At 71.2% G+C, this 50,319-nt stretch carries 44 protein-coding genes and 1 pseudogene; 32 read left to right on the plus strand and 13 right to left on the minus strand.

The annotated features are described in order from the left end of the window. The first annotated feature begins 150 nt into the window (after window positions 1-150). Together AZE13_RS10990 and AZE13_RS10995 are read left to right on the plus strand one after the other, a co-directional pair. Window positions 151-978, plus strand: coding sequence for an enoyl-CoA hydratase family protein (locus tag AZE13_RS10990; protein ID WP_066929631.1), 828 nt, complete (start codon window positions 151-153; stop codon window positions 976-978). A 2-nt stretch (window positions 979-980) separates the two neighbouring features. Further along, window positions 981-3,254 (plus strand): bifunctional salicylyl-CoA 5-hydroxylase/oxidoreductase, encoded by a 2,274-nt coding sequence (locus AZE13_RS10995; RefSeq protein ID WP_066929633.1) that lies wholly within the window; start codon window positions 981-983, stop codon window positions 3,252-3,254. 93 nt (window positions 3,255-3,347) lie between these two features. On the opposite strand, the gene AZE13_RS11000 is transcribed toward AZE13_RS10995, so the two are convergent. Together AZE13_RS11000 and AZE13_RS11005 are read right to left on the minus strand one after the other, a co-directional pair. Beyond that, on the minus strand, window positions 3,348-4,343 hold the full coding sequence (locus tag AZE13_RS11000; RefSeq protein WP_066929634.1) for a ScbA/BarX family gamma-butyrolactone biosynthesis protein: 996 nt from the start codon (window positions 4,341-4,343) through the stop codon (window positions 3,348-3,350). A gap of 114 nt (window positions 4,344-4,457) precedes the next feature. Beyond that, window positions 4,458-5,090, minus strand: a complete 633-nt coding sequence (locus AZE13_RS11005) for a ScbR family autoregulator-binding transcription factor (protein ID WP_066929636.1) — start codon at window positions 5,088-5,090, stop codon at window positions 4,458-4,460. 156 nt (window positions 5,091-5,246) lie between these two features. Here AZE13_RS11005 and AZE13_RS11010 point away from each other — a divergent pair, with 156 nt between their 5' ends. Then, window positions 5,247-6,275: an MDR family NADP-dependent oxidoreductase gene (locus AZE13_RS11010; protein WP_066929638.1), complete on the plus strand. Its 1,029-nt coding sequence runs from the start codon at window positions 5,247-5,249 to the stop codon at window positions 6,273-6,275. A gap of 65 nt (window positions 6,276-6,340) precedes the next feature. On the opposite strand, the gene AZE13_RS11015 is transcribed toward AZE13_RS11010, so the two are convergent. Next, window positions 6,341-6,982, minus strand: coding sequence for a TetR/AcrR family transcriptional regulator (locus tag AZE13_RS11015; protein ID WP_066929640.1), 642 nt, complete (start codon window positions 6,980-6,982; stop codon window positions 6,341-6,343). Between the two features lie 491 nt (window positions 6,983-7,473). On the opposite strand from AZE13_RS11015, the gene AZE13_RS11020 reads away from it, so the two are divergent. Then, window positions 7,474-8,211 carry an HAD family hydrolase gene (locus AZE13_RS11020; protein ID WP_258527741.1) on the plus strand — a complete coding sequence of 246 codons (738 nt, stop codon included), beginning with the start codon at window positions 7,474-7,476 and terminating at the stop codon, window positions 8,209-8,211. A 151-nt stretch (window positions 8,212-8,362) separates the two neighbouring features. Here AZE13_RS11020 and AZE13_RS11025 read toward each other — a convergent pair whose 3' ends face one another. Together AZE13_RS11025 and AZE13_RS11030 are read right to left on the minus strand one after the other, a co-directional pair. Then, the gene (locus AZE13_RS11025; protein ID WP_066929645.1) at window positions 8,363-9,214 is read right to left on the minus strand and encodes a PaaX family transcriptional regulator C-terminal domain-containing protein; all 852 of its coding nucleotides are present in this window, start codon (window positions 9,212-9,214) and stop codon (window positions 8,363-8,365) included. A gap of 4 nt (window positions 9,215-9,218) precedes the next feature. Next, on the minus strand, window positions 9,219-10,850 hold the full coding sequence (locus AZE13_RS11030) for an AMP-binding protein (protein WP_066929651.1): 1,632 nt from the start codon (window positions 10,848-10,850) through the stop codon (window positions 9,219-9,221). 264 nt (window positions 10,851-11,114) lie between these two features. Here AZE13_RS11030 and AZE13_RS11035 point away from each other — a divergent pair, with 264 nt between their 5' ends. Further along, window positions 11,115-12,239 carry an acyl-CoA dehydrogenase family protein gene (locus AZE13_RS11035; protein ID WP_066929653.1) on the plus strand — a complete coding sequence of 375 codons (1,125 nt, stop codon included), beginning with the start codon at window positions 11,115-11,117 and terminating at the stop codon, window positions 12,237-12,239. A gap of 160 nt (window positions 12,240-12,399) precedes the next feature. Then, window positions 12,400-13,200: a VOC family protein gene (locus AZE13_RS11040; protein WP_066929655.1), complete on the plus strand. Its 801-nt coding sequence runs from the start codon at window positions 12,400-12,402 to the stop codon at window positions 13,198-13,200. Between the two features lie 216 nt (window positions 13,201-13,416). Here AZE13_RS11040 and AZE13_RS11045 read toward each other — a convergent pair whose 3' ends face one another. After that, the gene (locus AZE13_RS11045) at window positions 13,417-14,109 is read right to left on the minus strand and encodes a TetR/AcrR family transcriptional regulator (RefSeq protein WP_079123898.1); all 693 of its coding nucleotides are present in this window, start codon (window positions 14,107-14,109) and stop codon (window positions 13,417-13,419) included. Window positions 14,110-14,491: 382 nt separating this feature from the next. Between AZE13_RS11045 and AZE13_RS11050 the strand changes: the two genes are divergently transcribed. Then, entirely contained in the window at window positions 14,492-15,544 is a 1,053-nt protein-coding gene (locus tag AZE13_RS11050) for a hypothetical protein (protein ID WP_181690318.1), read from the plus strand. Between the two features lie 111 nt (window positions 15,545-15,655). After that, window positions 15,656-16,075 carry a VOC family protein gene (locus tag AZE13_RS11055; RefSeq protein WP_066929659.1) on the plus strand — a complete coding sequence of 140 codons (420 nt, stop codon included), beginning with the start codon at window positions 15,656-15,658 and terminating at the stop codon, window positions 16,073-16,075. 94 nt (window positions 16,076-16,169) lie between these two features. Here the strand turns inward: AZE13_RS11055 and AZE13_RS11060 are convergent, their stop codons facing one another. After that, a complete protein-coding gene (locus AZE13_RS11060) occupies window positions 16,170-17,081 on the minus strand; it encodes a methyltransferase domain-containing protein (RefSeq protein ID WP_066929660.1) in 912 nt (303 codons plus the stop codon). A 166-nt stretch (window positions 17,082-17,247) separates the two neighbouring features. Here AZE13_RS11060 and AZE13_RS37980 point away from each other — a divergent pair. From AZE13_RS37980 to AZE13_RS11100, 10 genes and pseudogenes are all read left to right on the plus strand, one after another. Beyond that, window positions 17,248-17,814: pseudogene (locus AZE13_RS37980) on the plus strand (FAD-dependent oxidoreductase); the annotation flags it as partial. Between the two features lie 89 nt (window positions 17,815-17,903). Beyond that, window positions 17,904-18,665 carry an FAD-dependent oxidoreductase gene (locus tag AZE13_RS37985; protein WP_258527771.1) on the plus strand — a complete coding sequence of 254 codons (762 nt, stop codon included), beginning with the start codon at window positions 17,904-17,906 and terminating at the stop codon, window positions 18,663-18,665. A gap of 157 nt (window positions 18,666-18,822) precedes the next feature. Continuing rightward, window positions 18,823-19,668 (plus strand): hypothetical protein, encoded by an 846-nt coding sequence (locus AZE13_RS35555; protein WP_181690319.1) that lies wholly within the window; start codon window positions 18,823-18,825, stop codon window positions 19,666-19,668. Beyond that, window positions 19,665-19,940, plus strand: a complete 276-nt coding sequence (locus tag AZE13_RS36825; protein WP_181690320.1) for a hypothetical protein — start codon at window positions 19,665-19,667, stop codon at window positions 19,938-19,940. The genes AZE13_RS35555 and AZE13_RS36825 overlap by 4 nt, the downstream gene beginning before the upstream one ends. Beyond that, a complete protein-coding gene (locus tag AZE13_RS36830) occupies window positions 19,901-20,650 on the plus strand; it encodes a DUF2064 domain-containing protein (RefSeq protein ID WP_066929677.1) in 750 nt (249 codons plus the stop codon). Before AZE13_RS36825 ends, AZE13_RS36830 begins: the two co-directional genes overlap by 40 nt. Window positions 20,651-20,748: 98 nt before the next feature. Then, a complete protein-coding gene (locus AZE13_RS11080) occupies window positions 20,749-21,066 on the plus strand; it encodes a hypothetical protein (protein ID WP_066929679.1) in 318 nt (105 codons plus the stop codon). A 1-nt stretch (window position 21,067) separates the two neighbouring features. Beyond that, window positions 21,068-22,135, plus strand: coding sequence for a metallophosphoesterase family protein (locus tag AZE13_RS11085; protein WP_066929680.1), 1,068 nt, complete (start codon window positions 21,068-21,070; stop codon window positions 22,133-22,135). A 142-nt stretch (window positions 22,136-22,277) separates the two neighbouring features. Further along, window positions 22,278-22,844 carry a hypothetical protein gene (locus AZE13_RS11090; protein ID WP_066929681.1) on the plus strand — a complete coding sequence of 189 codons (567 nt, stop codon included), beginning with the start codon at window positions 22,278-22,280 and terminating at the stop codon, window positions 22,842-22,844. A gap of 89 nt (window positions 22,845-22,933) precedes the next feature. Then, the gene (locus AZE13_RS11095; protein ID WP_066929682.1) at window positions 22,934-23,416 is read left to right on the plus strand and encodes a hypothetical protein; all 483 of its coding nucleotides are present in this window, start codon (window positions 22,934-22,936) and stop codon (window positions 23,414-23,416) included. Beyond that, window positions 23,413-24,342 carry a Crp/Fnr family transcriptional regulator gene (locus AZE13_RS11100; protein ID WP_258527742.1) on the plus strand — a complete coding sequence of 310 codons (930 nt, stop codon included), beginning with the start codon at window positions 23,413-23,415 and terminating at the stop codon, window positions 24,340-24,342. The genes AZE13_RS11095 and AZE13_RS11100 overlap by 4 nt, the downstream gene beginning before the upstream one ends. A gap of 22 nt (window positions 24,343-24,364) precedes the next feature. Here AZE13_RS11100 and AZE13_RS11105 read toward each other — a convergent pair whose 3' ends face one another. Next, window positions 24,365-25,894 (minus strand): helix-turn-helix domain-containing protein, encoded by a 1,530-nt coding sequence (locus AZE13_RS11105; RefSeq protein ID WP_066929683.1) that lies wholly within the window; start codon window positions 25,892-25,894, stop codon window positions 24,365-24,367. 139 nt (window positions 25,895-26,033) lie between these two features. Between AZE13_RS11105 and AZE13_RS11110 the strand changes: the two genes are divergently transcribed. After that, complete coding sequence (locus tag AZE13_RS11110) at window positions 26,034-26,990, plus strand: hypothetical protein (RefSeq protein WP_107288310.1); 957 nt, start codon at window positions 26,034-26,036, stop codon at window positions 26,988-26,990. A 1-nt stretch (window position 26,991) separates the two neighbouring features. Continuing rightward, the gene (locus AZE13_RS11115; protein WP_066929684.1) at window positions 26,992-27,351 is read left to right on the plus strand and encodes a GntR family transcriptional regulator; all 360 of its coding nucleotides are present in this window, start codon (window positions 26,992-26,994) and stop codon (window positions 27,349-27,351) included. 45 nt (window positions 27,352-27,396) lie between these two features. Here the strand turns inward: AZE13_RS11115 and AZE13_RS11120 are convergent, their stop codons facing one another. Both AZE13_RS11120 and AZE13_RS11125 read right to left on the minus strand, forming a co-directional pair. Further along, window positions 27,397-27,678 (minus strand): antibiotic biosynthesis monooxygenase family protein, encoded by a 282-nt coding sequence (locus AZE13_RS11120; protein ID WP_066929685.1) that lies wholly within the window; start codon window positions 27,676-27,678, stop codon window positions 27,397-27,399. A gap of 73 nt (window positions 27,679-27,751) precedes the next feature. Further along, entirely contained in the window at window positions 27,752-29,704 is a 1,953-nt protein-coding gene (locus AZE13_RS11125) for a fumarylacetoacetate hydrolase family protein (protein ID WP_066929686.1), read from the minus strand. A gap of 152 nt (window positions 29,705-29,856) precedes the next feature. Here AZE13_RS11125 and AZE13_RS11130 point away from each other — a divergent pair, with 152 nt between their 5' ends. Beyond that, a complete protein-coding gene (locus AZE13_RS11130; RefSeq protein WP_066929687.1) occupies window positions 29,857-30,465 on the plus strand; it encodes a TetR/AcrR family transcriptional regulator in 609 nt (202 codons plus the stop codon). A 50-nt stretch (window positions 30,466-30,515) separates the two neighbouring features. Here AZE13_RS11130 and AZE13_RS11135 read toward each other — a convergent pair whose 3' ends face one another. After that, window positions 30,516-31,655 (minus strand): GDSL-type esterase/lipase family protein, encoded by a 1,140-nt coding sequence (locus tag AZE13_RS11135; RefSeq protein WP_066930606.1) that lies wholly within the window; start codon window positions 31,653-31,655, stop codon window positions 30,516-30,518. A 69-nt stretch (window positions 31,656-31,724) separates the two neighbouring features. Beyond that, entirely contained in the window at window positions 31,725-32,630 is a 906-nt protein-coding gene (locus AZE13_RS11140) for a LysR family transcriptional regulator ArgP (RefSeq protein WP_066929688.1), read from the minus strand. 70 nt (window positions 32,631-32,700) lie between these two features. On the opposite strand from AZE13_RS11140, the gene AZE13_RS11145 reads away from it, so the two are divergent. The 3 genes from AZE13_RS11145 to acnA all read left to right on the plus strand — a co-directional run bounded on the left by AZE13_RS11145 (window position 32,701) and on the right by acnA (window position 37,243). After that, window positions 32,701-33,327: a LysE/ArgO family amino acid transporter gene (locus AZE13_RS11145; RefSeq protein WP_066929690.1), complete on the plus strand. Its 627-nt coding sequence runs from the start codon at window positions 32,701-32,703 to the stop codon at window positions 33,325-33,327. Window positions 33,328-33,501: 174 nt separating this feature from the next. Continuing rightward, window positions 33,502-34,347: an alpha/beta fold hydrolase gene (locus AZE13_RS11150; RefSeq protein ID WP_066929691.1), complete on the plus strand. Its 846-nt coding sequence runs from the start codon at window positions 33,502-33,504 to the stop codon at window positions 34,345-34,347. 151 nt (window positions 34,348-34,498) lie between these two features. Further along, window positions 34,499-37,243 (plus strand): aconitate hydratase AcnA, encoded by a 2,745-nt coding sequence (gene acnA, locus AZE13_RS11155; RefSeq protein ID WP_066929693.1) that lies wholly within the window; start codon window positions 34,499-34,501, stop codon window positions 37,241-37,243. Between the two features lie 148 nt (window positions 37,244-37,391). Here acnA and AZE13_RS11160 read toward each other — a convergent pair whose 3' ends face one another. After that, window positions 37,392-40,811, minus strand: coding sequence for a GH92 family glycosyl hydrolase (locus AZE13_RS11160; RefSeq protein ID WP_066929696.1), 3,420 nt, complete (start codon window positions 40,809-40,811; stop codon window positions 37,392-37,394). 434 nt (window positions 40,812-41,245) lie between these two features. Between AZE13_RS11160 and ngcE the strand changes: the two genes are divergently transcribed. The 8 genes from ngcE to AZE13_RS11200 form a co-directional block, all read left to right on the plus strand. Continuing rightward, window positions 41,246-42,679 (plus strand): N-acetylglucosamine/diacetylchitobiose ABC transporter substrate-binding protein, encoded by a 1,434-nt coding sequence (ngcE, locus tag AZE13_RS11165; protein WP_066929698.1) that lies wholly within the window; start codon window positions 41,246-41,248, stop codon window positions 42,677-42,679. A gap of 37 nt (window positions 42,680-42,716) precedes the next feature. Further along, the gene (locus tag AZE13_RS11170; protein ID WP_066929701.1) at window positions 42,717-43,640 is read left to right on the plus strand and encodes a carbohydrate ABC transporter permease; all 924 of its coding nucleotides are present in this window, start codon (window positions 42,717-42,719) and stop codon (window positions 43,638-43,640) included. 11 nt (window positions 43,641-43,651) lie between these two features. Then, the gene (locus tag AZE13_RS11175) at window positions 43,652-44,581 is read left to right on the plus strand and encodes a carbohydrate ABC transporter permease (RefSeq protein WP_066929702.1); all 930 of its coding nucleotides are present in this window, start codon (window positions 43,652-43,654) and stop codon (window positions 44,579-44,581) included. Between the two features lie 278 nt (window positions 44,582-44,859). After that, a complete protein-coding gene (locus AZE13_RS11180) occupies window positions 44,860-46,059 on the plus strand; it encodes an ROK family transcriptional regulator (RefSeq protein WP_066929705.1) in 1,200 nt (399 codons plus the stop codon). 140 nt (window positions 46,060-46,199) lie between these two features. Beyond that, window positions 46,200-47,294: a substrate-binding domain-containing protein gene (locus tag AZE13_RS11185; protein WP_066929707.1), complete on the plus strand. Its 1,095-nt coding sequence runs from the start codon at window positions 46,200-46,202 to the stop codon at window positions 47,292-47,294. A gap of 141 nt (window positions 47,295-47,435) precedes the next feature. Next, window positions 47,436-48,236: an ATP-binding cassette domain-containing protein gene (locus AZE13_RS11190; RefSeq protein WP_066929708.1), complete on the plus strand. Its 801-nt coding sequence runs from the start codon at window positions 47,436-47,438 to the stop codon at window positions 48,234-48,236. Then, entirely contained in the window at window positions 48,233-49,573 is a 1,341-nt protein-coding gene (locus AZE13_RS11195; protein WP_066929710.1) for a sugar ABC transporter permease, read from the plus strand. The genes AZE13_RS11190 and AZE13_RS11195 overlap by 4 nt, the downstream gene beginning before the upstream one ends. A gap of 201 nt (window positions 49,574-49,774) precedes the next feature. Then, window positions 49,775-50,319 (plus strand): 1-deoxy-D-xylulose-5-phosphate synthase N-terminal domain-containing protein (locus tag AZE13_RS11200; RefSeq protein ID WP_309302183.1); only part of this gene is annotated, 545 nt, incomplete at its 3' end.

Below are 50,319 nucleotides of genomic sequence, written 5' to 3' on the forward strand. Positions count from 1 at the left end.
AAGCGCAGCGGAACGGCGGGAAAGCCAAAAACGTGGGAAGCAAGCCAAGCGCGTAGCGTCCTCGTGACGGCGGTCACCAAACGGTGATAACTTCGAACCGCATCCGGAGAACATCCACCGGCCGACCCGCCAAAGGGGGCAGGCAGTCCGATGAGCCCGTTCGCAGGATCCGCCCGAGCCACCGATTCCTGGCAGCACCTCCGTGTGACCAGGAAGGACGGCGTCGCCACGGTCACGCTGGCACGCCCCGAGAAGCTCAACGCACTCACCTTCGAGGCCTATGCCGACCTTCGCGATCTGCTCGCGGAGCTCTCCCGGGAGCGGTCCGTGCGAGCGCTCGTCCTCGCCGGAGAGGGGCGCGGGTTCTGTTCCGGCGGTGATGTCGAGGAGATCATCGGCGCCACTCTGGGCCTGGATACCGCACAGCTGCTGGACTTCAACCGGATGACCGGGCAGGTCGTCCGGGCGGTGCGGGAGTGCCCGTTCCCGGTGATCGCGGCCGTGCACGGCGTCGCGGCCGGTGCCGGGGCGGTGCTCGCGCTGGCCGCGGACTTCCGGGTCGCCGATCCGTCGGCCCGGTTCGCCTTCCTGTTCACCCGGGTCGGGCTCTCCGGCGGTGACATGGGCGCGGCCTATCTGCTGCCCCGCGTCATCGGGCTCGGCCATGCCACCCGGCTGCTGATGCTCGGCGACACCGTACGGGCGCCGGAGGCCGAACGGCTCGGCCTGATCAGCGTGCTGGCCGAGGAGGGGCACGCGGACGAGGCTGCCGCCGCGCTCGCCAAGCGGCTCGCCGAGGGCCCCGCGCTGGCGCACGCCCAGACCAAGGCGCTGCTCACGGCGGAGCTCGATATGCCGCTGGCCGCCGCCGTCGAGATGGATGCCGCCACCCAGGCGCTGCTGATGAACAGTGCCGACTATGCCGAGTTCCACGCCGCTTTCACGGAGAAGCGGACCCCCGAGTGGCAGGGGAAGTAGCCATGCGGGTCGCCGTGATCGGCGGCGGACCGGGCGGGCTGTACGCCGCCGCGCTCCTCAAACGCCTCGACCCCGCCCGCGAGATCACCGTATGGGAGCGCAACGCCCCCGACGACACCTTCGGCTTCGGGGTCGTCCTCTCCGACGAGACGCTCGGCGGCATCGAGCATGCCGACCCGGAGGTCTACCGCGCGCTCGAGCGGGAGTTCGTCCGCTGGGACGACATCGACATCGTGCACCGGGGCCGTACCCTCACCTCCGGCGGGCACGGCTTCGCGGCGCTCAGCCGGCGCCGGCTGCTGGCCGTGCTCCACCGGCGCTGCCGCGACCTCGGCATCGGGCTGCGGTTCCGCACCGAGGCGCCGCCCGCCGCCGAGCTGGCCCGTAGCCACGATCTGGTGATCGCCGCCGACGGAGTGCACAGCACGACCCGCACCGCGCACGCCGGCGCCTTCGGCCCGCGGCTGACCACCCATCGCTGCCGCTACATCTGGCTCGCCGCCGACTTCGCCTTCGACGCCTTCCGCTTCGAGATCGCCGAGACCGGGCACGGCGTCGTCCAGCTGCACGCCTACCCCTTCTCGCCGGCCGCCAGCACCGTCATCGTCGAGATGCGCGAGGAGGTCTGGCGGGCGGCCGGGCTGGAGCGGGCGGACGAGCGGGAGTCGGCCGAGTGGTGTGCCAAGGTCTTCGCGGAAGCGCTGGGCGGGCGGCCGCTGCGGGGTAACAAGTCCAGCTGGATCCGATTCCGTACGGTCGTCAACGAGCGCTGGTCGTACGGGAATACGGTGCTGCTGGGGGACGCCGCGCACACCGCGCACTTCTCCATCGGCTCCGGCACCAAGCTCGCCGTCGAGGACGCCCTGGCGCTGGCCGCCTGTCTCCGGGAGCAGCCCGACACCGCCGGTGCGCTCGCCGCGTACGAGGCGGAGCGCCGTCCGGTCATCGCCTCCACCCAGCGCGCCGCCCGCGCCAGCCTCGCCTGGTTCGAGGACCTGGCCACCTATGCCGACCAGCCGCCCCGCCAGTTCGCCTTCAATCTGCTCACCCGCAGCCGCCGGGTCACCCATGACAACCTGCGGCTGCGCGACCCCGGGTTCGTCGCGGGCGTCGAGGACGAGGCGGGCCATCCGGACGGCACTCCGCCGATGTTCACCCCGTTCCGGCTCGGCGAACTGACCCTGCGCAACCGGGTCGTGGTCTCCCCGATGGACATGTACTCCGCCGCGGACGGCGACGGCACCCCCGGCGACTTCCACCTCGTCCACCTCGGCGCCCGTGCGCTGGGCGGCGCCGGGCTGGTGATGACGGAGATGGTGTGCGTCAGCCGCGACGGGCGGATCACCCCGGGCTGTACGGGGCTGTACACGCCGGGCCATGAGCGGGCCTGGCGCCGGATCACCGATTTCGTCCACACCTCGGCGCCCGGGACCGCCATCGGTGTGCAGCTCGGCCACTCGGGGCGGAAGGGCTCCACCCGGCTGATGTGGGAGGGCATCGACGCGCCGCTCCCGGACGGCAACTGGCCGGTCGTGGCGCCGTCCGCGCTGCCCTACCGGCCCGGTGTCAATCAGGTTCCGCACGCCCTGACCGTGCCGGAACTCGCCGCGGTCCGGGAGCAGTTCGTCCGCTCCACCGAGTCCGCCGCCCGGGCCGGCTTCGATCTGCTCGAACTCCACTGCGCGCACGGCTATCTGCTCTCCGGCTTCCTTTCCCCGCTCACCAACCACCGCACCGACGCCTACGGCGGCGACCTCACCGCCCGGCTGCGCTTCCCGCTGGAGGTCTTCGACGCGGTCCGGGCGGCCTGGCCCGCCGGCCGCCCGCTGACCGTCCGGATCTCCGCGACCGACTGGGCGGACGGCGGCACCACCGCCGAGGACGCGGTGGCCGTCGCGGCGGCCTTCGCCGAGCACGGCGCGGACGCCATCGACGTCTCCACCGGGCAGGTCGTCCCCGACGAGCGCCCCGAGTTCGGGCGCTCGTACCAGACGCCGTTCGCCGACCGCATCCGCAACACCCTGGGGGTGCCGGTCATCGCGGTCGGCGCGATCTCCTCCTGGGACGACGTCAACTCCCTGGTGCTGGCCGGGCGCGCGGACCTGTGCGCGCTGGGCCGGCCACATCTGTACGACCCGCACTGGACGCTGCACGCCGCCGCCGAGCAGGGGTACTCGGGGGACGGTGCTCCCTGGCCGCTGCCCTACCAGGCGGGCAGCCGCACGCCGCCGACGGGGCGGACGGACGCGCCGAAGCCCCGCCTCGCGCTGCGGTGACGGGGGAGGCACGGGCAGCGGGGCGGGGCCGTTTCCGGTCCGGGCCGGGGCGTTCCCGGCGCCCGGCCGGGACGGGTGGGCCGGGCGGGGCGGTCAGGACGGCTGCTGTGCGAGCGGCACGCTGGTGATCCGTGCCGTTGTCACCGGCTTGCCGTGCTGTTCCACGCCGACGGCGACCTGCTGGCGCCCGCCGTCGGCGGGCCCGGCCGCCGGATCCGCGGTGGTCCGTGCCCGGACCCAGCACGGCGCGTCCAGCTCGGCGTACCCCTCGAAGGCGCAGTCCATGGCCGTCGGTACCGTGACCCCCGGGGTCACCGCCTGCGCGGCCTGCCGGGCGGCCTCGATCATCAGCATGCCGGGCGCGTGATCGACCGGGTGGCCGAAGAGCACGGGGTGGGAGGCGTCCACCCGCAGCCGCCAGCGGTCCGGCCGGCCGGTGGGGGAGAGCACCACGTCCCGCTCGCGGTTCCGGGCGACCAGCCGCGGGCTGACCGCCTCGGGCAGCGGCAGCCGACGGGCGTCGGCACGCGTCGGATCGCTGTACCTGCCGCGCAGCCGGCGGTAGACGGCCGGGCTGTGACAGGAGTAGTCGACCACCGCCGAGGCCAGGTCGGCACCGTCGCACCGGACCTGGAACTCCTGGCGGGCGCTGGCCAGTTGGCCTCCGCGGTGGATCAGGTCATGGTCGGTGACGCGGAGCTCCACCTCGGCCGGTTCGTCGGTGCGCGGCGCCCGGGGCGCGAGGTCGTAGCGGACCCGCCGCCAGATGACCGGGTGGTCGAGCGGGACGCGGTGCGCCACATGGCTCAGTAATATCCCGGCCTGCCGGATGGTTTCGATCAGCAGCAGCGGGTCGTGCAGCCTGCGGACCGGCGCGTAGAAGTGGTGCGCCCGCGGCCACCGCGCGCTCACCACCCAGCTGCCGGCCGTGCCGCGCCGCCAGTTGGTCAGGAACGCCTCGGGCGTGGCGGCAGGGCGCGGGTACGCACGTGGCACCGTCGCGGTCGCAACGGACTGCCGTTCTCCGAACCGGACTCCGCCGTCCTTGCGCTGGTCGCGCCAGGGCGGCACGAGGGTGGCGCTGGCCATAGGTATCCCTTCTCCGGTCGCGGGTCTGCGGTCTGACGGGCCGCACCTCGCCGGGGTCCCGGGGCACCAAGATACGGACCATGTGGTTTGTTTACTAGTGCCAAGGGTCGTTCTTCAACGGGGCCGGGACCGGACGGAGACCCGTGCGCCGCGGCCACACGGGTCGAGGTGGCTCAGCGCGCCGGGCGCGGCCAGGCCGGGGAGCAGGTGTCTCCACAGCGCCGTGACGCGCTCGGGGAGATCGGCCCGGTCGGTCGCCGCGCGCGAGAACAACTGCACGCCCATATAGGCGGCGACGAAGAACTCGGCGGCCCGGTCCGGCGCGACACCGGGCAGCAGCTCCCCCCTCTCCCGGGCCTCGCTGAACAGTTCCGTGACGATGTCGGTCCAGGCCCGGTACGGCGCCAGCGGCTCCTCGCTGAACGTCGTCTCCACCGCGATACGGGTGGCCGCCTGGAGCAGCGGGTCGCTGCGGAGCGCCAGCGCCACCTCGTGGGTGAAGTCGATGGTGTCCTGCAGCCGCGATTCGCTGGCCCGCGGCAGGAAGGGATCGGTCTGCTCGGTGATGACCGCACGGGCCAGGGCGTCCTTGGACGTGAAGTGGAAGTACACGGCTCCTTTGGTGACCCCGGCGCGCTGGATGATCTCGGCCATCGTGGCGGCCTGGTACCCGCGGTGGCCGATGACATGGGCCGCGGCTTCGAGGACGGCGCGTCGCGTGCGCACCGCACGTGCCTGCTTGACCACCGATCACCCTCCGTATGCTCTCCTGGAGTTTGCAGGAGTATGTAGCCGAATGCGTCCCGTTGCGGTAACCGCGCGGTTGCTCTCCGCATCATAAGGAAGCCGGCCGGGGCGGTACTCACGTCGCCGCCGTACGTACGAGGAGCCAGGAGAAGTTCCATGTCCCCCACCGCCGTTCCCGACCTGCCCGCCATGCAGCGGGAGGTCCGGCTCGCCGCCCGTGCCACCGGCGAGCTGACCGCCCGGCACTTCACCATCGCGGAGGTCCCGGTGCCGCGGCCGGGACCGGGACAGGTGCTGGTGCGTACCCGTGTGATGGCGGTGACCGCCGCGATGCGGACGCAGATGACCGGAGTCCCGCTGCCGATGCCCTCGTTCGTACCGGGCGAGGCGCTGTGGGGCTCGGCGATCGGTGAGGTGGTGGAGGCGCCCGGCGGCGGCTTCACGCCCGGCGAGCTCGTTCACCACCCTTACGGGTGGCGGGAGTTCGCGGTGGCCGAGGAGTCGCGGGTGCGCCGGATCGACCCGGACGTGCTGCCGACCCCCGCCGCGCATCTGTCGCAGGGCGCGACCGCCTGGGGGGCGCTCCGCCGGGCTGCGGGCGTCCGGCCGGGGGACACCGTGTTCGTCACCGGCGCGGCCGGCGGGGTGGGCAGCCTGGCCGGGCAGCTGGCACGGCGGCTGGGCGCCGGCCGGGTCATCGGCAGCACCGGCTCCGAGGACAAGGCCGCCCGGCTCCGCGCCGAGCTGGGGTACGACGACACGGTCGTCCGCGGCGGCGGTGCGATCGAGCGGCAGCTGCGCCGGGCGGCCCCGGACGGAATCGACGTCCTGCTGGACACCGTGGGCGGCGAGCAGCTGGCCGCGGCGCTCGCGGTGGCCCGCCCGGACGCACGGTTCGCGCTGGTCGGGGCGCTCTCCAGCCAGTTGGGCGAGGGCGGTGGGGTCACCGCTCCGGTGGAGCTGGACGCGGGGCTGATCATCACGCGGCGGGTGACGCTGCGTGGCTTCGGGCTGTACGCGCACCCGGATCTGGCGCAGGAGTGGACGAAGGAGTTCGGTCGGGGCCTGCGGGACGGGTCCCTGGTCTTCCCGCATGCCCTGCTGAAGGGCATCGAGCAGGCGCCCCGGGCGCTGTGCGAGCTGACACAGGGGCGTCACATCGGGGCCGTACTGGTGGAGCTGTGAGGTAGGGCACGCCGCACCGGCGGAGGGTGCCTCGGGAGGCGTCCGGCCGTAACGGCCCGGTGGGGTCAGCCGGCCGCCGGGAGCTCCGCGGGCGCGGGGAGGCCGGCGGCCGGAACCGGTCCCTGTGCGGCCGGCAGCAGGGACCACAGGTCGGTCACGGCCTCGCTGTCCCACCACATCCCGTCCTCGCCGCCCAGATGCAGCAGACCCACCACGATCGAGGTCAACAGCTGGGCGGTACGCCGTGGTTCGGCATCCGGGCCGACGGCGGCCGGCCCGCCGGGCCGCCCCGTCCCGCAAGTCACCGCCTTGTCGAGGAAGAGCGCGTACCAGCGCTGCTCCAAGGCGTAGATCCCCAGGCCCGGCGCGGTCTCCGGACGCAGCCGCAGTCCGGCGCGGAGCACGGCGTCCGCCTCCACCCGGCCGAACAGCTCGACGGCGAAGTCCCGTACGGCGGCTGCCAGTGGCGCCGGGGAGTGGGTGAAGGCGTCCTCGATCTCCTGCAGGGTGGCGAGCGCGGAGTCCCGCACCGCCAGGGTGAGGTCGTCCTTCGACGTGAAGTGGAAGTAGAGGGCTCCCTTGCTCAGGCGGGCCCGCCGGCTGATCTCGACCATGCCCGAGGCGGGAACCCCCTTCTCCAGAAAGGTCTCTGCGGCCGATCGGATGAGTGCCTGGCGGCTCTGGATGGCGCGATGCTGGATGGGCACGGTGTCCGTCCCGTCTCTAGTACGGCTGCGAAGCTCTTTGCAGTCTACATAGAAAACCAACCATGCGGTTCGATAAGATCCGGGGGGATGGCTGGAACTGGCCCGCGCTGACGTGAAGACGTCGTACCGCTCCCCCTCCGGTCCCGGAGTGGCGCATGGGGGCCTTGCGATTCCCAGCCTGGTCCGGAGCGGGGTGCGTTGTCGAACCGTCAGGATGTGACAAGGGCACATTGACAAACAGCGCAGGCGGTTTTTAAATCTCCGGCAGGCGGTAAAACGGGACGATCCCTTCCGTTGCCACCGCCGCGACGGTCGCGTACCGCGTTGGACCGCGGTACGCCATGGCGAGACCGCCTCTGCCTCCACCAGTCGCCGACCGCAGGCCGCCCGACCAGCCGAGCCAGCAACGTCCCCCGAACCCCCCGCACCCCCATCGGAATCCGGAAAGGTCTCCAGCCATGCGCGTAGCAATGGAAGTCCGCGATCGTCCCGTGAGAGGCGCACGGGCCGCCACCGCAAGCGAGACGATCAGGGCTGCCGTCTTCGATCTGGACGGCACTCTGGCCAACACCCTGCCGGCGATCAGCAAACTTCTGGTCAAGGTGGCCGCCGAGCAGGGAAGCTCGGTGACCGCGCGGCAGGCGGCCGCCGCCATCGGCAAGCCGCCGGGCCCCGCCTTCGGCCGGCTGCTGGGCAGGCCCGAGGACGACTCCCGGGTGCAGACCGCCATCTCCCGCTACCGCGAACTGTTCGCCTACGAAGTCCTCTGCCAGGGACCGCAGCTGCTCTTCCCCGGCGTGACCGCGGGGCTGTCCGCGCTGCGCGCGCACGGCGTCGAGCTGGCCGTCGCCACGTCCAAGACGACCCGCAGCGCCGAGGCGCTGCTCGACGTCATGGGGATCCGTGACCTGGTCGGCCCGGTCATCGGGCAGGACATGGTCCGGCGCGGCAAACCGCACCCGGAGATGGTGCTGCGGGCGGCCGAACGGCTGGGCGTCCCGGCCTGGCAGAGCGCGTACGTGGGGGACACCGTCGGGGACATGCGGATGGCGGTCACCGCACGCATGGAGCCGGTCGCGGTGACCTACGGGGTCGGCACGTTCGGCGAGCTGGCCGGGGTCGCCGGCACCCGGATGTGCAGTTCCTTCAAGGACGTGGTGTCCGTGATCGCCGCCTCCAGGCCGCGCCCGGCCGCCGCCATGGTGGGCGCCCAGCCGCGCCGCCGCTGAGCCGGCGGACGGGGGACCGGCCGCCCAAGGGCCGGAGGCCACAGGCCGGGGACCACAGGGCGGAGACCACAGGGCGGGAACATGCGAGCCGGTGACCGCGAGCCGGTGACTACGGAGCGGTGACTACGGAGCAGGGGCCACGGGGCGGTGACTACGGACCGGCCGACGCCTCGCGCACATAACGGGCACCCGCGTCCCGCAGCGCGCCGTGCAGCCGGCCGAACACCTCCGCCGCGCGACCACCCGGCCAGCCCTCCGGCAGGAGGGGAGAGGGCAGTCCGGGATCGGCGTACGGCAGCCGGCGCCAGGCGTCCAGCGCCAGCAGGTAGTCGTGGTAAGCCTCCTCCGGAGGCCCCGTGCGCCGCCGTGACCAGCGGAGCAGGACCGGCTCCTGCTCCTCGAGGAAGGCGTGGTACTGCGCGGCGACGGCGGCCAGGTCCCACCAGCGTGCCACCGCGTCCGACGTGGCGGCGAAGCCGGTATGCGTACCGGTGAACAGCTCGACGTACCTCGTCAGTTGCAGTAGCTCCAGGGTGTGCCGGGTCTCCTCGTACAGCTGCGCCGGGGCGATCCACACCCCGGGGGCAGCGGTGCCGAAGCCGAGCCGGGCCAGCCGGGACCGCAGCAGATGCCGCTTGTGCCGCTCCTCCTCGGGAACGGAGAAGACGGCCAGCACCCAGCCGTCGGACAACCGCGCGGCCGGCCGGCCGAAGATCCGCCGGTCCCCGTCCGCCAGCAGCTGGCGGGCGACGTCGGACAGCCCGTAGCCGGCCGCCCCGTCGGCGGTCCGCGCGGACACCAGCAGCCCGCGCCGCTTGAGCCGGGAGACCGCCGAGCGTACCGACGGCGGATCCACCCCGAGCACCCCCAGCAGCCGGATCAGCGCGGCGACCGGCACCGGCTCGGCCGCCCCGTCCCCGGCGTCGGGCCGGTCGCGCCCGTAGGCGCCGTAGAACGTGACGATCAGGGACCGGGGGGTGCGCTGTGTTTGCTGGTCGGCCACCGGATCACTGTAGATCGGCCACCGGACCGGCGGAGCCCGGCCCCGAACGCAGCCGGAAGCGCTGGAGCTTGCCGGTCGGGGTGCGGGGCAGCGCGGTGTGGAAGACGATCTCGCGCGGGCACTTGAAGGGCGCGATACGGGTCTTGGTGAAGGCGCGCAGCGCGGCGACGGTCTGCTCGTCGGCAGGCACACCGTTCCGCAGCACCACATGGGCGACGACCACCTCCCCCCGTTCCTCGTCGGCCCGTCCGACCACCGCCGCCTCGCTGACATCGGGGTGCCGCAGCAGCGCGTCCTCCACCTCGGGACCGGCGATGTTGTAGCCGGCCGAGACGATCATGTCGTCCGCCCTGGCGACGTAGCGGAAGTAGCCGTCGGGCTCGCGGACATAGGTGTCGCCGGTGATGTTCCAGCCGTCCCGTACGTACTCCGTCTGCCGGGCATCCGCCAGATAGCGGCAGCCGGTCGGCCCGCGTACGGCCAGCAGGCCCGGCTCGCCGTCCGGCAGCGGGGCGCCGTCCGTGCCCACCACCCGCGCCTGGAACCCCGGTACCGGCAGTCCCGTCGTGCCCGGCCGGATCGCCTCGTCGGCCGCCGCGATGAAGATGTGCAGCAGCTCCGTCGCGCCGATGCCGTTGATGAGCCGCAGGCCGGTCGCCTCGTACCAGGACTGCCAGGTCGCGGCAGGCAGGTTCTCACCGGCCGACACGCACCGGCGCAGCGAGGAGACGTCGTGACCGGTGAGGCGCGGCAGCATCGCCCGGTAGGCGGTCGGGGCGGTGAACAGCACCGAGACCCGGTGCGCCGCGATATCGGTGAGCAGCTGTTCCGGCCCGCCCCAGTCGGTGAGCAGGGCCGAGGCGCCGGCCCGCAGCGGGAAGACCACCAGCCCGCCGAGGCCGAAGGTGAATCCCAGCGGCGGGCTGCCGGCGAACACATCGTCAGGGGTCGGCCGGAGCACCCGCGCCGAGAAGGTGTCCGCGATGGCGAGCACATCGCGGTGGAAGTGCAGACACCCCTTGGGGCGGCCGGTGGTGCCCGAGGTGAACGCGATCAGCGCGACATCGTCGGCCGAGGTCGCCACCGCCGGGTACGGTGCGCCGCCGGGCCGGGCGAGCTGCCGCAGATCGGCCGGGCCGTCCCCGCCGTACGTGGTGACCCGCAGCCCCGGGACCCCGGCCCTGGTGAGGTCCTCGACCGAGCGGATGTCGCACAGCGCATACCGCACCCGGGCGATCTCGCAGATCGTGGTGAGCTCCTTGGGGCGCTGCGCGGCCAGTACGGTCACCGCGACCGCCCCCGCCTTCATGACGGCGAGCCAGCAGGCGGCCAGCCATGGCGTGGTGGGACCGCGCAGCAGGACGCGGTTGCCCGGCCGCACACCCAGCTGTCCGGTGAGCGCGTGGGCGATCGCGTCGACCCGGTCGCGCAGCTGCCCGTACGTCCACACCGGCCCGCTCGCGTCGCGGAACGCCGGGCGGTCCGCGCCGAACCGCTCGATGGTGCCGTCCAGTAACTCGGCGCCGCAGTTCAGGCGGTCGGGGTAGCCCAGATCGGTGAGGTGCGGCCACTGCTCCCGGGGCGGCAGCCGGTCGCGCGCGAAGGTGTCGGTATGGGCCGAGGACCGTAGCTCCATGCGGTGACGCCCCCTAGGACGGCCGAGTGGCCGGACCGGTCGACGAGGTGCTGGTGAGGTTCTGGGCGAGGTGCCGGCGAGGCTCTGGTGAGGTGCTGGGCGACGTGCGAGGACTGCCGTTCGGATCGTCCGTCAGCGTAACGTGTCTGTGACGGCAGTCAATATGCCGCGATAGAGACCGCAGGACCCCGTGTGACCGCGTGACAGCAAGACCCCGCGTCGGAGGACCGTCGAGGACCGCCACCGTTACCAGGGAGCCGCCCCATGACCGTATTCGCACTGGGACCGGAGGAGCAGGAGTGGTGCGCCGCCGTGCGCGCCATGACGGCCGAACGGCTGCGCCCGCTGGCGGAGAGGGGCGAGCCGGGCCGGGTCAACCGCCCTCTGGTCGCCGCCCTGGGCGAACTGGGCCTGCTGCGCCGCCTGTTCCCGGCCGACGGCGCACCGCGCGCCCTGGACCTGTGCCTGCTGCGCGAGTCCCTCGCCCGGGAGTGCACGGAGGCGGAGACCGCACTGGCCCTCCAGGGCCTCGGCGCCCACCCGCTGGTCCGGTCCGGAACCGAGGCCCAGCGCGCCCGTTGGCTGCCCGAGGTGGCCGCCGGCCGCGCGATCGCGTCCTTCGCGCTGAGCGAGCCGGACGCGGGGTCGGATGCCGCCGCGCTCTCGCTGACGGCGGAGCCGGACGGCCCGGACGGCTGGCGGCTGACCGGCGAGAAGTGCTGGATCTCCAACGCCCCCGAGGCCGACTTCGCCACCGTTTTCGCCCGTACCGGGGGCGCGGGGGCGCGAGGGGTCACCGCCTTCCTCGTCCCCGCCGGCCGGCCGGGCCTGACCGGAGCACGCCTGGACATGCTCAGCCCGCACCCCATCGGCACGATGGTCTTCGACGGCACGCCGGTGACCAGGGCGGATGTGCTGGGCGAGGTGGGCGGCGGATTCGCCGTGGCGATGGCCACGCTGAACCTCTTCCGGCCGAGCGTGGGGGCCTTCGCGGTCGGCATGGCACAGGCCGCGCTGGATGCGGCCCTGGCGCATGCCGGGGCGCGCACCGCGTTCGGCGGGCCGCTCAAGGACCTCCAGTCCGTAGGCCACCAGCTCGCCGAGATGGCCACCCGGGTCGAGTCCGCCCGCCTGCTGGTGTACGCGGCCGCCTCCGCGTACGACATGGGGGCGCCCGGCATCGTCCGCCGCTCGGCGATGGCCAAACTGCTGGCGACCGAGACCGCCCAGTACGTCGTCGATGCCGCGGTCCAGATCCACGGCGCCCGCGCGCTGCGCCGTGGCCACCTCCTGGAACACCTCTACCGGGAGGTGCGCGCGCCGCGTATCTACGAGGGTGCGACGGAGGTGCAACGCTCCATCATCGCCAGGGAGCTCTACCGGAACTGAACGGGTACCGCACCCAGGGCCTGTCCCGCCGGACCGGCCCTGGCCTGCGTCACCGGCCCTGGCCTGCCGGGCCGGCGGGCGATTGTCAGTGGTGGATGTCAGGCTGAAATCGGCGGACATCACGCAGCATCCGCGAGGCAGCACCGCGAAGGGAAGCGCGATGATCACCACTGACTTCGTCCCCGGCTCGCCCTGCTGGCTCGATCTCGGTGCCCCCGATGTCGAGGTCGCCGCGGCTTTCTACCGGGCGGTGTTCGGCTGGCGGGCCGAGCCGTACGGTGACCAGGGCGCGGGCGGGTACTCGCTCTTCCGGCTCGACGGCAAGGTGGTCGCGGCGGCCGGTCCGCTCACCGAGGACGGCGCGCGCTCCGCCTGGACGATCTACTTCCATACCCCTGACGCGGATGTCACGGTCGAGGCCGTGGCGCGGGCGGGCGGCGCGGTCCGTTCGGTGCCGACCCGGGTCGGCACCGAGGGCGGCCGGTTCGCGCAGCTCACCGACCCCCAGGGCGCGGAGTTCGCCATCTGGGAGCCGGCGGGACATCCGGGCATCGAAGCGGTGGACGGCCCCGGCACACTGGGATGGACGGAGCTCTACACCACCGACCCGGCCGCCGCACGGGCCTTCTACCGGGCCGTCTTCGACTGGCGCACCCAGGATGTGCCGCTCCCCGGCGGTGGCGGAACATACACCCTGCTCCGCCCCGCCGACTGCGGTGAGGACCGGGTGCACGGCGGCCTCCTGGGTGTCCCCGCCGATCTCCTCGGACCGGCCGGAAGGCCGTACTGGCACCCGGTGTTCGGCTCCGCGGACTGCGACGCCTCCGTCGGCCTGGCAACGGGCAACGGCGGCAGGCTCGTCATGGGCCCGGAGACCGTCGAGGGCGTCGGTCGGCTCGCCGTCTGCACCGACCCGGCAGGCGCGGAATTCGTCGTCCTCATGCCACAGGAGCTGCTCTGACACACAGCCACACAACGACGGCCGGCCACTCACCGATCCGGTCCACGCACCTTCCCCGGCTACGCGCTTTCGCCGGCTACGCGCCTGCCAAGGACATGCGCGGTCCATCGGCATCGCCGGCAGGCTCAGTGGCAACGCGCCTTTCCCGTAAGGGGATTGGGAATCGCGCGATACCGGCGGGATGCGCGACCGCGGAGGGCTTCCGGGGTCAACCGCTCAGGCCCGGGTCGCCAGGCCGAACAGCGTCGCCAGCTCCTCCGCGTACGCCGGGAGGTTCAGGTCCGGCCTGGTGCGGAGCAGGAAGGGCAGCCCGCTGAGCGCGTTCTGGATCGCCGCGGCCATGACGAAGGTGTCGCACGACCGGAACTCTCCGCGTGCCTGGCCGCGCCGCAGGATGCCCTGGAGGTGTCCGAGCACATCGCGGAAGGTGTCGGTGTCGTAGGCCGCCGCGTGCTCTTCGTCGTCGTGGAGTGCGGCGAAGATCGACGCCAATGCGCGCATCCGGGTCCGGTGGCTGTCGACGAAGGCGACCGTACCGGTGATGTACGCGCGCAGCTCGGCGGCGGCGGAGCCGGTGTGCGGTCTCGGCGGCGGCGCGTCGGCGGGCTGCCGGATCGGCCGGTTCGCCGGGTCCGCCGCCGCCCGGTCGAGCAGGAACCGGTCGATCGAGTCGAAGACGTCGGCCACCACCGCTTTCACCAGCTCGTCCTTGTTGGCGAAGTGGTAGGAGATGAGCCGCGTGCTGCTCAGTCCGCCGCGTTCGGCGATCCGCGCGAAGGTCGTACGGCGGTAGCCGAGGGCGGCGATGGTGTCGGTCGTCGCGGCGATGATCTGGGCACGTCGCGCGAGCGCGGCGGCGGACCGTTCGCCGGGCGCGGGCGCCGTGGGCGTGGGTTCTTCACTGGGCATGGCCGTTCACCGGACGTGGGTGCGATGGGGCGTTCGTTGATTGCGGGGCGCCGGGCTCAGCTCGACTGTTCGCTCGGCGCTGCGAGCATAGCTGGCTCCCCTTGCGAGCGCGTTACCCACCCAAGTAACGTCTTACTCAAGTGAGTAATTCTGAGCGGTGTGCCTCGGACCGCGCCGCGCGAAGCGCCGCACTGACTGTTGAAGAGCCGCACTGGCAGCTGCAGTTGAGGAAGCCGTAGCGGCGAAGGAGTCGACTCCGGTTGTGGGGCGACGGGAAGGACAGGGGGAGGACATGGGGATACGCCGCACTGCACCGCCATCGCTCCACACATCCGCACGCCCACCGGCGGACGGGCGCCGCAAGGCGGCCTGGAGTCTGATCGTGCTGGCTCCGGTCAGCGCCGAGGTGACATTCAGCGGCGTCACCATGCCGGCCGTGTGGCTGCTGCTGCCGGCCCTGGTGGCGATGTACGGCGCCGGCGTGCTGCTCCTGCGAGAACTGGTCGTCCGCTCCGGGCGCGGCCGGCCCAGCCTGCTGCTGATGGGCCTGGTCTACGAACTGGCCGAGGACGGCCTCGGCCTACAGGCACTGACCAGCCCCGACCTCTACCATGCCGCCGCCTGGGGCCCGCGGGTGCTCGGGCTCAACACCACGTACTGGGAGACCCAGGTCGGCTACCACACGGTCTTCAGCGTGCTGGTCCCGGTGCTGCTCACGGACCTGCTCTTCCCCCACCATCGGGGCCGGCCGTATCTGCGGCGCGGCGGCCTGGCCGGCACCGCGGTCGCGGCCGTCACCGGCGTCGTGCTCCTGCGGGTGGGCGTGGCGGCCATCGAGGATCCCGGATACCACATCTCCCTGCCGGCCACCCTCGCCCTGCTGGCCGCGATCACCGCCCTGACCGCCGTCGCGCTCCGCGCGCTCCCCGCCCGTACCGGCGCGCACGAGGGCTCCGTACCGCCGCCGGCCCGCCCCGCCCCGAGTCCGGCCCGCGTCGCCCTGACGGCGGGAGTCACCTGCGTCTGCTTCCTCGGGCTGCTGTTCCCGCCCGGTCTGCCGCCCGACGGCCCGGCGATCGGCAGCGGCGCCTGGGTCTTCGTCCCGATGGCCCTGGCCGCCGCGCTCGCGGCCGGCGCCGCCTGGTACGTCCGCCGCTGGACCGCCACCCCCGGCTGGTCCGACAGCCACTACGTCTGGCTCGCCGGCGGCGCCCTGATCGGCCACACGCTCTACGCCGTACTCACCGCGCCCGCCGGGCACGACTACGCCCGGGGCCCGACCGCCCTCGCGCTTGCCCTCGGAGCGGCGATGATCGCCGCCACGGCGTACCTGCTGGTCCGGCTCGACCACCGCGTCCGGCGTGCCCGACAGCCGGGCCTGACGCCGAGCCCGATAGCAAGGTTTGACGCCGAGTCCGGGGCGCAGGAGAAGTGAAGACGCCGCGGCGTGCCCAACCCGGCCTCGCCGTGCAGGAGACGTCAAGGGGCGGAACGGGTGCTGGGCCTTACGGCCCCAGGTGTTGTCTGCGCGCCTACGATGAGTGGCATGTCGCCTGATGCCTCTTCCCCGTCCTCCGTGTGGCCGGTACTGCACTACGACGACACGGGTACGGCGCTGCGTTTTCTGGTCGATGTGCTGGGTTTCGTGGAGGTGGTTGCCGCGCCGGATGAACACGGCGGTATCGGCCACGCCGAGCTGCGCTGGCCTGGCGGTGGAGCGCTGGTGTTCGGTTCGACCCGGCACACGGACAGCGTGCACGGGCGGATGCGGGCCGGGACCAGCGCGGTCTATGTGGTCGCCGACGATGTGGACGCGGTGCATCAGCGGGTGCGGGAGGCTGGTGGCGAGATTCTCGAACCGCCGCACGACACCGAGTTCGGGTCAGGGGCTCGGGCGTACGCGTTCACCGTGCGAGATCCGGAGGGCAACCTGTGGACCTTCGGCACCTACCGCGGCGTTTCCTAGGACTGGCGCGCGGTACTGAGCGTCATGGCTGTCCTCCGCTCGTTGCCAGGACGCGGCGCAGTGGGAGTGGGAGGTGCCGGAGCGGTACGTCAGGTCAACAGCAGCTGGTCAGGTCAGCAGCAGGCAGGCGCCGTCCCCGGACCGCTGCTGCCTGGCATGGCGCCGGCGGGGCACACGGGAACAGCCCGAAGTGCCGCGTCTTGTCGCCGGTGACGGTGAAGTGGGGGGCGTAGCGGGTGGCGGTGAGCATGTCGGCGGTGTTGCCGCACACGAGGAGGGGTTTGCCGGTGGGGAAGTGGTGGTGGTCGTCGAGGTCGAACGTGTGCGGGTGTCCGGGGAGGGTGCCGCGGTAGACGGCGGTCTGGCCGTAGTCCTCGCAGCGGTCCTCCAGGGGGAGGTGGAAGGCCCGGACGGTGCGGGAGGTGAAGGCGGCGAAGCCGATCTTCCGTTCGATCTCGGGGCTGGTCAGGGCGATCGGTGCGGAGGCCGTGGTGCGGGCGTCGGCGCAGCCGCAGTGCTCCATCAGGCGGCGGAAGTCCTCGGTGTACAGGGCTCCGGCGAGGCATTCGCCGACCAGTTCCGCGTCGTCCAGGAGCGTGGCGGGGAGGCGGCGGTCGGCGAAGACGTCGGAGAAGTACAGCTCGCCCCCGGGCTTGAGGACGCGGAAGATCTCCCGGAACACGCGTGGCTTGTCCGGGGACAGGTTCACCACGCAGTTGGAGACGACCAGGTCGATGGAGCCGTCCGCGATGCCGACGGCGGCCAGGTCCTCGATGCAGCCCTGGTGGAACTCGGTGTTGGCGTAGCCGAACCGGTCGGTGTGCCAGCTCTGGTGGCGGCGGGCCACGGCCAGCTGCTCGTCGGTCATGTCGACGCCGATGACCCGGCCGTTCGGGCCGACCAGCTGGGCGAGGACGTACGCGTCGCGTCCGCTGCCGCAGCCCAGGTCGAGCACCGTGATGCCGTCCAGCGCGGCGGGGATCGGTGAGCCGCCCGAGTCCGCCACCGAACCGGTGGATGCGATGCGTCACTGAACAGGTCGGTCGCCATGTTTCTCCTCTGCTGCTCCGGGGTCGAGAGCCAACCGGAAGAGTCGTACCCGGAGGGAAGGCGGAGGCCACCTGAGCGGGTCCCCCTGCCGCGACGAGGTGAGAGAGGGCTGAGGCAGTCGGATGAACCCGTACGACCTGGTGGTGATCGGCGGTGGCAGCGCCGGACTGACCGCGGCACGCACGGGCGGCCGCCTGGGCGCCCGCACCCTGCTGATCGAGCGGGACCGGCTGGGCGGCGACTGCTTGTGGACCGGGTGCGTGCCCAGCAAGGCGCTGCTGCATGTGGCCGCCGAGGTGCGGGCCGGGCGGGCGGTGGGGCGGTACGGGCTGACGGCGGCGACCGGGCCCGCGGATCTGGCGGCGGCGATGGGGCAGGTCAGGCGGGCGATCGCGGCGATCGAGCCGCACAACTCGGCCGAGGCGCTGGCCCCGCTCGGGGTGGAGGTGGCGTCCGGCGCGGCCTGTTTCACCGGGCCGCGCACGCTGCGCGCCGGTGGCCGGGAAGTGTCCTTCCGTTACGCGGTGATCGCGACCGGCTCCGCGCCGGCCGTGGCGCCCATCCCCGGGCTGGCCGAGGCGGAGCCGCTGACCAGCGACACCGTGTGGGACCTGGACGAGCTGCCAGGGCGTCTGGTGGTGCTGGGCGGTGGGCCGACCGGCTGTGAGCTGGCGCAGGCGTTCGCCCGTCTCGGCGCGCAGGTCACCCTCGTCGAGGCGGTGGAACGGCTGCTGCCGCGCGAGAGGAGCCACGCGCCTCGCAGCTCGTACAGCAAGCTCTGGAAGCCGACGGGGTCACCGTCCGGACCGGCTACCGGGCTGAGAAGGTCGCCGACGGCGCGATGCACGAGAAGGCCGCCGACGGCGCGATGCACGGCCCCGGTGGCCCCCTCCCGTACGACCGGCTGCTGACCACCACCGGGCGCATCGCCAACACCGGCGGGCTCGGTCTGGACGCGGCCGAGGTGGAAGTGGACGAGCAGGGGCGGGTGCGGATCGACGAGCGCCTTCGTACCGCCAATCCGCGCGTCTACGCGGCCGGGGACGTCACCGGCCGTTCGGCGTTCACCCACCTTGGTGGTGTGCAGGGCGCGTCGGCGGCGACCGACGCCCTGCTCGGTGTGCGCCGCCGGATCCGGTACGACGCCGTGCCCTGGGTGACGTACACCGATCCCGAGGTCGCCCGCGTAGGAGTGACCTCCGCCGAAGGGGCCCGCACCCTCACCCTGGATCACGACCGCGTCGACCGTGCCGTCGCCGACGGCCGCACCGACGGGTTCACCTGCCTGGTACTGGACGCCCGCGGCCGTATCGCCGGCGCCACGGTCGTCGCTCCCCGCGCCGGGGAGACCATCGCGCACCTGGCCACCGCCGTCCGCCTGGGCTGGACACCGTCGCGGTACGCCAGGACCGTGCACCCGTACCCGACGTACGCCGACGGCCCCTGGCACGCCGCCCTCACCGACGTCTACGCCCGCCTGGCCGGAGCCCGCCGCCTGACGGGCACCTTGCTGGGGCTGCGCAGGAAGGTACGGCCGTGATCCTCCGTCGGAAAGCCGGTACCCCGCACGCACGGGACGGACCGGCCGCGACCGCATCATCCGGGAATCGCCGAGCGGCCGCACCGGTGAGCCCTGATCCCCGCCCGGAAACGAGAACCGGCCCAGCCCGGCAATGAGACCTGATCCCAGCCCGGACATGAGACCTGACCCAGCACGGAAAGCGGAGAACGACCCGATGGGACTGCTGTCGACGTGGCGTGCGCTGGAGCGTGCCACGCGCCCCTACGACCCGGAGTTCGCCGAGGCGATGCAGCGCCGCTGGGCGGAACTGCCCGCGGCCGCCAGGACTCCGGGACAGATCATCGGCCGGCACGGAGTGGGCTGCGAGGGCACCCATGGTGTCTTCCCGAAGTGCAACCTGAAGTGCACCCCCTGCTACCACTCCCGCGACGCCAACCAGGTGCGCGTCGACGGGCTGCACACCCGTGAGCAAGTCGCCGCCCAAATGGGCCTGTTGCGCAAGCTGCGCGGTCCGCGGGCGCATACCCAGCTGATCGGCGGCGAGGTGAGCCTGCTGCCGCCGGACGACCACGCCGCCGCCCTGGCGGTGATGCGCGCGCACGGCCGGCCTTCCAGCCCGCCGCCTTCCTGGGCGACGAACGGCGCTGGAAGGAGCGTTACCGCGCCGCCACTCCGGACGCGGTCTGGGCGGAGATCGAGCGCGGCGCCGGCACCCGGCTCGACTTCCACGTGTTCCACAACGGCGATGTGCGCTGCAACCGCACCGCCTACGGCTTCTGCGTGGGCCGCCGCTGGTATCCGTTCCTGGACGGCTCCGATCCGCGCGATCTCGCCGTGCGCGATGCCTTCTTCCGCCATCTCGGGAAGGTCAGCTTCACCGGCACTCCGCCGGCGCTGCTCGCGGCCAAGCTCCTCCGTGATGGCGGCCGGCAAGGAGACCTTCGCCGCCCTGGCCGCCCACGCGCTGCCCGGCCTGGGCGCGGTGCCCCCGGCCGGCTTCGTCCACCGGTTCGGCTCATGAGCCGGGCGCGCAAGCCCGCCGTCCTGGTGATGGCCAAGGCGCCGCTGCCGGGCAAGGTCAAGACGCGGCTGCACCCCTTGCTCGGGCCCGAGCGCTGTGCGCGGCTCCAGTCGCGGCTCATCCAGTACACGACGGCCGTCACCAGGGCGGCACGCCTGCGGACGTATGTCGCGTACGACCCCACCGACGCGTACGGCGTGATAAAGGAACTGGTGCCGCCTCGCGCGCCCGGTTGCTGCCTCAGTCCGGTGGCGATCTGGGCCGGCGGCTGACGCACGCCGTCGAGACCGTCTTCTCGTGGCGGGCAGGACCGCTCGTGGTGCTGGGCACCGACGCCCCGACCCTGACCGGCGACCACCTCACCGCAGCGTTCGCCGCGCTGGAAGGCGGCAGCGACGTGGTCCTCGGCCCGGCGTTCGACGGCGGCTACTACCTGATCGGGATGCGTGCCCCGCACACCGGACTCTTCGGCATCGACCCGGCCTTGTGGAGCACGGAGAAGGTGTTGACCGCCACCCTCGCACTCGCCGAACGGAAGCGACTGTCCACACAACTCCTGTCTCCATTGCGGGACCTGGACACTCCGGACGACGCGGCAGCCCTGCTGGACGACCCGCGGCTGCCCGCCGACATCGCCGCCCTCCTGCGGAAAGAGAGACCGGTGAAGGTATCGATCATCATGCCCGTCCTCAACGAGGAAGCCACCGTGCGGACTTCGCTGAGCCGGCTGTGCCGTGACTTCCCCGATTGCGAACTCGTCGTCGACGGCGGTTCCACCGACGCCACCGTCGAGTCGGCCTCGCCGCACGCCACCGTGCTGCACAGCGCGCGGGGCAGGGCCCGGCAGATGAACACCGGCGCCCGGCACTGCACCGGCGAGGTGCTGTGGTTCGTCCACGCCGATACCGAGATCGCCCCGGCCGCGCTCGCCCAGATCCGCGCTGTGCTCGCCGCCCCGGACGTGGTGGGGGGGGCGGTCTGACCCTGCGTTTCGACCGCCGCAGCCCGGGCCTGGACTACCTCGCCCGGACATCCAACGCGCGCGCCCGCCGGCTGCACCACATCTTCGGCGACCAGGCGATGTTCATCCGCCGCACGGTCTTCGACGCACTGGGCGGCTTCCCGGACCTGGCCATCATGGAGGACCTGGAGATGTCGCGCCGGCTCCACCGGCGCGGCCGCCTCGCCGTCCTGCCCGCCACCTCCACGGCGTCCGCCCGCCGCCTGGACCGGCACGGCGTCTGGCGAATGATCGCGTTCATGCAGTACCTGAAACTGCTCCACTTCGCCGGTGCCGACCCCGAGCGCATCCGCCGCCGCTATGCGGCCGGTCCGCCCCGGTTCCCGCGGCGCGGACGGAAGGCGACCAGCTCCCAGTACCACCTTGGAGATCTCTGACATGCGCATCGCGGTATGCGGCGGCCCCTACGGCAACCTGCACGCCCTGCGGGCCTTCGTCGACGACGCCCATGCCCGCGGCGCCGAGCGGCTGTTCTGCCTGGGCGACCTCGGCGGCTTCGGCGCCGACGTCGACGCCCTGTGGCCGGTCCTGACCGGCAATGACATCACCTGCGTGGCCGGCAACTACGACGTGGCCATCGCCCGCGGCGACACGGACTGCGGCTGCGGCTACCGCGACCCGGAGGACAACGCGTACGCCCAGCTGATCTACGACCACACGCGCGCCACGACCAGCCGGGACTTCGCCGCCTGGATGGGCGAACTGCCCACCGGGCGACGGGAGATGCTCGACGGGGTGGACGTGCACATGGTGCACGGTTCCCCGCTCGCGCTGAACGACTTCTGGTGGGAGTCGCTGCCCGCCGAGCAGCATGAGCAGCGGGTGGCCGCCTCCGGCGCGCAGGTGATCCTGTGCACGCACAGTGGCCTGCCCTGGCAGCGGTGGACCCACGGCACCCTGGTCGTCAACGTCGGCGTCCTGGGCAAACCCGCCAACGACGGCCGCCGCGACGTCTGGTACGCACTCCTCGACCTGCACGAGGGCCGGGCGGGCGCCGAGCTCGTCCCCCTCGCCTACGACTGGCGGGCCCAGGCCGCTTCCATGCGCGCGGCCGGCCTCCCCGAGATCTTCGTGGAGACCATCGAAACCGGCTGGTGGACCACCTGCCTGGAGATCCTGCCCCCGCGCGAACGCGCCCACGGCCGCTACCACCTCTACCGCTCCACCCTGCCCACCGCCTTCCGTCCCGCCGACGCGGGGCAGCACCCCCTGCCCGAAGGGCCCGCGGAGCCGGGGGAGGAGGGCCGGGGAGCCGCCTTGGGACCGGGCCTCGACGGCGACCGCCCGGTCGTACCGCTGTTCGGCAGCCCGTACTTCCCCTCCCGGCTGTGTATCTACACCAACTTCCACTGCAACCTGGCCTGCGACTACTGCGCCGTCGCCTCCGCCCCTCAGGCCACCCCGCGCACCCTGCCCACCGCCGAGTTCCGCGACCTGGCCGACTAAGCCATCGCATCCGGCTTCACCGAGCTCTACCTCACCGGCGGCGAACCCTTCCTCCACCCCGATATCGTCCCCCTGCTCGCCTACGCCTCCGCACAGCTGCCCACCGTCGTCATGACCAACGCCATGCTGCTGCGCGGCCGCCGTGCCGACGGCCTGGCCGACCTCGCCGACCGCAAACTCACCGTCCAGACCTCCCTCGACGGCGCCACCGCCGCCACCCACGACCGGCACCGCGGACCTGGCTCCTTCGACCTCACGGGCGCTCGCCACCCACGGCCACGTCACCGTCCACACCGGCGCCCGCGTCCACTCCCTCCGAGCGGAGGGCCACCGCATCCGCGCCCGCCTGGCCACCACCACCGGCCCCCGCGACGTACTGGCCGACCACGTCATCGCCCTCACCGGCTACACCGGCGACCACACTCTCTACCGGCAGCTCCAGGTCCACGAGTGCTACGCCACCGGCGCGCCGATGAACCTCTCCGCCGCGCTCCTCGCCGCCTCCGGCGCGAGCACCGACTGCCTCGCCCAGCCCGCCCCCGGCATCGGCCGACTCCGCAACCCCGAACCGCACTTCTTCCTCCTCGGCGCCAAGTCCTACGGACGCCTCAGCACCTTCCTGCGCACCGGCTACCAGCAGGTCGACGAGATCGCCGCCGCGTATGCCGCCGCGAGTGCCTCCGCTCGCCATGTGAGCGGAGAAGTATGAGCGCGCTCACATTCCGGGGCGGCGCCGGCTCGTAGCGTCGGAAGCAGCCGCATACCGCGGCCACCTGCTCCGTCCGGAAGGGCACGGCCATGGCTACTACCACCGTGCACGTCTCCCCGAGCGTCGCCGTCATTCCCCTCCACGCGGCCTTCGGCGCCGCAGCCGGGGTGGTCGGCGGCATCGGGATGGGTATCTGGATGTCCGTCTCCCGGCCGGTGATGGACACGGCGATGATCACGATGGTCGCCGGTCTGCCCGGCACGGACAACGCCGTCGCGGGCCGGCTGATCCACCTGGCCATCGCACTCTCCGCCGGAGCCGCCTTCGGCGCACTGCTGGGCCGGTGGGCCACGCGTATCGCGCCCGCGACGCTCCTCGGCCTGGCCTACGGGGCCGTCTGGTGGTTCCTCGGCGGACTGTGGATCATGCCCGCGAACATGGGCATGCCAGTCTTCGAATGGAACGCCGTCACCAGCTCCAGCCTCGGGGCCCATCTCGTCTTCGGTCTCCTCCTCGGCCTCGCGTACGCCTGCCTCCACAAGGCCGTGCGCCACGATTCCACCGCGTCATGACCCGTGCCATGACCGGTGCCGGCCGGACCCGCCCGGCCTCCGCGGGCGGAGGCTCCGCCAATGGCGCCGCTCAGGACGCCGCGCCGCCGGAGACCGTCTCCGGCGGCGGCTCCGCCCGCTACTGTCTGGCGGAAGGGGCCCGTGCCCTGGCCCACCCGCTCTGGGGTGTGGCCCCGCCACCCTGGGTCCCCGGACGGCGCGAGGAGACGGCATACGTGGTCGAAACCGGTGGGCATGACGAGCGGACCTGGTGCCTGTCCGAAGTGGACATCTTCCGCGATCTGAACGAGCGGGAGATGGCCGTCATCGCCGGGGCCGCCCCGATGAAGACCTACGCCGCCGGGGAGATGCTCTATATCCCGCAGCAGCCGTGCGAGATGCTGTTCATCCTCAAACGCGGCCGGGTCCGCATCTTCCGCGTCTCCGCCGACGGCCGCGCCCTGACCACCGCGATCCTCGCCCCGGGCACGATCTTCGGCGAGATGCTGCTGCTCGGCCAGCGGATGTACGGCAACTTCGCCGAGGCCCTGGACGAGGTCACCGTCTGCGTGATGAACCGCGCCGACGTCGACCGGTTCCTCCTCTCGGACGTACGGATCGCCACCCGCATCACCGAAATCCTCGGCCGCCGCCTGGCCGACCTCGAACAACGGCTCTCCGACAGCGTCTTCAAGTCCGTACCCCAGCGGATCGCCACCACCCTGATCACCCTCACCCCCGAGCCGGCGACCGGCCTGCCACTGCGGCCCGGTGCCCGGCACCCGCAGATCGCCCTCACCCACGAGCAGCTCGCCGCCCTGGCCGGCACCTCCCGCGAGACCGCCACCAAGGTGCTCCACGACTACGCGGACCGCGGCCTGCTCCGCCTGTCGCGCGGCCGCATCACCGTCCTGGAACCGGACCGGCTGCGCGACGCGGCGGGATAGCCGGCCCGGCGGCATTCGCGTATTAAATGTCCCGGAAGATCTCGATCTGGGCGCCGATCGAGTTGAGGCGTTCTGCCAGGTCCTCGTAACCCCGGTTGATGACATAGACGTTGCGGAGTACGGAGGTGCCCTCGGCGGCCATCATGGCGAGCAGGACGACGACGGCGGGGCGGAGGGCCGGCGGGCACATCATCTCCGCGGAGCGCCAGCGGGTGGGGCCGTCGACCAGGACCCGGTGCGGGTCGAGCAGTTTGACCTGGGCACCGAGGCGGTTGAGGTCCGTCAGGTAGATCGCGCGGTTGTCGTAGACCCAGTCGTGGATGAGGGTCTGGCCCTGGGCGCTGGCCGCGATGGCGGCGAAGAAGGGGACGTTGTCGATGTTGAGGCCCGGGAAGGGCATCGGGTGGATCTTGTCCAGCGGGGCCTGGAGCTTGGAGGGGCGGACGGTGAGGTCGATGAGCCGGGTGCGGCCGTTGTCGGCCGCGTACTCCGGGCTGCGCTCGTGGTCCAGGCCCATCTCCTCCAGGACCGCCAGTTCGATCTCCAGGAACTCGACCGGGACGCGGCGGATGGTCAGTTCGGACTCGGTGACCACCGCGGCTGCCAGCAGGCTCATGGCCTCCACGGGGTCCTCGGACGGTGCGAAGTCCACATCCCGCTCGATGTGCGGGGTGCCGTGCACGGTGAGGGTGGTGGTGCCGATGCCGTCGACCCGGACCCCCAGCTCCTCCAGGAAGAAGCAGAGGTCCTGGACCATGTAGTTGGAGGAGGCGTTGCGGATGACCGTGACGCCGTCGTGCCGGGCGGCGGCCAGCAGCGCGTTCTCGGTGACGGTGTCGCCGCGTTCGGTCAGGACGATCGCGCGCTTGGGGGCGGCGTCCCGGTCGACCTCGCCGATGTACGTGCCGTCGGTCGCGGTGATCTCCAGCCCGAAGTGCCGGAGCGCCGTCATATGCGGGGTCACGGTCCGGGTGCCGAGGTCGCAGCCGCCCGCGTACGGCAGCTTGAAGTGGTCCATCCGGTGCAGCAGCGGACCGAGGAACATGATGACGCTGCGAGTGCGGCGGGCCGCCTCCAGGTCCATGGAGTCGAGGTCGAGTTCGGCGGGCGGGACGATCTCCAGGTCGTTGCCGTCGTTGATCCACCGGGTGCGGACGCCGATGCTGCCCAGTACTTCGAGGATGCGGTAGACCTCCTCGATGCGGGCGACCCGGCGCAGCGTGGTGCGGCCCGCGTTCAGCAGCGTGGCGCACAGCAGGGCGACGCAGGCGTTCTTGCTCGTCTTGACGTCGATGCTGCCGGACAGGCGGCGGCCGCCGACCACCCGCAGGTGCATCGGGCCGGCGTAGCCGAGCGACACGATTTCGCTGTCGAGGGCCTCGCCGATGCGGGCAATCATCTCAAGGCTGATGTTCTGGTTTCCGCGCTCGATGCGGTTGACCGCGCTCTGGCTGGTACCGAGTGCCTCCGCGAGCTGCGTCTGTGTCCAGCCACGGTGCTGTCGTGCGTCGCGAATGAGCCTGCCGATGCGTACGAGGTAGTCGTCTGCCATGCGTCGACCGTATCTCAGATATGAGATGGGTACGCAATTGCTGTCAACTGGCTTATTCTATTGCTATGCAAACAACTGAGGGGTGGTCATCGAGGTCATGAAGAGTGCTTCGCGTCCTTCCTCGTCCTCAACGGGGCCTTTGAAGCAGCTGGTTGCCGTTCTGCCCTTCGGCGCCGCGATCGCGGCCGTCGTCGCCGTCCACGCCGCGGTCTCCACCCGGTTGCCGGAGCCGCTGGCCACCCATTTCGGTGCCGACTTCCGGGCCGACGGCTACTCCTCCGGCCAGGGCTTTCTGACGGGGTGTGTCGCCGCGCTGCTCGCTCTCGGCGCCGGCTCGGCTCTGCTGACCCTGCCCCGGGCGCCGGCCGCCGCCGTGCCCTGGCTGGGTGCCACGAGATACGCCATCGCCGCCGCCATCGGCTCCGGCGTGTGTCTCATCCTGCTGGCCAACGCCGGCATGACGGACGCCTCGGCCGTGCGCATGCCGCCGTGGGACCTCGTCCTGATCCCCGCGGCGGCCCTGCTCGCCGGCGCGCTGGGCTACCTGCTCGCCGGCCGCGCACCCCGCCCGCCCCGGCAGGGGCCGGGCGACGACGCGCCCCGCCTCGACCTCCCGTCCGGTACGACGGCCGGCTGGTCACGCACCATCAGCTCGATGCCGCTGGTCGCGCTCGGCGCGCTGCTGCTCGGCGCGGGAGCGTTCGTCGGCCTGCGGTTCGATGTGCTCGCCAGTACGTCCCTCCTCGGCGGCGGGGCCGTGGTCCTCGCGTTGGCGTCCGTGCGGGTGACCGTCGACCGGCGTGGTCTGACCCTCGCGCCGCTGCTGCTGCCGCTGTCCCGGATCCGCTTCCGGCGGATCCCCCTCGACCGCGTACGGGAAGCCACCAGCCGCCGGATCGACTGCCTGGGCGACCTCGGCGGCTGGGGCTACCGCGTCCGGCCCGGCGCCAGCGGCCTGGCCCTGCGCTCGGGCGACGGCATCGTGGTACGGCTGACCAACGGGCGGGAGTTCATGGTGACGGTGGACGACGCGGCGACCGCCGCCGCGCTGCTCAACACGTACGCGGACCGCGCGCGGGCGCGGGTGGGAGGCTGAGGTGCTCTTCCGCGTCGACCCCGGCTCGTCCGTCCCGCTCGGCGACCAGATCGCCGCCTCGGTCCGCGGCGCCATCGCCGACGGCACGGTGGTCACCGGTGAGCGGCTGCCCGCCGCCCGCGCACTCGCCGCGTCCCTCGGGGTGAACGTCCATACCGTGCTGCGCGGCTATCAGCGCCTCAAGGAGGAGGGCCTGATCGAACTCCGCCGCGGCCGCGGTGCGGTGGTCACCGGCACGGCCGCCCCGGCCCGGGCCCGTCTGAGCGAGACCACGGCGCGCCTCATCGCGGAGGCCCGCCATCTGGGGCTCTCCGACGAGGAGATCGTGCGCGTGGTACGGGTCGGGCTGACGGGCGGGTGAGCGGTGGTGGCTCCCGCCCGGCGGGCGGGAGCCGGGTTGAGCCGGTCAGGCCGCCCTGAGCTGGATGATCTCGCGCGGGCGGGATTCGCGTGCGTCGTAGGCGAGGTCCAGTCCGGCCGTCGCCTGTACGGCGTCGAGCGACGCGGCGGAGGCTTCCGCGGACTCCCACTGCACGATCGACACCACCGCGTCGTCGGACACCCAGCAGTCGGCGGAGAGGCATCCGGGAGTCCGCCGGAACGCCTCGGCGACCTGGTGGACGCGGGTTATGAACTCCGCACGGTGGGCCGGGTGCGGGTAGTGGTGTGCGACCATGGCGACCGTCATGATGTGCTCCTTCGGATTCTCGACGGGGTGTGTGCGAGCGGGGCCACGCCGGGGCGTGGTGGACGGAAATCGGTTACTTCACCAGAGCGGGCTCGGGTGACGGCGCCCGCCGGCTCTCCCACTCGGCCATCAGGTGGAACAGCGCGAACTGGTCGAGCACCGGCTGGTCGGGATGGATCTCGCGGTAGCGCTGGTAGATGTTGACCACGACCCGTTCGGCGTCCAGCCAGTCGGCGTACTCGGCCAGATCGACCCCGAACGCGGCCTCCTGGAAGTCGAGGCCCTTGGCGTAGGCGGCGTCGGCCTGCTCGACGACATGACGGAGGTAGCCGCGGACGGCGCGGATCCCGTCGGCGTCCGTCACCGGGCCGTGGCCCGGCACCACGGTCGGTGCGCCGAGGCCGATCATGGTGTCGCAGGCGGCGACCCAGTTGGCGATCGGGCCGCGCCACACGATCGGTGTGCACCCGGCGAACAGCAGGTCACCCGTGAAGAGCACCCCCGCGTCGGGAATGTGCACCACCGTGTCGGCCTCGGTGTGGGCGGGCCCGAGATTGAGCAGCCGCACCTCGCGCCCGCCCACGTCGAGGGTGAGCCGCCGGTCGTAGGTCTGGTCGGGGGTGCGCAGGCGGATGCCGCCGAAGTCGAACCGGCCGAAGCGGTCGCGCAGATACGGCGTGAGCGTCGGCCCCAGGTCCATGACCTGGAGGCCCGCGGTCAGCTCCGGCGGCATCTCGGTGCGCATCTCGTGCGCCGTCCCCTCGGCGGCGATCACGCGCACCGCGCCGGGAAGCAGCTGGCCGCCATGGGTGTGGTCGCCGTTGGCGTGGGTGAGCACGGCGTGGCTCAGCGGGTGCCGGTCGGTGACCTGCCGCATGCCGGTCAGCATCTCGGCGGTGAGCGGCAGGTCGTAGAGCGTGTCGACGAGGAGGGCGGCACCGTCTCCCGCGACCAGGCCCGCGTTGCTCAGGCCGTACCCGCCGTCGGGCAGCAGCCACGCCCAGACGCCGTCGCCGACCTGGTGCAGCCCCTTGGTGTAGGGCAGGGCGGAGGGGGCGGGGTTGACCCGCGGCCGGCGGGGTTTCGCGGTGGGGTCGGGCCGGGCGGCGAGTGGGTGGGGAGCGGCGCCGGCCCGTACGGTCTGCCGCAGTTCGCCCAGCCCTTCGGCGTGCAGCGACACCACGTCACCGTCCTTGAGCCAGCCGCGGAACGCCCCGAGGTCGCCGAGGTCGAGGTGCTCCAGCAGACAGCAGCCGGGGACGGTGCCCGAGCCGAAGACGTCTCCCGGCTGGAGCTCGACCCCGCGCGAGGCGTACGAGATAACCTCGCCGAAGGTCCAGTCCATGGCGTCGGTACGGCCTTCGCCGACCGGCTCGCCGTTGACCTCGGCCCGCACCTGGAGGGCGAGCCTGCCGTCCGGGCCGAAGGGCAGCTCGTCGGGTGTGACCAGCCAGGGGCCGAGCGTGGAGGCACCGTCCTTGCCCTTCGCCTGGCCGATCTTCAGCTGGCCCTCCAGGCTCTGCAGGTCGCGGGCGCTCCAGTCGCAGAAGAGGGTGTATCCGGCGATCCGGCCCGCGGCCTGTTCGGGTGTCAGGTCGCGGCCCGGGGCGCCGATCACCGCGCCGATCTCCAGCTCGAAGTCGAACCAGGCGCTGCCCGGGGAGATCGGCACCTCGTCGTCGGGGCCGATGACGGTGGCGGGGTTGCCGAAGTAGAAGGCGGGGATCTGGTACCAGGCCGGCTCCAGCGTTCCCGTGCCGCCGGCGGCACGGAGGCAGCCGCGCATGTGATCGAGGAAGCACAGGCAGTCCCGGAGGGACGGCGGCCTGGGGACGGGGGCGCGCAGGGTGACGTCGGCGAGCGCGACCACCTCGTCGGGCTCGGCGAGCGCCCGTTCGCCCGCCTGCCGCAAGGAGCCGCCGAGCAGCTCGATCAGGGTCGTGCCCGGGGGGAAACCGTGGATCAGGTCACCGTTGACGACACCGGCCCGGTCGCCCTCGGCCGAGGCGTACGTGACGAAGCGCAAAACGACCTCCTCCTGGTGGGGCCCGGACGCCGGATCACGCCATGCGTCCTGGGGCCGCACTGGGTTCTGTGTGGTTCTACGTGGTTCTCTGTGGGTTCTACGTGTCTGTGTTGGCCAGCATAGAATATTGTCGCCAGCATAGAGGAGGTTTCGTGGCGACGCGACGAGAACAGACCAGTCATGAGAGCAGCGAGCGGATCCTGATAGCGGCGGCGGAGCTGTTCGCGGACCGGGGCTACCGGCAGACCACGTTCGCCGACGTGGCCGAACGGTCCGGGATCAGCAGGGGGTCGATTCCCTGGCACTTCGGGAGCAAGGAGGGCCTGCTGCTGGCCGTGCTCGAACGCTCGCTGAGCACGATCCGCGCCGGCCTCGCCGGACCCCCGGACGAGCCGACGGGCCCCGAGGGAGTGGCGGCCGGGTTCGACCGCCTCCTGGAGGGTGCCCAGGCCTTGTCCGCGCAGCCCACCACGAAGCTCTTCGTCACGCTTCTGGTGGAGGCGCTGGAGCCGGGTTCGCCCATCCACGGCCGCTACGTCGAGATCCACCACACCCTGCGCGACCACTGCCAACGGTGGCTGGAACGGCTGCCGTTGCCGCCCGGACTGTCCGCCGAGGCGCTGGCCGTCACGATCGTCGGCGCCGCGATCGGCATCCACCAGCAGTGGCTGCTGGCGCCCGACCGGGTCGACCCCGGGCAGGCGCTGGCCGCGCTGCGCGCTCTGGTGGCGGCCGCGGTGCTGCCCGTACGCCCCGAGTAACCCCGTCGCACACAAGGAAGTTGCACAGGGCTGCTGCCACCGGAACCGGCTCAGCGGAAGGGGCCGTCGGCCGCGAAGGCGTGGGCGGCGAAGCGCTCGCCCATCCGGCGGTATGCGGTGGCGGTGGGGTGCAGCCCGTCGGGCAGGTCGTCCGTCTCGTCCGGGCCGAGCAGTTCGCGGCCGTCGAGGTAGTGGAGGTGGGGATCGTGTGCCTGCCTCGCCGCCGCGATCCGGGCGAGCTCGGCGCGGACCACCGTCAGCGTCAGGGCTCCGCCGGCCACCTCGCCCGGGGCGCCCAGGGCGGTGACCTTGCCGTCCGGGCCCATCGTGGCCGGGCCGGGAGCCTCCTCGACCGCCGGACAGCTCACCGGGGAGATCAGCAGCAGCGGGGTGTCCGGATGCCCGTCCCGGATCGTGTCCAGGAAGCCGTGCACCGCCGGGCCGAACGTCCGCAGCCGGAAGGCGGCCAGGCCCACGATGTTGATGCCGGTCTTGAGGCTGATCAGATCGGCGGGCAGATCGCGGATCGTCCGGGCGACATAGGGGTCCAGCAGGCCGTTGCCCGGCAGGCTGAGGTTGATCACCTCCACGCCGCCGAGCGCGGCCGCCACCACCGGCCAGGTGCCGGTCGGGCCGTCGGCCTCGATGCAGTGGCTGATGGAACTGCCGTGGTGCACCCAGCGGCGCCGCCCGTCCGGCAGCGGCGCCCGCACCTCGCCGTCGGCGCGCAGGGCCACCAGTTCCGTGGGGGTCTGCGGCGGCAGCCACAGCTCGACGTTCTTCATGCCGCCCGGCAGCCCGGCGAACCGTACGGTCCCCGGCTCGCCCGGGATCAGCCGCGGCTCGGCCCCGGGCTCCGACATCCGCAGCACGTGGCCCATCGGCGCTTGCCGACGCCCGGTCAGGGCGCCGTCCACCAGCAGTTCCAGCATCCCGGTCGGACGGGGTTCGGGGTCGGCGTCGAGCTGCCCCGTGGAGGTGAGTACGTCGAGCTCCACTACGGTCGCATCCGTGCGGAACACCAGCCGCACGCCCGAAGGCATCACGGTCACCCCGTAGACCGACGGGTCCTGGTACTGCTCCTTGGTCCAGGCGGGCAGCCGGCGCGGCATCACCCCCGCCCGCGTGGTCTCCAGGTCCAGCGCACCCCGTAACTCCACCGGCCCGCCCACCAGCGGAACCGTCCGCATCGCCATCGTCGCTCCTCCTGCTCCGGCCGGGCGCATCGGGCCGGCAGGGCCGGCCCCGCTTCCTCGGCGTCAGTCCGCGGCGTACAGGGACTCGGCCGCCGCGGCGGCGATCGCCTTCGCCACGACTGCGAGCGCCGGCACATCCAGCTTCCACTGCTGCCAGTACAGCGGCACGTCCACCTGCCGCCCCGGCGCCAGTTCCGTGAGAGCGCCCGAACGCAGCAGCGGTGCCGCCTGCGGCTCCGTGACCAGCCCCCAGCCGAGGCCGGCGGCCACCGCATCGCAGAACCCCTCCGACGTGGGCATGTGGTGGCGGATCCGGCCGGCGCCCGGCCGGTCGGGCGCGAGGGAGCGGACGAACCGGTCCTGCAGTTCGTCACGCCGGTCGAAAACGATCACAGGCGCGTCGGGCAGACAGCGCTCCAGCGGCCCGGCCGACAGGTGGCGCTCCACGAACGGGCGGCTCGCGACCGGCAGATACCGGGCCAGGCCCAGCGGGCGCACCGTGCAGCCCGCCACCGGCTCCGCCGACGACGTCACCGCCGCCATCACCTGTCCCTCACGCAGCAGCGCCGCGGTGTGCGCCTCGTCCTCGCGGTACAGCTCGAAGCAGACGGCCGGGCTCTGCGGAACCCGCGTCAGGGCCGGCAGGAACCAGGTGGCCAGGGAATCCGAGTTCACCGCGATGGGCAGCCGGGCCGGGCCTGTGCCGGCCGCGATCCCCAGCTCCTGCCGCGTGTCCCGCTCCAGGGCGGCCAGTTGGCGCGCGAACCGCAGCACCACCTGTCCGGACTCCGTCGGCCGGACCGGTTTCGTCCGCATGAGCAGCACCCGCCCGGTGCGCTGCTCCAGCATCTTGACCCGCTGGCTGACCGCGGAAGGCGTCACGTGCAGAGCCGCGGCGGCGGCGTCGAAAGTGCCCTCGTCGACGACGGCGAGCAGCGTGCGGACCTGGTCGTACGGCAGATCGGACATCACGAGAGCTAATGCTAGCTAAGAAACTTTAGCTGTACTAATGCTTCGGGGGTTCCTAGCGTCGGGTGGCATGAACAGCGGCATCCTCCCGGCGGTCCTCGCCGGATTCGGTACAGGCCTGTCCCTCATCGTCGCCATCGGCGCGCAGAACGCGTTCGTCCTGCGCCAGGGGGTGCGCGGGCAGGCCGTCCTCGCGGTGGTCGGCATCTGCGCGGCGTCCGACGCGCTCCTCATCGCTCTGGGCGTGGGCGGGCTCGGCGCCGTGGTCACCGCGTGGCCCGCCGCGCTGACCGCGGTCGGCCTGGCCGGCGGCGGGTTCCTGATCTGCTACGGCGTTCTGGCGGCCCGGCGGGTGCTGCGGCCCGCCACCGGACAGGGGCTGACGACGAAGGGCGCGGCGGCGGGGTCCGTCCGCACCGCGGTGCTCACCTGCCTGGCCATGACCTGGCTCAACCCGCATGTCTACCTGGACACCGTGCTCCTGCTCGGCTCGGTGGCCGCCGACCGCGGCTTGCTCCGGTGGGTCTTCGGCCTCGGCGCGATGCTGGCCAGCCTGGTGTGGTTCGCCGGCCTCGGCTACGGCGCCCGGCTGCTCGGCGGTGTCCTGTCCCGCCCCGCCGCCTGGCGGGTGCTGGACGGGCTGGTCGCGGTCGTCATGCTCGTGATGGGCGCCATGCTGCTGGTCCGCACCCTCTGACCCTGTCGCGCCGTCGGCTTGTCGATGAGAACGGACGCCCCGGCGGGACCGGTGCGCGGGCAGTGCGCCGAAGGCGCCGCGCAGAACTATGCGTTGCGCGCGTAGCAAGCGTCTGCAATTATTGATGGCGCCAGCGAAGAGCGTGTGCAATTAACTGGGGAGGGTCCACGCGCCATGACGTACACGACCGTTCATGTCCCGATCTCCGGCGGCGACAGCGCCGTGAAGTGCCTGGTCACCGGCGCAGGCCCGGCGCTGGTCCTGGTGCATGGCACCGGAGCGACCCCGGAGGGCAACTGGGGGCCGGTGATCCACGCGCTCAAGGACCGGTACACCATCGTGGCGCCCACCCTCTCGGGCTCCGGCGCCACCACCGATACGGGTGCCCCGCTGAGCGTCGCGGACTTGGTGAACCAGGTGCTGGGCACCGCCGACGCGGCAGGGCTGGGCACCTTCCACCTGGCCGGGCACTCCCTGGGTGCGACGGTCGCCGCCGCCGTCGCCGGTGCGCAGCCGCAGCGGGTCGACTCCCTCTTCCTGCACGCGGGCTGGGCGGTGAGCGACGCCTGGCAGGTGTTCCAGTTCGACCTGTGGCAGCGGCTGCTACGGACCGACAAGGACCTGCTCTCCCGGATGCTCCAGCTCACCGCGATGGGCCCGAAGGTCCTGGAGGGGCGCACGGCGGCCGACTTCGAGCGGGGCGTGGCCGGATTCAACGAGCTCTTCGACGCCGAGGGCATGGCCCGCCAGTCCGACCTGAACACTCGCGTGGACATCGCCGAAGAGCTTGCCCGCATCACGGCGCCCACACTGGTGGTGGCCGGCTCGCACGACCTGATAGCACCGCCGCACCACCAGCGCAGGCTCGCAGCCGCCATAGCGGCCGCCGAGTACGTGGAGCTGGACGGCGGCCACGCGCTCCCCTTCGAGCAGCCCGAGGTGTTCGCCGGAGCCCTGACGGAGTTCCTCGCCCGGCACTCTGCGGGCGCCGGGCATGACCGCAGGGCGGCGATGTACTAGTGTTATCTCGACATCGAGATATCTGCCGAGAGGTGTACCGCTGCCGCGCCAGTAAGGCATGCCTAACTAAGGCTCACCTTATCGGATGGGGCGGAGTCTGCAACGGCAGGATGCGGTGGTACGCGCGAATTCATGCATGAAGGAGACTGTCGTGTCGGCGAACAGCTTCGACGCCCGCAGCACGCTGCAGGTGGGCGACGAGTCGTACGAGATCTTCCGGCTGGACAAGGTCGAGGGCTCCGCCCGCCTGCCCTACAGCCTGAAGGTGCTGCTGGAGAACCTGCTCCGCACCGAGGACGGCGCGAACATCACCGCCGACCACATCCGGGCGCTGGGCAACTGGGACTCGCAGGCCCAGCCCAGCCAGGAGATCCAGTTCACGCCGGCCCGCGTGATCATGCAGGACTTCACCGGTGTGCCGTGCGTCGTGGACCTCGCCACCATGCGTGAGGCCGTCAAGGAGCTCGGCGGCGACCCGGCGAAGATCAACCCGCTGGCCCCGGCCGAGCTGGTCATCGACCACTCCGTCATCGCCGACAAGTTCGGCACGAACGAGGCCTTCAAGCAGAACGTCGAGCTGGAGTACGGCCGCAACAAGGAGCGCTACCAGTTCCTGCGCTGGGGCCAGACCGCGTTCGACGAGTTCAAGGTCGTCCCGCCGGGCACCGGCATCGTCCACCAGGTCAACATCGAGCACCTGGCCCGTACCGTCATGGTCCGGGGTGGCCAGGCGTACCCGGACACCCTCGTCGGCACCGACTCGCACACCACCATGGTCAACGGCCTCGGCGTCCTGGGCTGGGGCGTCGGCGGCATCGAGGCCGAGGCCGCGATGCTCGGTCAGCCGGTCTCCATGCTCATCCCGCGAGTGGTCGGCTTCAAGCTGACCGGCGAGCTCAAGCCCGGCACGACGGCCACGGACCTCGTCCTCACGATCACCGAGATGCTGCGCAAGCACGGCGTCGTCGGCAAGTTCGTGGAGTTCTACGGTGAGGGCGTCGCCGCCACGTCGCTCGCCAACCGCGCCACCATCGGCAACATGTCGCCGGAGTTCGGCTCCACCGCCGCGATCTTCCCGATCGACGACGAGACCCTCAACTACCTGAAGCTGACCGGCCGCAGCGAGCAGCAGGTCGCCCTCGTCGAGGCGTACGCCAAGGAGCAGGGCCTCTGGCTGGACCCGGCCGCCGAGCCGGACTTCTCCGAGAAGCTGGAGCTCGACCTGTCGACGGTCGTGCCGTCGATCGCCGGTCCGAAGCGCCCGCAGGACCGCATCGTCCTGGCCGAGGCCGCCCGGCAGTTCGCGCAGGACGTCCGCAACTACGTCGGCGACGCGGACGAGGAGGCGGGCAAGGAGTCCTTCCCGGCCTCCGACGCCCCGGCCGTGGACCACAACGGCGCGCCGACCAAGCCCACCCAGGTGGTCGCCGCCGACGGCACCGTCTACGAGATCGACCACGGCGCCGTCACCGTCGCCGCGATCACCTCCTGCACCAACACCTCGAACCCGTACGTCATGGTCGCCGCCGCGCTGGTGGCCAAGAAGGCGGTCGAGAAGGGCCTGACCCGCAAGCCGTGGGTCAAGACCACGCTCGCTCCGGGCTCCAAGGTCGTCACCGACTACTTCGACAAGGCCGGGCTGACCCCGTACCTCGACAAGCTGGGCTTCAACCTGGTCGGCTACGGCTGCACCACCTGCATCGGCAACTCCGGTCCGCTGGACGAAGAGGTCTCCAAGGCCGTCAACGAGGCCGACCTGGCCGTCACCTCGGTGCTCTCCGGCAACCGCAACTTCGAGGGCCGGATCAACCCCGACGTCAAGATGAACTACCTGGCGTCCCCGCCGCTGGTCGTCGCGTACGCCATCGCCGGCTCCATGAAGGTGAACATCACCGAGGACGCCATCGGCAACGACGCCGAGGGCAACCCGGTCCACCTCAAGGACATCTGGCCGACCGAGGCCGAGGTCAACGACGTCGTGGCCAACGCCATCGGCGAGGACATGTTCAACAAGTCCTACCAGGACGTCTTCGCGGGCGACGCCCAGTGGCAGGCGCTGCCGATCCCGACCGGCAACACCTTCGAGTGGGACGCGGAGTCCACCTACGTCCGTAAGCCCCCGTACTTCGAGGGCATGACGATGGAGACCACGCCGGTCAAGGACATCGCGGGCGCCCGGGTGCTCGCCAAGCTGGGCGACTCGGTCACCACCGACCACATCTCCCCGGCCGGTGCGATCAAGGCCGACACCCCGGCCGGCAAGTACCTCACCGAGCACGGCGTCGAGCGTCGCGACTTCAACTCCTACGGCTCCCGCCGCGGCAACCACGAGGTCATGATCCGCGGCACCTTCGCCAACATCCGCCTGCGCAACCAGATCGCGCCGGGCACCGAGGGCGGCTTCACGCGTGACTTCACGCAGGAGGGCGGCCCGGTCTCCTTCATCTACGACGCCTCGCAGAACTACCAGGCCGCCGGCACCCCGCTGGTCATCCTGGCCGGCAAGGAGTACGGCTCCGGCTCGTCCCGCGACTGGGCGGCCAAGGGCACCGCGCTGCTCGGCGTCAAGGCCGTCATCGCGGAGTCGTACGAGCGCATCCACCGCTCGAACCTGATCGGCATGGGTGTGCTGCCGCTGCAGTTCCCGGAGGGCGCCTCGGCTCTCTCCCTTGGCCTGACCGGCGAGGAGACCTTCTCCATCACCGGCGTCACCGAGCTCAACGACGGCACCACGCCGCGCACGGTGAAGGTCACCGCCGACACGGCCCCCGGCGAAGCCGACAATGTACGCCGTGAGTTCGACGCGGTCGTCCGCATCGACACCCCCGGTGAGGCCGACTACTACCGCAACGGCGGCATCATGCAGTACGTCCTGCGCAGCCTGATCCGCAAGTAGTCCCGGGCGGGCGCCCCTTGACCGGGCGCCCGCGGTGACTCTCGCGAGTCCGACTCGCGGTGGCTCTCCTGAGCCGAGGAGAAGGGCCGCACCCCCCCCGCGCGGGGAGTGCGGCCCTTCTTGCTGTCCATGAGCGGCGCGTTGCCGTCTAGGACCGGCGCGCCCTGGCCAGCAGCTCGACTTCGGAGAGGGCGGCGGGAGCGGGGGTGCGGAGGCGGTAGTGGTGGTAGGTGGCGGGGGCGGGGAGGGTGAAGGGGCGGGTCTGGCGGGGCCAGGGGAAGGACTCGGCGGTGCGGTGGTCCAGGACGTGCCAGGTTCTGCCGTCGTTCGAGCCCTCCAGGGTCCAGGTCCGCGGGGCCTTGGCGTCGGCTGCCGAGGTGAGGGTGTAGGACGTGACGCGGGTGTGGGGGCGGGTGGGGAGAGGGACCGTGGTGAGGGTCTGGGCGGTGGCCGAGGTGTTGTCGGTGAGGGGGGTGCTGCCGGGCACGGTGGCGTCGCGGGGCGGGGTGGGGACGGCGTCGCCCCGGGTGAGGGACGTCGGGGCGGCGTTCTCGCCCGTGCCCCAGGCGGAGGGCCGCGGACCCATGGTGAACTCCAGGGTGCCGCCGCGGGCGATCAGCCGGTGCGGGAGCCGTGTGGAGTGCCACGCCTTGCCGTTGACCCGGAGGCTCTGGACGTACACGTTCCGCGCGCTGTTCCGCGGGGCCTTCACCACCAGGTCGCGGCCGTTCTCCAGGTGCACGGTCATCCTGGTGAACTGGGGCGAGCCGATGGCGTACTCGCCGCTGCCCATCACCAGCGGATAGAAGCCGAGCGAGGAGAAGAGGTACCAGGCGGACTGCTCGCCGTTGTCCTCGTCGCCGTGGTAGCCCTGGCCGATCTCGCTGCCGGTGTAGAGGCGGGAGAGCACCTCGCGGACTTTCTCCTGCGTCTTCCAGGGCCGGCCGGCCGCGTCGTACATGTACGGGATGTGGTGGGCGACCTGGTTGGAGTGCCCGTACATGCCCATCCGTACGTCGCGGGCCTCCGTCATCTCGTGGATGACCTCGCCGTACGAGCCGGCGAACTCCGGCGAGGCCGTCTCCGGGGTGGCGAAGAACGCGTCCAGTTTGGCGGCGAGCCCGGCCCGGCCGCCGTAGAGGTTCGCCAGGCCCCGCGAGTCCTGCGGGGCGGTGAAGGCGTACCCCCAGCCGTTGGTCTCGGTGTAGTCGTGGCCCCACACCCGAGGGTCGAAGCGTTCCGACGGGACGCGCCAGTTGCCCTGCCCGTCCTTGCCCTGGAAGAAGCCCGCCTTGTGGTCGAAGAGGTGCACATAGCCGAGGGCACGGTCGCGGAAGTACTCCGACTCCTCCTTGTAGCGGGCGATGCCCGTTCTTTCGTACAGGGCCCGGCCCATCCTCGCGATGCCGTAGTCGTTGAGGTACCCCTCCAGCGCCCAGGACAGGCCCTCGCCGGTGGCGGTGCTGGTGTAGCCGAGGAACGGCGAGTCGGCCATGCCCTTGCGGCCGACGCCCGGACTCGCTGGTACCACGGTGGCGTTCTTCAGCGCCGCCTCGTACGCCGCCTTCGCGTCGAAGTCCACGCCCTTGACGTAGGCGTCGGCGAAGGCCACGTCGGACGAGGTGCCGGTCATCAGGTCGGCGTAGCCGGGCGAGGACCAGCGGGAGATCCAGCCGCCGTCCTTGTACTGCTGGACGAAGCCGTCGACCATCCGCCCGGCCTGCTTCGGGGTGAGCAGCGCATAGGCGGGCCAGGTGGTGCGGTAGGTGTCCCAGAAGCCGTTGTTGACGTAGACCTCACCGTCAACGATCTTGGAGCCGGTGCGGGTCGGGGTGTCGGGGCCGGTCCGCGGCGAGAAGGGGGAGGCGTAGCGGCTGCGCGAACCCACCTGCTCGAAGCCGGAGTTGGGGTAGAGGTAGAGCCGGTAGAGGCTGGAGTAGAGGGTGGTGAGCTGGTCGCGGCCGGCGCCTTCGACCTCGACCCGGCCCAGCAGGCCGTCCCACTGCGCCCGCGCCCGGTGCATGACGTCGGTGAAGGACGCGCCGGCCGGGATCTCCCGGGAGAGGTTCGCCTTCGCCTGGGCCACGCTGATCAGGGAGGTGGCGATCCGCATGGTCACGGTGCGGTCGGCGCCGGGCCGGAAGCGGAGGTAGCCGGTGACGTCGTCCCTGCCTCCCCCGCCGGCCGGCTTGCCCCCGCCGGTGACCGGTGCGTCGAATTCCGCGTAGACGAAGAGCCGGGTGGCGCCGACGGACAGCCCGCTGCGGACGTCCGAGAAGCCGGTGACGACACCGCGGCCGGTGTCCAGGCTGAGGCCGCCCTTGTTGTTGACGTTGTCGAAGATCAGGCTCGCGCGGTCGGCGGGGAAGGTGAAGCGCATCAGCGCGGCGTGGTCGGTCGGGGTGATCTCCGCCTTGAGGCCGTTGTCGAAGGTCACGCCGTAGTAGTGCGGCCGGGCGGTCTCGTTGGCGTGGTGGAAGGGGAGGGCACGGCCGGTGCGGGAGGCATCCGGGGTGCCGGCCGCGACGGACGGCATGACCTGGAAGGTCTGCCGGTCGCCCATCCAGGGGCTGGGTTCATGGCCGGCGCCGAAGGCCTGGAGGGTGGGGAGGTTGTCGGCGTTGTTCTTCCGCGCGTAGTCGTAGAGCCAGTCGGTGGAGCCGGCGTCGGTCACCGGCGTCCAGAAGTTGAAACCGTGCGGGACGGCGGTGGCGGGGAAGGTGTTGCCGCGCGAGAAGCCGCCGCTGGAGAGGGTGCCGCGGGTGGTGACGGCGTAGTCGGAGAGGTGCGCGAGCGGTTTCTCCGGCGGCCTGGGGGCGAGGGTGACGTCGTCGATCCAGCCGCGGAAGGCCGGGGCGGTGCGCGGGCCCGCGGGGGCGTCGTAGGCGACCAGGATCCGGTCGACGGTCTTGCCGGCGGCGACCGCGCCGATCCGCGACTCCCGGCTGTTCCACTGGTTGACGTAGAGCGTCCTGGCGGCGGCCTGGCCCTGCGGGGTCAGCGGCGCGCCGTGCTGGTCGACGGCCGGCAGTTCGCTGAGGTACGTGCCGTCGGTGAAGGCGAGGTCGACGGCGGCATGGGTCGCGGGGTAGGCGAGATCGGTGGTGGCCATCTCGGGGAAGAGCTTGTACGAGAGCGTGGTCGACGGGGTGACGGGGGTGTGGACGTCGAAGATCTTGTTGTACGCGTAGCCGCGGCCGGCGGCGGTGTGGGTACCGGCGTAGCGCAGGGCGTGCCGGCCGGTGAAGCCGGCGTGCGGCTTGGCGGTGGGGGAGTGGGCGGGGCCGGTGCCGGTCCTGGTGCTCATGCCGGGGGCCGCGGGGGCGGTCTCCGGGGTGACGCCGGAGGCCCGGGGCGTTCCGTCGGGGGCGGTGTCGACGGTGTCGGTCCAGTCCGGAAGCGGGTCGCCGGGTTCGAAGGACGAGCTGAACTCCGCGGACTCCGGGGGTGTTTGAGGTGGCGTGGCCCGGGCCGTTCCGTGGGCGGTGATGACGAGCAGGGCGGCCGCCACGAGGGCGGTGGGGCGGGTGGCGCCCCGCAGCGGACTGTGCCGGTGTCTGAGCCGCACGCGGTCCCTCTCAACCAGGTTGACATCGTTGTCGGTTGATGACGTGACGATAAACAGGGATAAGTAAGGTGCGTGGGCCTGGTGGTGTCAAGGGTGTCGCCGCGAACGATGGGCCGGCCGGGTACCGGGGTGATCCGGCGGGGTGACGGCGGTGGGATCACGCATACCGGAGAGGTCTCAACTAGGGAAAGACTCCCGCCCAACCCTGCATTCGATCTTGCCCCTTCGGCTGGAAGTGGACTATACCTGTCGGCGTCCGACCCGGCCGTACGACCAGGCCGTGGGGAACGGGGGGAAGACGGGGAACGGATCGTTTCCCGGTAATTCTCCAGCGCGCCCCGTGCACATCCCGTACGAACTCAGCTTCATCTGACCCGCGGTGCCGGGGGGCTCCGGTACACCGCCTGAGTCCTGAAGAAGGCGAGGACTTGAGCATGGGATCCACCTCGGAATTCAACCGTCGCGATCTGGTCAAGCGAGCCGCCGCCCTGGGGATCACCGCCGTACCGGCGATGGGGGCCCTCTCGGCGTGCGCCACGGGAGGTGGCGGAAACGAGGACAACGGCACCAAGAACAAGGGCGCGACCTCGGCGAAGAACCCGCTCGGCGTGAAGAACGGCGTACCGCTGGAGGCCTTCATCTTCAAGGGCGGGCTGGGCGACCAGTACGCCAGGGACGCCGAGGCGGACTACAACAAGACCTACGGCATCACGGTCAAGCACACCGGAACCCAGCAGGTCGGCCCCAAACTCCAGCCGCGATTCGCCGGCGGCAATCCCCCGGACCTCATCGACAACTCCGGCGCCGATCACCTCGACATGAACAAGCTCTCCGCACAGGGCCAGTTGCAGGACCTCACCGCACTGCTCGACGCCCCCTCACCGGACGACCCGAAGAAGAAGGTAAGGGACACGCTCTACCCCAGCACCCTGGAAAAGGGCAGGCACAAAGACGCGTTCGACGTTCTCTATTACGCGTTCGTCGTCTATGGCACGTGGTACTCCCGCAAGCTGCTGAAGGACAAGGGCTGGGATTACCCGGCCTCCTTCGACGACATGATCAGGCTCTGCGGCGAGATCAAGAAGGCGGGCCTGGCGCCCTGGACGTACCCGGGCAAGCACCCGTACTACGTCCACTTCAACATCTTCGCGCAGATCGCCAAGATCGGCGGACTCGACAAGTGGATCGCCATCGACAATTTGGAGCCCAGGGCCTGGACCTCGAACGACGCCGTCAGACAGGTCGTCGAGCACTACGAGGAACTCGCCGCCAAGGGCTACTTCCTCGAGGGCAGCCAGGGCCTGACGCACATCCAGGCCCAGACCGCCTGGACCCGCGGCAAGGCCGTCTTCATTCCCAATGGCTCCTGGGTGGAGAACGAGGCCGCGCCGACCACGCCCCGGGACTTCGGCATGGCCGTCGGGCCGCTCTTCAACGGCGGCGCCGACGACAAGATGCCGCACGGGACCGTACGCGCCGAGCCCGGCGAGCCGTTCATCGTGGCCAAGGGCGGGGAGAATCCGACCGGCGGAATGGAGCTGCTGCGCATTCTGCTGTCGAAGAAGCACGCACAGAATTTCGCGACCAAGGTCAGGTCGCTCACCTCGGTCCAGGGCGCCACCGAGGGTATGCGGCTCTCGCCCGGCCTCGCTTCGGCCGCCCAGGCCGTCAAGGACGGTGGCCGGAACCTGCTGATGATCCAGCTGCAGGAGTGGTACCCGAAGCTCACGGACGAGAAAATGGGCGGGCTCACCAGCCGGCTGCTGACCGGTGACCTGAAGGCCGCGGAGTGGATCGCGAAGACCCAGCAGTACGCGGACGAATTCGCCAAGGACGATTCCGTCACCAAGTTCCGTCGCGAGGGCTGACCGGTACCACTGCTGACGAGGGAGGGCCGGGAGCGTCATGCGACACGGCAAGTACCGATTCATCGTGGGGTTCCTGGCCCTGCCGCTGCTGATCTACGCGATCTTCGTGATCTCGCCGTTCGTCCAGGCATTCCAGATTTCGACCACGCAGTGGAGCGGCCTGCGCGGCGGCGCCCGGAGCATCGGTCTGGACAACTACGGCAAGCTGCTGCACAGCGGCGAGTTCTGGAACGCGCTCCAGCACAACGTCACCATGCTGGTGCTGGTGCCGATCGCCACGCTGACGCTGGGACTGTTCTTCGCCTTCATGCTCAATGTCGGCGGCCGGTCCCGTCGTGGCGCCGTGATCACCGGCGTCCGGGGAACGTCGTTCTACAAATTCGTCTACTTCTTTCCGCAGGTCATCTCGATCACCATCATCTCGGTGATCTGGTTCAACATCTACAATCCGGATCCGCACGACGGCATGCTCAACTCACTGCTCGGCGCGGTCGGTCTGGATGCGCTGCAGAGCTCCTGGCTCGGTGAACGCGGTATCGCGCTCGCCTGCATCATGGTGGTCATGGTCTGGGCGAATGTCGGCTTCTATGTCGTGCTCTTCTCCGCCGCCATGGCCTCCATTCCACGGGAGATCTACGAGGCCTCCCTGCTGGACGGGGCCAACCGTTTCCACACCTTCTTCCGGATCACCCTTCCCCTGCTCTGGGACACCGTCCAGACGGGCTGGGTGTACATGGGCATCATCGCGATGGACGCCTTCGCGCTGGTGCAGATCATGTCGGTCAACATGGGCGGCCCGGACGGCGCGACGGATGTCGTACCGCTCCGGCTGTACCAAACCGCTTTCCGTGACAGCCAGTTCGGCTACGCCGCGGCGATGGGTGTCGCCATGCTCGTCGTCACGCTGTTGTTCGCCGTCCTCACCATGCGCTTCGCGCGGCGTGAGCGGATCGAGTTCTAGGGGCAGGGCGCATGACGACGGAGACCAATGCGGTGCGGAAGCAGTCGGCGGACGGCCGGCGGCGGCCCGGGGACCGAAAGCCCGCCGGGACGTCGAGCGGGGGCACCGAGGGCGGCGTACTCAACGTCTTCTCCCACGGCATTCTCATCGCGTGGGCGCTGATGGTGGGCATGCCGCTGCTGTGGGTGCTGTGGAGCTCGTTCAAGAACAGCGGTGACATTCTCACCACACCCTGGTCGCTGCCCGACACACTGCACTTCGAGAACTGGGGCAACGCCTGGGAAAAGGCCAACATCGGCAAGATGTTCCTCAACACCCTGATCGTGGTGGGTGGTTCGGTCACCGGGACGATGGTGCTCGGCTCCATGGCCGGCTACGTTCTGGCACGCTTCACGTTCCCCGGGAACCGCCTCATCTACTACCTGTTCGTCGCCGGCATGTCCTTCCCGGTGTTCATGCTGGTCATCCCGCTGTTCTTCGTGATGCGGGACTTCCCCGGGATTCCGCTGCTGGCGACGTACCAGGGCCTGATCGCCGTCTATATCGCCTATTCGCTGCCGTTCACCGTCTTCTTCATGACGGCGTTCTTCCGCACCCTGCCCACCTCCGTGGCGGAGGCGGCGATGATCGACGGCGCCTCGCACGTCAGGACGTTCTTCCAGGTGATGCTGCCGATGGCCAAGCCCGGCCTGATCAGCATCGGGATCTTCAACTTCCTCGGGCAGTGGAACCAGTACCTGCTGCCGATGGTCCTCAACCAGGACGAGGACAAGTACGTGCTCACCCAGGGCCTGGCCACTATCGCGCTGCAGCAGGGCTACGAGGGCGACTGGGGCGGGCTGATGGCCGGCATGATGATCGCGATGCTGCCGGTGCTGACCGTGTACGTCGTCTTCCAGCGGCAGGTGCAGGCAGGTCTGACGGCGGGAGCGGTCAAGTAGGGGCACACCGGCGCAGCTCCCGGGGCGGCTCCCCCGTGGTGGAGCCGTCCGCGCGCGCTGCCCGTCCCGGCGGGCTCGACCATGAGGGGCTCAACGCCTTGACGAGACTTCCCGGCCGGAGTTCTGCTTAGAGTTCACATGTTGAATCGAGGGCCGCCCCCCGACGGTGTGGGTGCGGCCGGCGGGCGGTCGCCGTACCTCCTCCAGCTGTCTCCCCCGGCCCACGCTCGGGGGGACTCCCCGGAGGTACTCACGCCCAGACAGGAGTGGATGAGTCGATGGAGACTCCGGGGTCGCAGTCCTCGCTGCACCGGGCCAATCTCGAGCGGGTCGTACGCGCGGTGCGTATGGCGGGCTCACTCACACAGGCGGAGATCGCCAGGAGCACAGGGCTGTCCGCAGCCACCGTCTCCAACATCGTCCGGGAGCTGAAGGACGGCGGGACCGTCGAGGTGACCCCCACATCCGCGGGCGGCCGGCGGGCGCGCAGCGTCTCGCTCTCCGGTGACGCCGGCATCGTCGTGGGGGTCGACTTCGGGCACTCCCACCTGCGGGTGGCGGTCGGCAACCTCGCCCACCAGGTGCTGGCCGAGGAGACCGAGCCGATCGATGTGGACGCCTCCGCCGCCGAGGGCTTCGACCGGGCGGAAGAGCTGGTCAACCGGCTGATCAAGGCGACCGGCATCGGCCTGGGCAAGGTCATCGGGGTCGGCCTGGGCGTACCGGGCCCGATCGATGTGGAGTCCGGGACGCTGGGCTCGACCGCGATCCTGCCGGGCTGGGCGGGGACGAACCCCGGAAAGGAGCTGTCCGAGCGCCTCGGTGTGCCCGTCCACGTCGACAACGACGCCAACCTCGGCGCGCTGGGCGAGCTGGTGTGGGGCGGCGGCCGGGGGGCGGCCGACCTGGCGTACATCAAGGTCGCCAGCGGTGTCGGCGCCGGCCTGGTGATCAGCGGGCAGATCTACCGCGGGCCGGGGGGCACCGCGGGTGAGATCGGGCACATCACGCTGGACGAGTCCGGCCCGGTGTGCCGCTGCGGCAACCGCGGCTGCCTGGAGACCTTCACCGCGGCCCGCTACGTCCTGCCGCTGCTGCGGCCGAGCCACGGCGAGGACCTGACCATGGCGGGGGTGGTGAAGCTGGCCCGCGACGGAGACCCCGGATGTCGGCGGGTCATCGCGGACGTGGGCCGTCATATCGGGAGCGGTGTGGCGAACCTGTGTAATCTCCTCAATCCCAGTCGAGTGGTGCTCGGCGGGGACCTCGCCGAGGCCGGTGAGCTGGTACTCGCGCCGATCCGGGAATCGGTGTCCCGGTACGCGATCCCCAGTGCGGCACGGCAGTTGGGCATCGTCACCGGCACGCTCGGCGGCCGGGCCGAGGTCCTGGGCGCACTGGCGCTGGTACTGAGCGAGATGGGCGACGCGACGCTGCTCGGCGGCGTCCAGGGGGCGGACGTACCCGCCCTTGCATAACGGCGCTGAGTTCACACGCCAAACGCATGGCACCGTTGTCATCTCGTTAAGAATTTACTCCTTGACGGTCGGCAGGCGGCCGAGTTGACTTCCAGCCACCTCGGCCGCAACGACGCGGCCTCGTCAGGGAGGTAACCCCCATGAACGTTTGGACGCGCCGCGTCGTCATAGGCACCGCCGCCGTCTCGATGGCGCTCTCCGTGGCGGCCTGCGGCAAGGCCGGTGACGGCGCCAAGGGCGATGGTGGCGACGGCAGGACGATCGGCCTGCTCCTGCCGGAGAACAAGACCACGCGTTACGAGACCTTCGACCGTCCGCTGATCGAGGCGAAGATCAAGGCGCTGTGCGACGACTGCACGGTCAAGTACAACAACGCGGCGCAGGAGACCCAGACTCAGAAGAAGCAGTTCGACGCGCTGATCACCCAGGGTGTGAAGGTGATCATCCTGGACCCGGTCGACTACAAGGCCACCAAGTCCTGGGTGAACCAGGCCGCCAGGAAGGGCGTCAAGGTCGTGGCGTACGACCGACTGGCCGAGGGCGACATTTCGGCCTATGTCTCCTACAACAACGAGAAGATCGGCCGACTCCAGGGCGAGGCGCTGGTCAAGGCGCTCGGCGACCGGGCCAAGGACAGTAGTGTCGTCATGATCAACGGGTCTCCGACCGACCCCAACGCGCCGTTCTTCAAGAAGGGCGCCCACAGCGTCCTCGACAAGCAGGTCAAGAAGATCGCCTACGAGCAGGACATCCCCGACTGGTCGCCCGACGAGGCCAACAAGAAGATGGCCGCGGCCATCGACTCCCTCGGCAACGACGGCTTCCAGGGCGTCTACTCCGCCAACGACGGTATGGCCGGCGGCATTGTCACCGCCCTCAAGCAGCAGGGGGTGCAGGTCCCGGTCGGCGGCCAGGACTCCGAGCTCGCCGGCCTGCAGCGGATCGTCAAGGGCGAGCAGGCGTTCACGATCTACAAGCAGATCAAGCCGGAGGCGGAGACCACCGCCGAGATCGCGGTCAGGCTGCTCAAGGGCGAGAAGACCGACTCCCTGACGCCCACCAAGGTCGACAGCCTCAGCGGCGAGGTCAAGGGCATCCCGGCGAAGCTGTACGACGCGCAGATCGTGACCAAGGACAACATCGCGTCCACGATCATCAAGGACAAGGTCTACCCGGCGAGCAAGATCTGCACCGGCGACGCCAAGAAGGCCTGCGAGACCGCCGGAATCAAGTGACGGCCGGCAGCAAGTAGGGCCGTCCATCGGGCAGGCCCGCCACCGCGGACGGGCCCCATCGCTCCCAGAGCCCCCGCTCGCCCCCCCAGAGCCCCAGCTCTCGCACCACCATCCCCGCCGTGAGTGACGGCGGCGAAGGAGATGATTCACGTGTCTGCTACGCCTGTGCTGGCGTTGCGCGGAATCTCCAAGCGGTTCGGCGCCGTCCAAGCACTCACGGACGTCACCCTGGAGATCCACCCCGGTGAGGTGGTCGCCCTCGTCGGCGACAACGGTGCCGGCAAGTCCACCCTGGTCAAGACCGTCTCGGGCGTCCACCCGGTCGACGAGGGCACCATCGAGTGGGAGGGCGAGCCGGTACGCATCGGCAAGCCGCACGACGCGCAGGAACTCGGCGTCGCCACCGTCTACCAGGACCTGGCGCTCTGCGACAACCTCGACGTCGTCGCCAACCTCTTCCTCGGCAGTGAGACCCGCACCGCCGGCGTCCTCGACGAGATCGCGATGGAGAAGCGCGCCAAGGAGCTGCTGGACACCCTGTCCATCCGCATCCCCAGCGTCCGTATCCCCGTCGCCGCGCTCTCCGGCGGTCAGCGGCAGGTCGTCGCGATCGCCCGCGCGCTGATCGGCGACCCGAAGGTCGTCATCCTCGACGAGCCCACCGCCGCCCTCGGCGTCGAGCAGACCGCGCAGGTCCTCGACCTCGTCGAGCGGCTGCGGGAACGCGGTCTGGGCACCCTTCTCATCAGCCACAACATGGCCGATGTGCAGGCCGTCGCGGACCGGGTCGCGGTGCTGCGGCTGGGCCGTAACAACGGTGTCTTCGCCGTCGAGGACACCTCCCACGAAGAGATCGTCGCCGCCATCACCGGCGCCTCGGACAACGCCGTGACCCGCCGCCGGGCGCGTACCGGCCAGGTGAAGAAGGAGGCCGGCGCATGAAAGACGTGACGAAGGAGCCGGCGGCGAAGAACCATGCCACGAAGGAGCCGGCGGAGAAGACCAAGGAGAAAAGGGAGGAGAAGACGGAGGCGGCCGACGTGCCCCAGCCGGCGGCCGTGGACCCTCGTCTCCTCGTCCGTGAACAGGGCCTCGCCGGCTACCTCACCGACTTCAGGCGCCGGGTGCGCGGCGGTGAGCTGGGCTCGCTGCCGGTCGTCATCGGCCTGATCGTCATCGCGACCGTCTTCCAGATCAAGAACAGCAGCTTCCTGTCCGCGGACAGCCTCGCGAACATCGGTGTCTACACCTCCGGCCTCGGCATCATGGCCGTCGGCATCGTCTTCGTGTTGCTGCTCGGGGAGATCGACCTCTCGGTCGGCTCCGTCGCGGGTGTCGGCGCGGCCGTCTGGGCCGTGCTCAGCGTCACTCACGGGGTCGGTGACTGGCTCGCCGTTCTGATCGCCATCGGGGCCGGTGCGGTCATCGGCGCCCTGCATGGGTTCTTTTTCGCCAAGATCGGAGTGCCGGCCTTCGTCGTCACTCTGGCCGGTTTCCTCGGCTGGAGCGGGCTGCAGATCTGGATCATGGGCAAGGAGGGCTCCATCAACACGCCGAGCGGCAGTGTCGTGGAGCACCTCACCGGCTACTACTTCGAGGACAAGGCCGCCGCGTACGGGCTCGCGCTGATCGCGGTCCTCGCGTACGCCGGGTCGCTGCTGCTGGAGGGCAGGCGCCGCAAGGCCGCCGCGCTGCCGTCCCGGCCGCTCGGCGAGGTCCTGCTGCGCTCCGGTGTCGTCGCGGTGCTCGCCTTCGCCGTCGCCTACGTCCTCAACGAGCCGGCCGGCGCCCGCGGCCTGCCGCTGGCCCTGGTCCTCTTCCTCGCCGTGCTGGTCATCGCCGACTTCGTGGTGCGCCGTACCACCTACGGCCGGCAGATCTTCGCGGTCGGCGGCAATGCCGAGGCGGCCCGCCGGGCCGGTATCAACGTCAACACGATCCGGGTCAGCGTCTTCGCGGTCTCCGGGATGCTCGCCGCCTTCGGCGGACTGTTCATCGCCAGCCTCTCCGGCGGTGCCACCAAGAACCTGGGCGCGGGCAACACCCTGATGAACGTGATCGCGGCGGCCGTCATCGGCGGCACCAGCCTCTTCGGCGGCCGCGGCAAGATCTGGTCCGCGCTGCTCGGCATGCTGGTCATCCAGTCGATCCAGCAGGGCCTGAACCTGCTCGGGATGGCGAGTGAGATCCAGTACATGATCACGGGAGCGGTGCTGCTCGCCGCGGTCGTGATCGACTCCGTCTCACGGCGGACCCAGCGGACAGCCGGGCGCACCTGACGCGCGGATCGTCGTCCATTCGGCGGACACCGGCCCCCACCGGGCATGATCCGGTGGGGGCCGGTCCGTGGGCAGGGAGGGACCGTCACCCGAGTGACATACATCGCGAGGCCCCGGCGTCGACGCGGCGACCGCAACATTAGACTCATCTGATCGGCAAGCTCGACCACAGCAAGCTCGAACCACAGCAAGGAGGCAGGAGTGCAGAAGGTGCCGCGCGAAGCGCGTCGAGCCGGGGCGGTGGCGGGCGACGGGTGGGCGTTGCTCTCCCGTATCAGGGGACCACGCGATCTGGACCGACTGGGCCCGGAGCAGCTCGAGCAGCTGGCGGGGGAGATCCGTGGCTTCCTCGTCGACGCGGTCGCCAAGACCGGCGGCCACCTCGGCCCGAACCTCGGTGTGGTCGAGCTGACCATCGCCCTGCACCGCGTCTTCCACTCCCCGAAGGACAAGGTCCTGTGGGACACCGGACACCAGTCCTACGTCCACAAGCTGCTCACCGGCCGCCAGGACTTCTCGAAGCTGAAGATGAAGGGTGGTCTGTCCGGCTACCCCTCGCAGACCGAGTCCGAGCACGACGTCATCGAGAACTCCCACGCCTCCACCGTCCTCGGCTGGGCCGACGGCCTCGCCAAGGCCAACGAGCTGCGCAAGCGGAACGACCACGTCGTCGCCGTCATCGGCGACGGAGCCCTCACCGGCGGCATGGCCTGGGAAGCCCTGAACAACATCGCGGCCGCCAAGGA

Origin of the sequence: Streptomyces sp. NBRC 110611, from assembly GCF_001590865.1 — a bacterium.
In the GTDB taxonomy this organism is placed as follows: Bacteria; Actinomycetota; Actinomycetes; order Streptomycetales; family Streptomycetaceae; genus Streptomyces.

Coding starts and splice junctions, on each gene's coding strand:
- AZE13_RS10990 (WP_066929631.1), top strand. CDS start 151: ATGAGCCCGTTCGCAGGATCCGCCCGAGCCACCGATTCCTGGCAGCAC.
- AZE13_RS10995 (WP_066929633.1), top strand. CDS start 981: ATGCGGGTCGCCGTGATCGGCGGCGGACCGGGCGGGCTGTACGCCGCC.
- AZE13_RS11000 (WP_066929634.1), bottom strand. CDS start 4,343: ATGGCCAGCGCCACCCTCGTGCCGCCCTGGCGCGACCAGCGCAAGGAC.
- AZE13_RS11010 (WP_066929638.1), top strand. CDS start 5,247: ATGTCCCCCACCGCCGTTCCCGACCTGCCCGCCATGCAGCGGGAGGTC.
- AZE13_RS11030 (WP_066929651.1), bottom strand. CDS start 10,850: ATGGAGCTACGGTCCTCGGCCCATACCGACACCTTCGCGCGCGACCGG.
- AZE13_RS11035 (WP_066929653.1), top strand. CDS start 11,115: ATGACCGTATTCGCACTGGGACCGGAGGAGCAGGAGTGGTGCGCCGCC.
- AZE13_RS11040 (WP_066929655.1), top strand. CDS start 12,400: ATGATCACCACTGACTTCGTCCCCGGCTCGCCCTGCTGGCTCGATCTC.
- AZE13_RS11045 (WP_079123898.1), bottom strand. CDS start 14,109: ATGCCCAGTGAAGAACCCACGCCCACGGCGCCCGCGCCCGGCGAACGG.
- AZE13_RS11055 (WP_066929659.1), top strand. CDS start 15,656: ATGTCGCCTGATGCCTCTTCCCCGTCCTCCGTGTGGCCGGTACTGCAC.
- AZE13_RS35555 (WP_181690319.1), top strand. CDS start 18,823: ATGAGACCTGACCCAGCACGGAAAGCGGAGAACGACCCGATGGGACTG.
- AZE13_RS36825 (WP_181690320.1), top strand. CDS start 19,665: ATGAGCCGGGCGCGCAAGCCCGCCGTCCTGGTGATGGCCAAGGCGCCG.
- AZE13_RS11080 (WP_066929679.1), top strand. CDS start 20,749: ATGTTCATCCGCCGCACGGTCTTCGACGCACTGGGCGGCTTCCCGGAC.
- AZE13_RS11085 (WP_066929680.1), top strand. CDS start 21,068: ATGCGCATCGCGGTATGCGGCGGCCCCTACGGCAACCTGCACGCCCTG.
- AZE13_RS11095 (WP_066929682.1), top strand. CDS start 22,934: ATGGCTACTACCACCGTGCACGTCTCCCCGAGCGTCGCCGTCATTCCC.
- AZE13_RS11100 (WP_258527742.1), top strand. CDS start 23,413: ATGACCCGTGCCATGACCGGTGCCGGCCGGACCCGCCCGGCCTCCGCG.
- AZE13_RS11105 (WP_066929683.1), bottom strand. CDS start 25,894: ATGGCAGACGACTACCTCGTACGCATCGGCAGGCTCATTCGCGACGCA.
- AZE13_RS11120 (WP_066929685.1), bottom strand. CDS start 27,678: ATGACGGTCGCCATGGTCGCACACCACTACCCGCACCCGGCCCACCGT.
- AZE13_RS11135 (WP_066930606.1), bottom strand. CDS start 31,655: ATGCGGACGGTTCCGCTGGTGGGCGGGCCGGTGGAGTTACGGGGTGCG.
- AZE13_RS11140 (WP_066929688.1), bottom strand. CDS start 32,630: ATGTCCGATCTGCCGTACGACCAGGTCCGCACGCTGCTCGCCGTCGTC.
- AZE13_RS11145 (WP_066929690.1), top strand. CDS start 32,701: ATGAACAGCGGCATCCTCCCGGCGGTCCTCGCCGGATTCGGTACAGGC.
- AZE13_RS11150 (WP_066929691.1), top strand. CDS start 33,502: ATGACGTACACGACCGTTCATGTCCCGATCTCCGGCGGCGACAGCGCC.
- ngcE (WP_066929698.1), top strand. CDS start 41,246: ATGGGATCCACCTCGGAATTCAACCGTCGCGATCTGGTCAAGCGAGCC.
- AZE13_RS11170 (WP_066929701.1), top strand. CDS start 42,717: ATGCGACACGGCAAGTACCGATTCATCGTGGGGTTCCTGGCCCTGCCG.
- AZE13_RS11175 (WP_066929702.1), top strand. CDS start 43,652: ATGACGACGGAGACCAATGCGGTGCGGAAGCAGTCGGCGGACGGCCGG.
- AZE13_RS11180 (WP_066929705.1), top strand. CDS start 44,860: ATGGAGACTCCGGGGTCGCAGTCCTCGCTGCACCGGGCCAATCTCGAG.
- AZE13_RS11185 (WP_066929707.1), top strand. CDS start 46,200: ATGAACGTTTGGACGCGCCGCGTCGTCATAGGCACCGCCGCCGTCTCG.
- AZE13_RS11190 (WP_066929708.1), top strand. CDS start 47,436: ATGATTCACGTGTCTGCTACGCCTGTGCTGGCGTTGCGCGGAATCTCC.
- AZE13_RS11195 (WP_066929710.1), top strand. CDS start 48,233: ATGAAAGACGTGACGAAGGAGCCGGCGGCGAAGAACCATGCCACGAAG.